This window comes from Pseudomonas sp. GD04158 (genome assembly GCF_029834875.1).
Classification (GTDB): Bacteria; Pseudomonadota; Gammaproteobacteria; order Pseudomonadales; family Pseudomonadaceae; genus Aquipseudomonas; species Aquipseudomonas hydrolytica.
On the sequence record NZ_JAODYT010000042.1, the window covers coordinates 1 to 41101 of the forward strand.

General features: G+C 67.0%; 35 protein-coding genes and 1 pseudogene. 15 read left to right on the forward strand and 21 right to left on the reverse strand.

From position 1 onward, the window contains the following. Positions 1–208 (forward strand): annotated as a pseudogene (locus tag N7333_RS15800) (hypothetical protein); the annotation flags it as partial. On the opposite strand, the gene N7333_RS15805 reads toward N7333_RS15800, so the two are convergent. The 6 genes from N7333_RS15805 to N7333_RS15830 form a co-directional block, all read right to left on the reverse strand. Beyond that, positions 202–972 carry a DUF4824 family protein gene (locus tag N7333_RS15805; protein ID WP_129481959.1) on the reverse strand — a complete coding sequence of 257 codons (771 nt, stop codon included), beginning with the start codon at positions 970–972 and terminating at the stop codon, positions 202–204. The pseudogene N7333_RS15800 and the gene N7333_RS15805 overlap by 7 nt on opposite strands. Then, entirely contained in the window at positions 969–2033 is a 1065-nt protein-coding gene (locus tag N7333_RS15810) for a DUF2157 domain-containing protein (protein ID WP_129481960.1), read from the reverse strand. Before N7333_RS15810 ends, N7333_RS15805 begins: the two co-directional genes overlap by 4 nt. A gap of 63 nt (positions 2034–2096) precedes the next feature. Further along, the gene (locus N7333_RS15815) at positions 2097–2528 is read right to left on the reverse strand and encodes a thioesterase family protein (RefSeq protein ID WP_129481961.1); all 432 of its coding nucleotides are present in this window, start codon (positions 2526–2528) and stop codon (positions 2097–2099) included. Between the two features lie 97 nt (positions 2529–2625). Beyond that, positions 2626–3789: an iron-containing alcohol dehydrogenase gene (locus N7333_RS15820; protein ID WP_129481962.1), complete on the reverse strand. Its 1164-nt coding sequence runs from the start codon at positions 3787–3789 to the stop codon at positions 2626–2628. 138 nt (positions 3790–3927) lie between these two features. Then, positions 3928–5718 (reverse strand): acyl-CoA dehydrogenase C-terminal domain-containing protein, encoded by a 1791-nt coding sequence (locus tag N7333_RS15825; protein ID WP_129481963.1) that lies wholly within the window; start codon positions 5716–5718, stop codon positions 3928–3930. Further along, complete coding sequence (locus N7333_RS15830; protein ID WP_129481964.1) at positions 5715–6956, reverse strand: 3-hydroxyacyl-CoA dehydrogenase; 1242 nt, start codon at positions 6954–6956, stop codon at positions 5715–5717. Before N7333_RS15830 ends, N7333_RS15825 begins: the two co-directional genes overlap by 4 nt. A 98-nt stretch (positions 6957–7054) precedes the next feature. On the opposite strand from N7333_RS15830, the gene N7333_RS15835 reads away from it, so the two are divergent. Further along, complete coding sequence (locus N7333_RS15835; protein ID WP_129481965.1) at positions 7055–7951, forward strand: LysR family transcriptional regulator; 897 nt, start codon at positions 7055–7057, stop codon at positions 7949–7951. A gap of 23 nt (positions 7952–7974) precedes the next feature. Here the strand turns inward: N7333_RS15835 and N7333_RS15840 are convergent, their stop codons facing one another. The 4 genes from N7333_RS15840 to N7333_RS15855 all read right to left on the reverse strand — a co-directional run bounded on the left by N7333_RS15840 (position 7975) and on the right by N7333_RS15855 (position 12228). After that, a complete protein-coding gene (locus N7333_RS15840) occupies positions 7975–9267 on the reverse strand; it encodes an MFS transporter (protein ID WP_129481966.1) in 1293 nt (430 codons plus the stop codon). A gap of 1 nt (position 9268) precedes the next feature. Then, complete coding sequence (locus tag N7333_RS15845; RefSeq protein ID WP_096827628.1) at positions 9269–10189, reverse strand: aldo/keto reductase; 921 nt, start codon at positions 10187–10189, stop codon at positions 9269–9271. Positions 10190–10428: 239 nt separating this feature from the next. Further along, positions 10429–10596 (reverse strand): hypothetical protein, encoded by a 168-nt coding sequence (locus tag N7333_RS15850; protein WP_004373193.1) that lies wholly within the window; start codon positions 10594–10596, stop codon positions 10429–10431. Positions 10597–10740: 144 nt separating this feature from the next. Further along, positions 10741–12228, reverse strand: coding sequence for an NAD(P)/FAD-dependent oxidoreductase (locus N7333_RS15855; protein WP_129481967.1), 1488 nt, complete (start codon positions 12226–12228; stop codon positions 10741–10743). A gap of 159 nt (positions 12229–12387) precedes the next feature. On the opposite strand from N7333_RS15855, the gene N7333_RS15860 reads away from it, so the two are divergent. Genes N7333_RS15860 through N7333_RS15875 form a run of 4 tightly spaced genes read left to right on the forward strand, consistent with a single transcriptional unit; the run spans position 12388 to position 15823 of the window. Further along, positions 12388–13527, forward strand: a complete 1140-nt coding sequence (locus N7333_RS15860) for an ABC transporter permease (protein ID WP_129481968.1) — start codon at positions 12388–12390, stop codon at positions 13525–13527. Then, the gene (locus N7333_RS15865) at positions 13524–14309 is read left to right on the forward strand and encodes an ATP-binding cassette domain-containing protein (protein ID WP_129481969.1); all 786 of its coding nucleotides are present in this window, start codon (positions 13524–13526) and stop codon (positions 14307–14309) included. The genes N7333_RS15860 and N7333_RS15865 overlap by 4 nt, the downstream gene beginning before the upstream one ends. Next, positions 14310–15227 (forward strand): MlaD family protein, encoded by a 918-nt coding sequence (locus N7333_RS15870; RefSeq protein WP_129481970.1) that lies wholly within the window; start codon positions 14310–14312, stop codon positions 15225–15227. Next, positions 15224–15823 (forward strand): ABC-type transport auxiliary lipoprotein family protein, encoded by a 600-nt coding sequence (locus N7333_RS15875; RefSeq protein WP_129481971.1) that lies wholly within the window; start codon positions 15224–15226, stop codon positions 15821–15823. Before N7333_RS15870 ends, N7333_RS15875 begins: the two co-directional genes overlap by 4 nt. 56 nt (positions 15824–15879) lie before the next feature. Here the strand turns inward: N7333_RS15875 and N7333_RS15880 are convergent, their stop codons facing one another. From N7333_RS15880 to hslO, 3 genes are all read right to left on the reverse strand, one after another. Beyond that, on the reverse strand, positions 15880–17808 hold the full coding sequence (locus N7333_RS15880; protein WP_129481972.1) for a RecQ family ATP-dependent DNA helicase: 1929 nt from the start codon (positions 17806–17808) through the stop codon (positions 15880–15882). 158 nt (positions 17809–17966) lie between these two features. After that, positions 17967–19508 carry a phosphoenolpyruvate carboxykinase gene (locus N7333_RS15885; protein WP_011920625.1) on the reverse strand — a complete coding sequence of 514 codons (1542 nt, stop codon included), beginning with the start codon at positions 19506–19508 and terminating at the stop codon, positions 17967–17969. A 157-nt stretch (positions 19509–19665) separates the two neighbouring features. Continuing rightward, entirely contained in the window at positions 19666–20553 is an 888-nt protein-coding gene (gene hslO, locus N7333_RS15890) for an Hsp33 family molecular chaperone HslO (RefSeq protein WP_004373211.1), read from the reverse strand. A gap of 210 nt (positions 20554–20763) precedes the next feature. Here hslO and N7333_RS15895 point away from each other — a divergent pair, with 210 nt between their 5' ends. After that, positions 20764–21558 (forward strand): phosphatase PAP2 family protein, encoded by a 795-nt coding sequence (locus N7333_RS15895; RefSeq protein ID WP_129481973.1) that lies wholly within the window; start codon positions 20764–20766, stop codon positions 21556–21558. Between the two features lie 78 nt (positions 21559–21636). On the opposite strand, the gene N7333_RS15900 is transcribed toward N7333_RS15895, so the two are convergent. Further along, positions 21637–22068, reverse strand: coding sequence for a S4 domain-containing protein (locus N7333_RS15900; RefSeq protein ID WP_096827634.1), 432 nt, complete (start codon positions 22066–22068; stop codon positions 21637–21639). Positions 22069–22214: 146 nt separating this feature from the next. Here N7333_RS15900 and N7333_RS15905 point away from each other — a divergent pair, with 146 nt between their 5' ends. Genes N7333_RS15905 through N7333_RS15915 form a run of 3 tightly spaced genes read left to right on the forward strand, consistent with a single transcriptional unit; the run spans position 22215 to position 24447 of the window. Continuing rightward, positions 22215–22652 carry an ATP-dependent zinc protease gene (locus tag N7333_RS15905; RefSeq protein WP_177491061.1) on the forward strand — a complete coding sequence of 146 codons (438 nt, stop codon included), beginning with the start codon at positions 22215–22217 and terminating at the stop codon, positions 22650–22652. Further along, positions 22649–23554, forward strand: coding sequence for a 30S ribosomal protein S6--L-glutamate ligase (rimK, locus tag N7333_RS15910; RefSeq protein WP_004373219.1), 906 nt, complete (start codon positions 22649–22651; stop codon positions 23552–23554). Before N7333_RS15905 ends, rimK begins: the two co-directional genes overlap by 4 nt. Continuing rightward, positions 23551–24447 carry an LD-carboxypeptidase gene (locus N7333_RS15915; RefSeq protein ID WP_129481974.1) on the forward strand — a complete coding sequence of 299 codons (897 nt, stop codon included), beginning with the start codon at positions 23551–23553 and terminating at the stop codon, positions 24445–24447. Before rimK ends, N7333_RS15915 begins: the two co-directional genes overlap by 4 nt. 6 nt (positions 24448–24453) lie before the next feature. Here the strand turns inward: N7333_RS15915 and N7333_RS15920 are convergent, their stop codons facing one another. The 3 genes from N7333_RS15920 to ompR form a co-directional block, all read right to left on the reverse strand. After that, positions 24454–28218 carry an EAL domain-containing protein gene (locus N7333_RS15920; RefSeq protein WP_129481975.1) on the reverse strand — a complete coding sequence of 1255 codons (3765 nt, stop codon included), beginning with the start codon at positions 28216–28218 and terminating at the stop codon, positions 24454–24456. Between the two features lie 102 nt (positions 28219–28320). After that, on the reverse strand, positions 28321–29637 hold the full coding sequence (locus N7333_RS15925; protein ID WP_004373225.1) for an ATP-binding protein: 1317 nt from the start codon (positions 29635–29637) through the stop codon (positions 28321–28323). 76 nt (positions 29638–29713) lie between these two features. Further along, positions 29714–30451: a two-component system response regulator OmpR gene (gene ompR / locus N7333_RS15930; RefSeq protein WP_011920620.1), complete on the reverse strand. Its 738-nt coding sequence runs from the start codon at positions 30449–30451 to the stop codon at positions 29714–29716. Between the two features lie 206 nt (positions 30452–30657). Here ompR and N7333_RS15935 point away from each other — a divergent pair, with 206 nt between their 5' ends. From N7333_RS15935 to N7333_RS15950, 4 genes are all read left to right on the forward strand, one after another. After that, entirely contained in the window at positions 30658–32982 is a 2325-nt protein-coding gene (locus N7333_RS15935) for a Tex family protein (RefSeq protein WP_129481976.1), read from the forward strand. Then, a complete protein-coding gene (locus N7333_RS15940; RefSeq protein WP_004373229.1) occupies positions 32979–33365 on the forward strand; it encodes a PaaI family thioesterase in 387 nt (128 codons plus the stop codon). The genes N7333_RS15935 and N7333_RS15940 overlap by 4 nt, the downstream gene beginning before the upstream one ends. A 103-nt stretch (positions 33366–33468) precedes the next feature. Continuing rightward, entirely contained in the window at positions 33469–35049 is a 1581-nt protein-coding gene (gene gshA, locus N7333_RS15945; protein WP_279859065.1) for a glutamate--cysteine ligase, read from the forward strand. A gap of 203 nt (positions 35050–35252) precedes the next feature. Then, a complete protein-coding gene (locus N7333_RS15950; RefSeq protein ID WP_004373233.1) occupies positions 35253–35444 on the forward strand; it encodes a ribosome modulation factor in 192 nt (63 codons plus the stop codon). Positions 35445–35589: 145 nt separating this feature from the next. On the opposite strand, the gene argA is transcribed toward N7333_RS15950, so the two are convergent. From argA to N7333_RS15970, 4 genes are all read right to left on the reverse strand, one after another. Further along, a complete protein-coding gene (gene argA / locus N7333_RS15955) occupies positions 35590–36888 on the reverse strand; it encodes an amino-acid N-acetyltransferase (RefSeq protein ID WP_004373235.1) in 1299 nt (432 codons plus the stop codon). Between the two features lie 63 nt (positions 36889–36951). Continuing rightward, entirely contained in the window at positions 36952–38118 is a 1167-nt protein-coding gene (gene argE, locus N7333_RS15960; RefSeq protein WP_195881257.1) for an acetylornithine deacetylase, read from the reverse strand. Positions 38119–38185: 67 nt separating this feature from the next. Next, positions 38186–39457, reverse strand: a complete 1272-nt coding sequence (locus tag N7333_RS15965; protein ID WP_004373238.1) for an inorganic phosphate transporter — start codon at positions 39455–39457, stop codon at positions 38186–38188. Positions 39458–39495: 38 nt separating this feature from the next. Then, positions 39496–40173 carry a TIGR00153 family protein gene (locus tag N7333_RS15970; protein ID WP_004373240.1) on the reverse strand — a complete coding sequence of 226 codons (678 nt, stop codon included), beginning with the start codon at positions 40171–40173 and terminating at the stop codon, positions 39496–39498. A 111-nt stretch (positions 40174–40284) separates the two neighbouring features. Between N7333_RS15970 and N7333_RS15975 the strand changes: the two genes are divergently transcribed. Then, a partial coding sequence (locus N7333_RS15975) for a CYTH domain-containing protein (RefSeq protein ID WP_279859066.1) occupies positions 40285–41101 on the forward strand: 817 nt, incomplete at its 3' end.

Genomic DNA, 41101 nt, shown 5'->3' on the forward strand with positions numbered 1-41101 from the left:
AGCAGGCGGCAACGTGATCGGTCAGCAGGTTGGCGGCAACACCGGCGGCGTGGTGGGTGCAGCAGTCGGTGGCGGCGCCGGCGGCGCGTTGGGCAACCACATGGGTAACGCCAGCTATCGGGATGATCGTCGCGGCTATCGCGAAGTGCATCACCACCACTATCACGGCAAGAAGAAGCACAAGAAGCACTGGCATCGTCATCACTGACGGATGCTGAGCACCCAGGGTTCATGACGACGACCGAAGGCGACTTCGACCTGCGCCTTGAACCCTGATTGCTCGTAGCTACGCTCCCAGCCACGCGCCAGCTCGCGGTAGGCATGGGGCACGCTGAGGCGATCGTTTTCCAGGCGAATGCTCGCGCCATAGCCGGCCTCCGCGCCGTGACGATAGGGCTCCATGCGCCCGACCAGCACGACCTGACGCTGCCGATCCGGCCAGCGCTGGCGCAGCACCTCGGCATCCACCCCCGCATCCACCAGAATCAGACGACTGGCCTGCTGTTGCTCATGCAACAGGCGACGCCGGTGTTCGTCGCGCTCCTGCTGCAACACCTCGCTTTCGGGCCGGGCCCGCAGTTCGGCCTCAGCTGCCTCCAGCGCCTGGCGCGCCTGTTCGACCTGACGCCGATGAACGGGGCCGTCGAGCTCCAGCACCAGCCAGACCTCGCGGGCCGGTTGCCGGCCCCAGGCCTGCTCGTCGGTGCCAGCGGCGAAACCCAGCTCGCGCAGCTTGGCCTCGTCCAGCCAGGGCAGTTGCCAGCCCTCCCCCGCATGCCGCCAGCTCAGCTGCAGGCGCAACACCCCATCGTCCTGCTCACGCAACCAGCCACCGTAGACGCGCTGCAGCTCGCGCTCGCTGAGCAGCAGCTGCGCCTCGGGCGCGCCGCTGCGGTTGTACCAGACGCCGCCCAGCGCCACTGCGTTGCTCAGCAGCACCACGCCGAGCCCCAGCCACAGGGCGCGCTTCATTGCACACCGCCCGGCACGCTACGCCGCCAGCGTTGCAGCATCACCAGCAACAGCACGGCGATCAGCCCGAGCAGGAGGAAGAACAGGTAGCGCGGCAGCAGTTGCCACCACCAGTCGAACAGCTTGGCGAAGAGCATGATCAATGCGAAGACCAGACCGGTATTGACCACCTCGCCCCAGCCGCGGCGAATGCCGAGCCACAGGGTCAGCCCGGCGAGCACGAAACCGAGGGTCTGGTAGAAGGCCTCGATCCAGCCGGTCGGCCAGGCGAGGTAGCTGCCGCTGCCCCAGTAAGACAGCACCAGCACCGGCCCGAGCAGGTAGAGCAGTCCCATCACCCGATAGCAGGCGGCGAAACCCGCATGGCGCCGCTGATCGAGCCATTGCGGCACCAGCATCAGCGCCGCCAGCGGCATGAACAGCTCCGGCCGCTCGCCCAGCGTCCACCAGTGCCAGCCGGCCCAGTCGCCAAGGCGCGCGGCGACGAACAGGCCGAAGCACAGCAGCGCCACCACCAGCAGCAGGCGCTGACGACACTGGTAGGCCAACAGCAGGGCCAGCGCCGCCCAGGGCAGCAGCGCCTTGTCCGAGGGGGTGATATTGAAGATCTGCCCGAGCATCGACAGGTTCAGCACGAAGCAGACGAACGCCAGCACGGCCGCCAGCTTGGCGTAGTAGCCCGAGCTGTCGCGGGCCTGCAGCCAGAAGCAGAGCAGCAGGCTGCCCAGGCTGCTACCAAGCAGGATGGCGACCTGAGCGGGCACGTCGAACAGCCCCCAGAACTGGTAGAACAGGAAGAACAGTCCGGCCGCCAGTGCCAGCGCGCCGAACAGCGAGGCCAGGCGCATGCCCAGCGACAGCTGGCGCGCGCGGGCATCGGCGTCGATGTCCAGGGTCTGCCGGTAGTGCGTCAGCAACTGGCGATGATGGGCGGCGACCGCCTGTTCCTGCGCTTCGCTCAGTTGCAGCACCTGCTCGCGGCGTAGCTCGTCCAGCTCCTCACGGAAGGCGGTGATGCGAGCGGCGCGCTGCTGCGCCTGCTCACGTTCGGGATCGGACATGGACACTACCTGGCAGATGACTGCGCACAGCCTAGCAGGCTGCTCGACCCAGGCGAACCCGCATTAGGCCAGCAGGCGTTCCAGCACTGCGCGCAGGGCCGGCGGAATCGACACCGGCCGATTGCTTTGTCTATCCACGAACACGTGGACGAAACGCCCGGCGGCGCAGGCCTGCTCCTCGCCGGCCCTGAAGATCGCCAGCTCGTACTGCACCGAGCTGTTGCCCAGCTTGCCGACGCGCAGGCCCACCTCGATGGCATCGGGGAAGGCGATGGAGGCGAAGTAGTCGCAAGCCGAGCTGACCACGAAGCCGACCACCTCGCCGGCATGGATATCCAGGCCGCCCGCGGCGATCAGGTAGGCATTCACCGCGCTGTCGAAGTAGCTGTAGTAGGTCACGTTGTTGACGTGGCCGTAGATATCGTTGTCGTGCCAACGTGTGGTGATCGGCTGGAAGTGGCGGTAGTCGCCACGCAGATGTTGGGGTTGGCTCATCAAGGGTCCTTGGGGTGGCTTCGGTGCGCGCGGCGCACCCTACGGCGAAATAACGCCGAGCGTAGGGTGCGCCGTGCGCACCAATGGCAATCTGGTTTCAATAAGCAGCCTGGTAAATGGCCAGCGCCTGCTGCTCGTTCATCTCGCGCGGATTGTTCACCAGCAGGCGCTGCTGCAGCATGGCGTCCGCCGCCAGCGTGGGCAACATGACCTCGCTCACTCCGGCATCGCGCAACCGGGTCGGCAGGCCGCTGCGCTGACTGAAGCCGGCCAGAGCCTCGATCAATTGCTCGGTCTGCGCCGCCGCACTGCCGGCCCGCAACTGTTCGCCCAATACCAATGGCGCCAGCTCGGCATACAGCGGCGCAGCCGCTGGTGCGTTGAACGCCAGCACCTGCGGCAGCACCAGGGCATTGGACAGCCCGTGGGGAATGTGGAAATGCCCGCCCAGCGGGTAGGCCAGCGCATGCACCGCCGCCACCGGGGCGTTGGCGAAAGCCTGCCCGGCCAGGCAGGCGCCGAGCAGCATGGCCTGGCGCGCCTCGCGGTTGCTGCCGTTGCGCACCACCTCATCGAGATTGGCCGCCAGCAGACGCAGGGCTTCGCGCGCCAGCAGATCGGAAAGCGGGTTCTTCTTCAGCGCGCTGGTGTAGGCCTCGATGGCATGCACCATGGCGTCGATGCCGGTGGCGGCGGTGACCGCAGGCGGCAGGCCGAGGGTCAGGTCGGCGTCGAGCAGGGCCAGATCCGGCAGCAGCAGCGGCGAAACCACGCCCATCTTGGTGGTCTCGCCGGTGGTGACGATGGCGATAGGCGTCACCTCGGAGCCGGTGCCGGCGGTGGTCGGCACCTGGATCAGCGGCAGGCGCCGGCCGCGGGCATTGCCCACGCCGTAAATCTCGCTCAGCGCCTGGCCACAGTCGGGATGCGCCAGCAAGGCCACCAGCTTGGCCACGTCCATCGAGCTGCCGCCGCCGAAGCCGACCACCAGCTCCGCCTGCAGCTCGCGGGCCTGGGCCACGGCGGCCAGCACCACGGCCTCGGGCGGATCGGCCAGCACCTGGTCGAACACCTGCACGCCCATGCCGGCGCGGGCGAAGCCCGGCAGCAGGGGTTCCAGCAGGCCCAGGCGGGTGATGCCGGGATCGGTGACGATCAGCACGCGCTGTGCGCCGCGCTCGCGGCACAGTTCGGCCAGACGCAGGCTGGCGCCGGATTCGCAGAGGATCTGCGCGGTGGTGGCGAAGCTGAAGGGATGCATGGGGTGCTCCTCTTGTTGTAGCCCGGATGCAATCCGGGGTTGATCGTGCAATCGGTGGCAGATGGTGCGCACAGCGCACCCTACGTACGAGGCGCACCCTGAAGACGCAGGGTGCGCCGCGCGCACCCATAACCCGCGCTAGAACGCGAAACTGTCCTCATCCATGGCCATCAGGCACTGCGCGCCGCCCAGCAGGGCTTCGCGGTGCGCACTGGCGCGCGGCAGCACGCGGCGCAGGTAGAACTCGGCACTGTGCAGCTTGGCCTGGTAGAACGCCGCCTCGCCGCTCTCTGCCTCGAGCGCATCCTGCGCCCGCGCCGCGGCCTGCAGCCAGAAACCGGCGAGCAGCACATAGGCCGAGTACTGGAGGAAATCCACCGAAGTGGCGCCAATCTCCTGCGGGTCGCGCTGGCAGGCGGCGAGCACTTCCGTGCTCAGCTCACGCCATTCGCCAAGACGCACCTGCACGACGGTCGCCATTTCCTTCAGCGCCGGGCGCGTGGCCTGGGCATCGCACAGCGCGCTAAATTCGGCCTGCAGTGCGGACAACTCCGCACCACCGTCGCCCAGCAGCTTGCGCCGGATATAGTCCAGCGCCTGGATGCCGTTGGTGCCTTCGTACAGCTGGGTGATGCGGCTGTCGCGCATCAGTTGCTCCATGCCCCACTCGCGGATGAAGCCATGCCCGCCATAGACCTGCACGCCATGGCTGGCCACTTCCTGGCCCATGTCGGTGAAGAACGCCTTGACGATGGGAATCAGCAGCGCCGCGCGCTTGCCGGCCGCCTTGCGTGCCTCGGCCGACTCGGCGCCGTGCTCCAGGTCGAGCTGGCGCGCGGTGTAGGCGGCGAGCATGCGGCTGCCCTCGACCAGGGTCTTCTGCGTCAGCAGCATGCGCCGCACATCGGGGTGAACGATGATCGGATCGGCCGCCTTGTCCGGCGCCTGCACACCCGCCAGGCCACGCGACTGCAGGCGCTCACGGGCATAACGCAGCGCGCCCTGAAAGGCCGCCTCGCCTATCCCCAAGCCCTGCAAGCCAACCTGAAAGCGCGCGTCATTCATCATGGTAAACATGCAGGCCAGGCCCTGGTTGGCTTCGCCCACCAACCAACCGGTGGCGCCGTCGAAGTTCATCACGCAGGTGGAGGCACCCTTGATGCCCATCTTGTGCTCGATAGCGCCACACGACAGCGTGTTGCGTTCACCCGGTGTGCCGTCGGCGGCAGCGATAAATTTCGGCACCAGCAGCAGCGAAATGCCCTTCACGCCAGCAGGCGCATCCGGCAGGCGCGCCAGCACCAGATGGATGATGTTTTCGGAGATGTCCTGTTCGCCGCCGCTGATAAAGATCTTGCTGCCACTGACCTTGTAGCTGCCATCGGCCTGCGGCTCGGCGCGGGTGCGCAGCAGGGCCAGGTCGGTGCCGGCCTGCGGTTCGGTGAGGCACATGGTGCCGGTCCACTGGCCGCTGACCAGCTTGCCCAGGTACTGCTGCTTGAGCGTTTCGCTGCCGTGCTTGTGCAGTGCCAGCACGGCGCCCTCGGTCAGCCCGGAGTAGACGCGGAAGGACAGCGACGCGCCCATCAGCATTTCGTGGAAGGCGAAGGCCACCAGCTGCGGGAAGCCCTGGCCGCCGTACTCCACCGGCCCGGTCATGCTCGCCCAGCCGTTGTCCACGTACTGCCGGTAGGCCTCGGCAAAGCCCCTGGGCGTGCTGACCTGGCCATTCTCCAGACGGCAGCCCTCTTCGTCGCTGTTGCGATTGAGCGGCGCGACCTCGCCCGCGGCGAAAGCCGCCGCCTCTTCCATCACGCCGTCGATCAGCTCGCGATCCAGGCCGTTGCCCAGGCGCTCGCAGTGGCCGGCGGCGTCGAACAGTTCGTGCAGCACGAAGCGCATATCGCGCAATGGCGCCTGATAGCTCATACCCGGCCCTCCTGTACGTCGGCAAATTGCTTGTTCTCCGCGGCCAGGCGCTCGATCAGCGCCGCCGGCTGCCAGTGCGCGCCGAAACGCTCGGTCAGTTGCAGCAGGCGCCGATGAATCGCCGCGACACCCTCGCCGTCGGCCCAGCTCATCGGCCCGCCACGCTCGGCGGGAAAGCCGTAGCCGTTCAGATACACCAGATCGATGTCGCGGCTGTTGGCGGCGATGTTCTCCTCGAGAATCTTCGCCCCCTCGTTGACCAGCGCCAGCAGGCAGCGCTCGAGAATCTCCTCGGTGCCGATATCGCGGCGGGTGAAGCCCAGGCGTTCGGACTCGGCCTGCACCAGCGCGTCCACCTCGGGATCGTGCTCGGCCTGGCGGCTGCCGGGTGCGTAGCGGTAATAACCCTGGCCGCTCTTCTGGCCGAAGCGACCCAGCTCGCACAGGCGGTTGTCCACCTGCACCGCCGCATCGTCCTGGCCCTGGCCGGCCAGCTCGCGGGCGCGCCATTCCAGGTCGATGCCGACCACGTCATACATGCGAAACGGCCCCATGGCGAAGCCGAAGCCCTGCAGCGCCGCATCCACCTGATGCGGCCAGGCGCCCTCGAGCAGCAGCATGCGCGCCTCGCGCACGTAGGTATGCAGCATGCGGTTGCCGATAAAGCCGTGGCAGTTGCCGGCCACCACCGCCACCTTGCCCATGCGCTCGCCCAGCTCCTGCGCGGCCTGCAGCACGGCCGGCACGGTCTTGCCGCCACGCACGATCTCCAGCAGCTTCATGATGTGCGCCGGGCTGAAGAAGTGCAGGCCCAGCACGGCTTCCGGCCGCGCGGTGACAGCGGCGATGGCGTCGATATCCAGCGCCGAGGTATTGCTGGCGAGGATGGCGCCGGGCTTCATCACCGCGTCCAGCTCGCGGAAAATGCGTTGCTTGAGCTCGAGATTCTCGTACACCGCCTCGATCACCAGATCGGCGTCGGCCAGCGCCGCGTAGCCGTCCACCGCCTCGACCCGCGCCCGCCGCGCTGCGGCCTCGGCCGCATCGATACGGCCCTTGGCGACGTTGTGCGCCCAGGTGTCCTCGGCCATCACCAGGCCCTGCTCGACCATCTGCGGGTTGTTGTCCAGCCACAGCACACGCAGGCCGGCATTGGCCAGGCTGATGACGATGCCGCGGCCCATGGTGCCGGCGCCGATCACGGCGGCACAGCGAAGCGGCGAGACGACTTGAGTCATTGTTGTTCCTCTCGAGCACCAATAGAAAAGCTTGGGTCACGATAAGCAAGCCGCTACTATTTTTGAAATTTAGTCTTGTGATACGACGTATTCAGTAGATGAATTTCACCAACTTCGACCTCAACCTGCTGCGCGTGCTCGATGCCCTGCTGCGCGAACAGAACGTCTCGCGCGCCGCCGAGCACCTGGCGCTGAGCCAGCCGGCGGTCAGCAATGCCCTGGGCCGTCTGCGCGAACTGCTCGGTGACCCACTGCTGGTGCGCGTGGGCCGGCGCATGCAACCCACCCCGCGGGCCCTGGCGCTGGAGGCGCCGATCCGCAGCGCGTTGCGTCAACTGGAGCAGAGCCTGAGCGCCGGCGAAGCCTTCGAGCCGGGCGAAAGCCGCCAGCGCTTTCGCATCGCCGTCACCGATTACGTCGAGCTGGTGTGCATGCCGCGCCTGCTCGACCGCCTCAGCCACAAGGCACCGGGCATCGGCATCGATATCCGCCACCTCAGCCCCAGCCTGCCGATGGAGGCGCTGGACAAGGGCGAGCTGGACCTGGTGCTGGGCCGTTTCGACGAGATGCCGGCGCGTTTCGCCCGCCGTCGCTGGATGAGCGAGACGCTCAAGCTGGCGGTACGCCGTGAGCATCCGCTGCTGCACCAGCGCAGCCTGGATCTGGAGACCTTCCTGCGCCTGCGCCACCTATGGGTGCACGGCGGGCAGACCCGCGGCATGGTCGATCAGTGGCTGGGCGAACAGGGCCTGTCGCGGCAGATCCTCTACACCACGCCGAACTACCTGCAGGCGGCGCACATAGTCGCCGGCAGCGAGCTGGCGGCAGTGCTGCCCACCGCCCTGGCCCGGCATTTCGCTACCCTGCTGCCGCTTGAGCTGTTCGACCTGCCATTCGCCTTGGGCCCCTTCCACCTCGAGATCGTCAGCCTGGCGCAACGTCAGCGCGACGCCGCGCTGCAGTGGCTGATCGAGGAAATCGTCGCAGTGGGGTAGGGCGGGGCCCTGCAATGGCGGTTTCACCCGCCCGACCTTTGCGCCTGGTGATCGGCGCGCCCGCCCAGGTACCAGCCGAGCACGCCCCACAGCGCGGCGCACAGCGCACCGACCATGGCCACCAGCCAGGCACCGTGGCCGAGCATGTCCAGCCCCGCCTTGGCCCAGCCGCTGAGGGCATCGCCGCCGCGGTAGACCACGGTGTCGATGAAGTTCTTCGCCTTGTACTTGCTCTCGGCATCCAGCGGCGCGAACAGCATCTCCCGCCCCGGCCGGACGAAGGCGTACTCGCCGATGCGCCGCACGATCATCAGCCCCGCCAGCATGGCGAAGGTCGGCGCCAGCGCCAGGCCGATAAAGCCCAGGCACACCAGCGCCGGCACGGCGGACAGCAGCACGCGCACGCCGAGCTTCTGCGCCACGCGGCCGGTGATGAACAGCTGCGAGGCCAGGGCGCCGGCCTGCACGATGAAATCGATCACGCCGAACACCCGTACCTGCGCGGCGCGATCCGGGAACAGTTCGGCCACCAGGCGCGCCTGCTCGAAGTAGAGGAAGGTGCTGACCGAGGTCAGCAGCAGGATGAATGCGCCGATGCCCAGCAGATAACGCGAGCCGAGCATGCGCGTCAGCCCGCTGAAGGGATTGCCCGGCACCGGCCTGCGCGGGCTCTCGCTGGGCGCCGCTCCCGGCCGCCCGGCGCCCTGGCGTTCACGCCAGGCCATCAGGTAGCGCTTGAGTGCCATGGCCGCAGCGAGCAGCACGGCGGCCATCAGCATCAGCCCGGATTCGCCGATGGTGCCGATCAACAGAGCGCTCAGCAGCGGCCCGCACAACCCGCCGACGCTGGCGCCCGCGGCGATGAAGGCGAACAGCCGGCGGGCCTGCGCACCGTCGAACACATCGGCCATCAGGCTCCAGGCCACCGAGACGACGAACAGGTTGTAGACCGAAATCCACACGTAGAACACGCGCGCCAGCCAGACGCTGTCGTGATCGAGGCGAAACAGCAGGACGAAGACCAGCAGATTGAGGCAGAAGAAGCCGTACACCCAGTCGATGAAATGGATGCGCGGCACCTTCGAGTTGAGCCAGGCCAGCAGCGGCACGGCCAGCAGCATGGCGACGAAGGTGGCGGTGAACAGCCATTGCAGGTTGTTCACCCCGCCGGTGATGCCCATCGCCTCGCGGATCGGTCGCAGCATGAAATAGCCGGAGAACAGGCAGAAGAACAGGGCGAAGCCGGCCAGCACCGCCGCCAGCTCCTGCTCCTCGGCATTGATCGCCCGCGCCAGGCGCCGGGTGAGCGCCTGCATCTCAGGCGAACAGCTCGATGATGCGCTGGCGCTGCGCCGCGTCGGGCAGGCGGCCCTGTCCGGCGAGAATGTTGTCGGCCATGTAACGCGGGTTGGAGGTGGCCGGAATCACCGCCGTCACGGCGGGGTTGGCGAGGATGAACTTGAGCATCAGCTGCGCCCAGGAATTAGCATCCAGCTCCACCGTGGCCCAATCCGGCAGCTCCTTGCCGCGCACCCGGTCGAACAGCGCCGAGCGCTGGAACGGTCGGTTGATCAGCACCGCGATGCCCTTGTCGGCGCAGTAGGGCAGCAGCTCGCGCTCGGCATTGCGCTCGCCGATGGAATAGTTGAACTGGACGAAATCCACCGGCTCCTGGCGCAACACCTCGAGCAGGCGCTCGTGGGCGGAATCCAGGTAATGCGTCACGCCGATGTAGCGCACCCTGCCCTGCTCCTTGAGCTCGCGCAGCAGGCCGAGCTGAGTGCGGGTGTCCTGCAGGTTGTGCACCTGCATCAGGTCAATGGTGTCGGTCTTGAGCGCAGCGAAGCTGGCCTGTACCTGACGCTCGCCCGCCGCGCGCCCGGAAGACGACACCTTGCTGGCCAGGAACAGCTTGCGACGCAGATCGTTTTCGGCGGCAAGGGCACCGCACACCGCCTCGGCACGGCCGTAGCTGGGCGCGGTATCGACCAGGCTGGCGCCACCGTTGACCAGCTCGCGCAGCACGTCGCGCAGGGGCTCCAACGCCTCGTCCGTCATGGCCACGTCGTGCGTGCGCGAGGTCCCCAGCCCGATGACCGGCAGGGGCTCGCCACTGCTGGGAATGGTGCGCGTCATCAGCGTGCTGGAGGCCAGGGCGGATGATGGCAACCAGGGGGCCAGGGCGGCTAACGCCGCCAGGCTGGCGCTGCCGTGAAGGAATCGACGACGGCTGGGCATGGCGTGGCTCCTCTTGTCTGCAACCGGTTCGTTATAGGCACAGACCGCACCCGGACCAAGGCGTTACATCGACTTCGATCAGTGATTCGCCCAGGCAGGCGCAGCGTGGAAAACGGCCACAGCCCCGAAAGGACGGGAGCGAGAGGAAAGATGACGATGGCTACCGAGGCAACATGCGGTAACCAAAAACACCGCTGCGCCAGGGCGGGATGGGCGGCGCAGCGGTCGGGAAAGCGAGATCAGGCGGCGCGCGATGGCGACTCGCTGATCAGCATGCCGTGGGACACCAGATAGCAACGGCTGCCGTTGCGCAGCGTCATGGGGCTGCGGCTGGCGATGACCCAACCTTTGCTCAGCAACTGCTCGATATGTGCACGCAGTGCGGGTAGATGGCGCTGTTCCTTCATGGCCGACTCCTCATGTGATGGGTGACGCGGCACCCGCTGGCTCATCCGTGACACAGATCGCAAAATGGTAGTGGCGCAATGCCAGGAAAGAAAGCGGCGCGATTGTGCATTTTTTTGTAGGACATTCGCTATAGGCGGGGCGAATCAGAGCTGAGCGACCGCCGCCTGCTGCGCGGCGTGCGGCGCGGAAAACATCAGATAACCGTCGTCCACCCGGCCATAACGCAGCAGCGCCAGGTCGAGCAGGTAGTTCTGATGCAGCTTCCAGGGCGCGCGGTCGCCCTGCGCCGGCAACAGGTGCGCGGCGCGCTCGATGTAGCCCGACTGCAGATCAAGAAAGGGCTCGGGGCGCACCGTGCCTTCGCCGGCCCGCGGCGTCACCTGGCGCCTGCCGATGGCGTCCATGTGCCTGATCAGGCGGCAGAAGTACTCGCTGGAAAGATCGGCCTTGAGCGTCCAGCTGGCATTGGTGTAGCCCATCACCACTGCCAGGTTGGGCAGATCGCGCAGCATGATGCCGCGGTAGCCCATGCTTTTGGGCGCCTCGAAGGGCACGCCGTCGACCTGCACCTCGATGCCGCCGAACAGCTGCAACTGCAGGCCGGTGGCGCTGACGATCACGTCGGCAGCCAGCTCTTCGCCGTTCTTCAGGCGAATCCCCTGCGCGGTGAAACGCTCGATCTCGGCGGTGACCACCTGCGCCTTGCCCTGGCGCAGCACGCGGAACAGGTCGCCATCGGGCACCGCACAGACGCGCTGGTCCCAGGGCTTGTAGGACGGGCTGAAATGGCGCAGATCGACCCGCTCGCCCAGCTGGCGTCGCACCAGCCCCAGCAGGACGCGTCGCACCAGGTTGGGAAAACGCTTGGCCAGCTTGTAGAAGACCAGCTGCAGGGTCACGTTGCGCCCACGTGCCAGGCGATACACCCACTTCTCCGGCAACACGCGCCGCAGCGCATTGGACAGCGCATCGCGCTGCGGCAGGTTGATCACGTAGCTGGGCGAACGCTGCAGCATGGTGACCTGCGCCGCGCGTTCGGCCAGCGCCGGCACCAGGGTCACCGCCGTGGCGCCGCTGCCGATCACCAGGATGCGCTTGCCGCTGTAGTCGAAACCCTCGGGCCACAGCTGCGGATGGATGAAGGTGCCCCGGTAGTCCTCTAGCCCGGCGAACTCGGGGGTGTAGCCGGCCTCGTAGCGGTAGTAGCCGGTGCACATCATCAGGAACTGGCAGCTCATGCGCAGCGGCTCGCTGTCCTCGCCGCGCTGCACCAGCAACTGCCAGGTGGCGCTGGCGCTGCACCAGTCCGCCTTGAGTACCCTGTGCCGATAACGAATCAGGCCATCGATGCCATACTCGCGGGCGGTTTCCTCGATGTAGCGACGGATCGACGGGCCGTCGGCGATGGCCTGCGGATCGGTCCATGGCTTGAAGTTGTAGCCAAGTGTGTACATGTCCGAGTCGGAGCGGATGCCCGGATAGCGAAACAGATCCCAGGTGCCACCCATGGCCTCGCGCCCTTCGAGAAGGGCGAAACGCTTGCCCGGGCAAAGGCGCTTGAGATGGCAGGCGGCGCCTACTCCGGAGAGGCCGGCGCCGATGATCAGGACATCCAGATGTTCGACGGACATGGCGCACGCTCGCTAGGCTCGGGACGATGAGCATCACCTTAGCCCATGCACCCGTCATCCGGTCTTTAGTGCGGTTCGCCGCTCGAACGCAGCGACGGCTCAGGTAGCCGGCGGCGGCGCGACTGGCCTGGCGCCCCCCGGCAGCGCTAAGCTGTCGCCATGACCACGCCATACCTGACCCCGCTCCAGACCAGCAGCACGGACGCCGCCAGCGGCCTGCGCATCGGTGGCGACTGGACGCTGGCCCATTACAGCCGACTCGAACCCCAGGTGCTGGCCCTGCGCGAACGCCTGCACGGCCAGGAAAGCGTCGACCTCGACGACCTGGCCGCGCTGGATACCGCCGGCGCCGCGCTGCTGGTGGAGCTGCTGGGCAGCGAGCGCCTGCGCCAGCTGGCGCAACAGGACAGTCTGAGCACCGAGCGCCGCGCCCTGCTGCTGGCGGTGGCCGATGCCATGGCCGGCAGTCAGCAGGTGCAGCAACACGCCACGCCTTCGGCGCTGCGCGAGGTGCTCGGGCATATCGGCGAAGCGGTGGAAACCACCTGGTGTCACGGCCGGGAACTGCTCGGTTTCATGGGCCTGACCCTGAGCGGCATGCTCACCATCCTGCTGCGCCCGGCGCGCTGGCGCCTGACTTCGCTGGCCGCGCACCTGGAGCAGTGCGGGCTCAATGCCGTGCCCATCGTCGCGTTGCTGACCTTCCTGGTCGGCGCCGTGGTGGCCTTTCTCGGCGCCACCATCCTCGCCGACTTCGGCGCCAGCATCTACACGGTGAACCTGGTGGCGTTTTCCTTCCTGCGCGAATTCGGCGTGCTGCTCACCGCCATCCTCATGGCCGGCCGCACCGCCAGCGCCTTCACCGCGCAGATCGGCTCGATGAAGGCCAACGAGGAAATCGACGCCATCCGCACCCTGGGCCTGAGCCCGATCGAACTGCTGGTGCTGCCGCGGGTGTTCGCCATGCTCATCGCCCTGCCGATCCTCACCTTTATCGCCATGCTCAGCGGCATAGTCGGCGGCGCAGTGGTGTGCGCCGTGTCCCTGGACATTCCGCTGACGATGTATCTGTCGATCCTGCAGGACAGCGACCTGCTGCGGCACTTTCTGGTCGGCCTGCTCAAGGCGCCGATCTTCGCCTTCCTGATCGCCCTGATCGGCTGCCTGGAGGGCTTCAAGGTCAGCGGCAGCGCGCAGTCGGTGGGCGAGCACACCACCTCGGCGGTGGTGCAGTCGATCTTCGTGGTGATCCTGCTCGACGCCCTGGCGGCGCTGTTTCTGATGGAGATGGGCTGGTGAGCCGCGACACCATCATCGAAGTGCGCGGCCTGTGCAACCGTTTCGGCAGCCAGGTGGTGCACGAGCACCTGGATTTCGACCTCTATCGCGGCGAGATACTCGGTGTGGTCGGCGGCTCGGGCACCGGCAAGTCGGTGCTGCTGCGCAGCATCGTCGGCCTGCGCCAGCCCAATGCCGGCACCGTGCGGGTGTTCGGCGAAGAGCTGCTGAGCCTGTCGGCCGAGCGCCGCTCGCAGCTGGAGCGGCGCTTCGGCGTGCTGTACCAGCGTGGCGCGCTGTTCTCCTCGCTGACCGTCAGCGAAAACATCGCCCTGCCGCTGATCGAGCACGCCGGCCTGTCGCGCGCCGCGGCCGAGCGCCTGGCACGGGTCAAGATCGCCCTGGCCGGGCTGCCGAGCAACGCCGCCGACAAATACCCCAGCTCGCTGTCCGGCGGCATGGTCAAGCGCGCCGCCCTGGCGCGCGCCCTGGCGCTGGACCCGGATATCCTGTTTCTCGACGAGCCCACCGCCGGCCTCGACCCCATCGGCGCGGCGGCCTTCGACCAGTTGATCCGCACCCTCAGCGACAGCCTGGGTCTGAGTGTATTTCTGGTCACGCACGATCTGGACACGCTCTACAGCATCTGCGACCGGGTCGCGGTGCTGGCGCAGAAGAAGGTGCTGGTGGCCGATCGCCTGGAGGCGGTGGCCGCCACCGACGACGCCTGGATTCAGGACTATTTTCACGGCCCGCGTGGACGCGCGGCCGCACAGGCCGCCACCGCGGCAGGGAGTCAATGAATGGAACCCAGAGCCCATCACGTGCTGATCGGCCTGTTCACCGTGCTCACGGTGGGCGCCGCGCTGCTGTTCGCCCTGTGGCTGAACAAGGCCGGTGCCGATCGCGCCTTCACCGATTACGAAGTGATCTTCAACGAAGCGGTCAGCGGCCTGTCGCAGGGCAGCGCGGTGCAGTACAGCGGGATCAAGGTCGGCGACGTGATCAGCCTCGGCCTCGACCCGGAAGATCCGCGCACGGTGCGCGCGCGCATCCGCATCGCCGGCCATACGCCGATCAAGCAGGACACCCGGGCGCGCCTGTCGATCACCGGCATTACCGGCCTGGCCGTGATCCAGCTGTACAGCGGCAGCCCGGAAAGCCCGCCACTGGAAGGCAAGGATGGTCAGCCAGGGATCATCATCGCCGACCGCTCGCCGCTTTCCCGGCTGATGGCCAATGGCGAGGACCTGGTGAGCAACATCACCCGCCTGCTCAACCGCGCCAACCGCATGCTCTCACGCGAGAATGCCGAGCGCGTCTCGCGCACCCTGGAGAACCTGGAGCAGGCCACGGCCGGTATCGCCAGCCAGCGCGACGAACTCAGCGCCGCTCTGCAGCAGGCCGGCGCCGCCACCCGCGAAGCGGCCGAACTGATGCGCACCGCCAACCGCCTGCTCAACGGCCAGGGTAGCCAGGCCCTGGACAACGCCGAACGCCTGATGGCCTCGCTGGAGCGCAGCAGCCGCAGCATCGAGCAACTGCTGGAAAGCAACCGCAGCGCCCTGGACAGCGGCATGCAGGGCCTCGGCGAACTGGGCCCGGCGATTGGCGAGCTGCGCGACACCCTCAGCGCCCTGCGCGGCTTCTCCCGTCGCCTGGAACAGGACCCCACCGGCTACCTGCTGCGCAGCGACAGCATCAAGGAGTTCCAACCATGAAGCGTCTCACCCTGTTGCTGGCCGCCACCCTGCTCGGCGCCTGCTCGATCCTGCCGCAGAGCGAGCCGCTGGACATCTACCTGCTGCCGGCGGCGCAACTGCCGGCGCAGAGCCAACAGGTCGACTGGGCGCTGCGGATCAACAGCCCCAGCAGCAGTCAGCTGCTCGACGGCACGCGCATCGTCGTGCTGCCCGAGCCCGACCGGGTCAACACCTACCAGGGCGTGCGCTGGAGCGAGCGCACGCCGCAGCTGCTGCGCAACCGCCTGCTCGATGCCTTCCAGGACGACGGCCGGATTCAGGCCCTGAGCAACGAGGAGCAGCGCCTGCAGGCCGATCTGGAACTGGTCAGCGACCTGCGCAGCTTCCATAGCGAATATCGCAACGGCATCCCGTACGCGCTGATCCGTCTCGAGGTCAACCTGGTGGATGCGCGCGATCAACGCATCCTCGCCAGCCGCCGCTTCAGCATCAGCCAGCCGGCGAGCGATACCTCGGTGCCGGCGGTGATCGCCGCCTTCGGCCAGGCGGGGGATCAACTGTCCCGCGAGCTGGTGGACTGGACGCTGAACCAGGGGCAGCGCGCTACCCCGTAGGGTGCGCCGTGCGCACCAATGCCTGCGCGTAATCCGGTGCACACGCCCAGGCGTCCCTACGCGAACGACGCCGTCAACCAACCGCGCACTTCGGCATAGGGGTACTCCTCCAATGCAGCGAAGCCGGCCAGCTGGCGCCCCTTGAGCTTGGTCAGCAGCGGCGTGGTCACGCCGCAGAGAAAGCGCGTCAGGCACTCTTGGCTCGGTGTGCAACCGGCATGCTGCAGGTGCTTCTCGACGAAGGCGGCGCACAACGCCTGGGCATTTCGTCCGCTCAAGGGCGGTAATTCCGGTGGTTGCGGCAGGGTCGCGACGCGCCCCTGACACACCGAACAATGCCCGCAGCGTTCGGGCGCCCGTTCGTCGCCGAAGTACAGCGCCAGACGGCGGCTCAGGCATTCGCGGCTCTCGAACAGGGCGAGCATGGCCTGGATACGGGCGATCTCGCTGGCTTCATGGGCGCGGAAGTGCGCATGCAGATCATTGGCCAGGGCTTCGACCTCGAAGCCGCCATCGAGCACGGCGTAAACCTCGGTCATCTGCTTGCTTTCCAGCTCCAGCCAGCCCCTTTCCTGGAAGTAATCCAGCGCCTTGACCACCCGCGCGCGCTCGGCGCCGTACTGTTGATACAACGCGTCGAAGTCCAGCGTCGACCAAGTACGCGCGCGCTTCGAGCAGGCGAGGATCGCCTCGACGAACTGGCGCCGCTCGCCCTCGAACTGTGCCAGCAAGGCTTCGTCCTCCAGCAGCAGCTTGAAGCGGTACTCGGCGAAGTAGGCGTAGCGCGGCGCGATGATGCCGCGCAGCTCCAGCTGTACCAGCAGGGTCTTGAGCGGCAGCGCGCGGATATTGCTGTGCTCCGAGAGCTGGCCGAGCATCAGCTCCCACTGCCCGCCCGTGCCGACCGCGCGCAGGTCGTCGAGCACGGCACGAATGCCGGCGAGCTCCGGGGTATCGCCGTAGACGAAGTTCTCCAGCACGCTGAGACCGTCGCGACTGGCCAGCACCAGGCAGTCCGAGGCCTGGCCATCGCGCCCGGCGCGGCCGATTTCCTGGCTGTAGTTTTCCACCGACTTAGGCAGGTCGAAGTGCACCACGTTGCGGATATCGCGCTTGTCGATGCCCATGCCGAAGGCGATGGTGGCGACGATGCATTGCAGCTCGCCGGCCATGAAGCGGCGCTGGATCGACTCGCGCACCTCGTGCGCCATGCCGGCGTGATAGGCGCTGACCGCCAGACCGTCACGCGCCAGGCGCTCGGCGACCTGCTCGGCAGTTTTCTGCTGGGTGACGTAGACGATGCTCGCCTGACCGCGCCGCGGCGCCAGCCATTGCTGCAGGCGCTGCGCCTTGGCACCGCCAGGCACCGGTTCGACCAGCAGGTTGAGGTTGGGCCGGTAGAAACCGGTGGTGACCACGTCCGCCTCGGCGATGGCGAATTTCTCGCGCATGTCGGCGATCACTTTCGGCGTGGCCGTGGCAGTGAGCAGCAGCACCTGGGCGATGCCGAACTGGCGCTGATAGTCCGGCAGCTTGAGGTAATCCGGGCGGAAGTTGTGGCCCCACTCGGAGATGCAGTGCGCCTCGTCGACCACCAGCAGGGAGATCGGCACCTGGGCGATGAAATTTCGGAAACGCTCGTTCTTCAGGCGCTCCACCGAGATCATCAGAATCTTCAGCTCGCCGCTGCGCGCGCGATTCATCACCTCCATGCTCTGCTCGCGGCTCTGCGCCGAATCGATGCTCGCCGCCGCGATGCCATGGGCATGCAGGAAGGCCAGCTGATCCTGCATCAGCGCCAGCAGCGGCGAGATCACCAGGGTCAGATGCGGCAGGTGCAGCGCCGGCAGCTGGTAGCACAGGGACTTGCCCGAACCGGTGGGGAAGATCGCCGCCGCCGAGCGACCGGCGAGCACGGCGCTGATCACCGCCTCCTGGCCGGGACGCAGCTGATCGAAACCGAAGACGCGTTTGAGGGTGGACATGCGCTGTCACTCCATTGACCGCCGAATGGCCCCTGACCATAACGCGGTTGGGTAGGGTGCGCCACGCGCACCGCAAATAAACAAGGTGCGCACGGCGCACCCTACCCGAAAACGACAAAGCCGCCCGAAGGCGGCTTTGTCAGAGACCACAGGCCAGCTTAGAGCTGCGGGCCGGCGTTCTTGATCGCCTCGCTGACATCGAACTTGGCGAAGTTGTCGATGAACAGCTTGGCCAGGCCCTTGGCGGCTTCGTCGTAGGCGTTCTTGTCTGCCCAGGTGTTGCGCGGGTTGAGCAGGTTGGTCTCGACGCCCGGAACCGACTTCGGCACATCCAGGTTGATGATCGGCAGGTGCTCGGTCTCGGCACCGATCAGCGCACCGCTCTGGATGGCAGCGATCACACCGCGGGTGGTGGGGATGTTGAAACGCTTGCCGACGCCGTAGCCGCCGCCGGTCCAGCCGGTGTTGACCAGGTAGACCTTGGAACCGAAGGCATTGATGCGCTTGATCAGCAGCTCGGCGTAGACGCCGGCCGGACGCGGGAAGAACGGCGCGCCGAAGCAGGTGGAGAAGGTCGACTTGATGCCGCCGCCCGAACCCATTTCGGTGGAACCGACCAGCGCGGTGTAGCCGGACAGGAAGTGGTAGGCCGCCTGCTCGTTGTTGAGGATCGACACCGGCGGCAGTACGCCGGTCAAGTCGCAGGTCAGGAAGATCACGGCATTCGGTTCGCCGCCCAGGTTCTTCTCGCTGCGCTTTTCGACGTACTCCAGCGGGTAGGCAGCGCGGCTGTTCTGAGTCAGGCTGTCGTCGCTGTAGTCGGGGGTGCGCTGCTCGTCGAGCACCACGTTCTCCAGCACGGTACCGAACTGGATGGCTTTCCAGATTACCGGCTCGTTCTTCTCGGACAGGTCGATGCACTTGGCGTAGCAGCCGCCTTCGATGTTGAACACCACGCCCTCGCCCCAGCCGTGCTCGTCGTCACCGATCAGGTAACGCGATTCGTCGGCGGACAGGGTGGTCTTGCCGGTGCCGGACAGACCGAAGAACAGGGTCACGTCGCCTTCTTCGCCGATGTTGGCGGCGCAGTGCATCGGCAGCACGTCCTTTTCCGGCAGCAGGAAGTTCTGCACGGAGAACATGGCCTTCTTCATCTCGCCGGCGTAACGCATACCGGCGATCAGGACTTTCTTGGCGGCGAAGTTGATGATCACGCAGCCGTCGGAGTTGGTGCCGTCACGCTCCGGCACGCACTCGAAGTTGGCGACGTTGAGGATCTCCCACTCGGCCTTGCCGGCCGGGTTGTAGGCGCTCGGGTTGATGAACAGCTGACGGCCGAACAGGTTCTGCCAGGCGGTGGCGGTGGTCATCTTCACCGGCAGGTAGTGCGCCTCGGCGGAGCCTACGTGAACGTGGGAGACGAAATGCTCCTGGGCGTTGTTGAACGACGCGACGCGATCCCACAGGGCATCGAACTTGTCGGCCGGGAATGGACGGTTGATGGCACCCCAGGCGATCTGCGCCTCGGTGCTCGGCTCCTGAACGATGAAGCGATCAGCCGGCGAGCGGCCAGTGCGATGACCAGTGCGTACGACCAGCGCGCCGTTGGCGGCCAGTTCCCCTTCACCACGGCGGATGGCTTCTTCGACCAGTTGCGCGGCGCTGATGTCGGTGTACACGGCGTTGTTGGCTTGCGTCATGAGGGTCCCCGTCGGCCGCTGGCCGAGTCTTCCGAACGTTGTGTAGTGCAGGGGCAACTGCACTACACGGTAAAAAAGTCGCGGGAGTATGCCAGAAAAGCGAACTGCTTGGCAGCCTCCGATCTGATAGAGAACGCCTATCGTTCAGAAAAGTTCATCAATGGCGTGTCTGCGACGGCGCTTCGCTGCCGGCACCGGCGAACAGCTGGGCGATATCGGCGGCATCGAAGGCATAGCGCTCGTTGCAGAACTGGCAATCGATCACCACGCTGCCGCCCTGCTCGGCCAGCAGCAGCTCGGCGTCGGCCTGGCCGAGGCTGGCCAGGGCACTGGCCGAGCGCTCGCGCGAGCAGCTGCAGCGAAACTGCAGCGGCTGCTCGTCGAACAGGCGCACGTTCTCCTGATGATAGAGGCGATGCAGCAGGGTCGGGTTGTCCAGCCCGAGCAGCTCTTCGGCGGTCAGGGTATCGGCCAGGGTCAGCACGTGGTTCCAGCTTTCCTGCCGCTCTTGCGGCTCGCTCTGGTGGTGCGGCGGCAGCTGCTGCAGCAGCAGGCCGCGGGCGCGCTGGCCGTCGGCCTTGAGCCAGAAGCGGGTCGGCAGCTGCTCGGAGCTGGCGAAGTAGTTGGACAGGCACTCGGCCAGGTCGACGCCGTCGAGGTCGACGATGCCCTGGTAACGCTGACCGCGGCTCGGATCGATGGTGATGGCCAGCACGCCGTTGGGCATCAGGCTCTGCAGGTCGGCGTCGGCGCCGATCTGCTCGGCGTCGTAGCGGGCGATGCCGCGCAGCTCACGAGCGCTGGAGCACTCGACCATCAGCAGCGACAGCGGGCCTTCGGCGCGCGCCTGCAGCACCAGCAGGCCGTCGAACTTGAGGGTGCCGACCAGCAGCGCGGCGGCGGCCATCATCTCGCCGAGCAGTTGCGCCACCGGCTGCGGGTAGGCGTGCTTGGCCAGCACATGGGCGTAGCTCTCGCGCAGCGCGACCATCTCGCCGCGCACGTCGGTGTCGTCGAAGAGAAAGCGTTGACTGAAGTCATTCATGGCGGCGGGCTCGAGGTCTGCAAAAAAGGCTGGCGATTTTATGCACAAACGCCCCGCTAACCAAGGCCCGAGTGTCACACCGGCCGCCACTCGTCGCGCCAGGCTGAATAACCGCTGAACCAAAATTGCGAGCCGCTTGCATGGGGGGCGCACACACCTATGATCCGCGCGCCCGAGTCGGGCCGTCGCCAATCAGCAAAGGGAATTCCCATGTCGAACACCTTCATCAACAGCCAGTGGCGCCCACGGGCCCTGCTGGCCTGCCATCTGCTGGCGGCGCTGCTGCTGCTCAGCTGGCTGTGGCAGCCCACTCGCGACCTGTGGGACGGGCTCGATCTGTGGCTGTTCCAACTGCTCAACGATCCGGTGCATGCCGCCGGCCTCTGGGCCAAGGTCTGGGCCATCGGCAGCATGCGCCCGGTGGACCTGGGCGTGGGCGTGGTGATGCTGGCGGTGATGCTCAAGGCCGACCTGGTGTTCCAGGGCCATCAGGTGCGCCGCGCCCTGTTCGCTTTTCTGACTGCCCTGCTGGCTCTGCTGCTGCTGCGTGTCGGCTTCGCCGAACTGGTCAAGGTCATGGGCTGGCAGCGCCCGAGCGCCTCGCTGGTGGTGGAGGGCAGCGCACGTCTGACCGAGCTGTTCCCCGACTGGGAGGAACGCTGGGACATGAAGGACAGCGCCAGCCGCAGCTTCCCCGGCGATCACGCCTCGGTCTTGCTGATCTGGGCCCTGTTCATGAGCTTCTTCGCGCGCAACTGGCGCCTGCTGCTGGTCTGGGCGATTGCCGTGATCGGCATGCTGCCGCGCCTGGTGGCCGGCGCCCACTGGGGCTCGGATGCCTTCGTCGGCGGCGTGTTCCTCAGCCTGCTGGCGCTGGCCTGGAGCTGCTACACGCCACTGGGCTATCGCGCCAGCGAGTGGCTGGAGAAGGTCACCCTGCCGCTCACCTCGCGCCTGGCCAAACTGCCGCTGCTGGGCCGCATGAGCATCGTCAGCGGGCGCTGAAACCTAGGGCTCGCCGTACGCACCGACATCGATCAATGAAGATCCGGTGCGCCTAGCACAGCCTACGGACAGGCGAGGCTATTCGTCCTCATCCGCCCAGGGGTGGCGCAGGCCACCCTCCTGCTGTTCGTTGAACTGATGGATCTGCCGGCGCTGCTTCTTGCTCGGCCGGCCGTCGGTCTGCATGCCAAGGGCGCCGGCCTTGCGCAGGGCAGCAGCCTGCTCGCGGCGGGCGATGCTCTCGTCGGTTTCGCGATACAGCAGCTGCGCCTCGGGGGCGCCGCGGCGCACCGCCGACAGCGCCAGCACGACCACCGTGCGCTCGTCGAAGCCGGTACGCAGCACGTATTCGTCGCCGATCCTCGGCTCCTTGCCCGGCTTGCAGCGCTCGCCGCGGTGATGCACCTTGCCCCCTTCTATGGCCGCCTTGGCCAGCGCACGGGTCTTGTAGAAGCGCGCGGCCCACAGCCATTTGTCCAGGCGCACCTTGTCGTCGTCTTTTTCGCTCATCTGACTCTCTGATGGATTTCGCATCCGGCACGGCCGCCTGATGCAGTTGTCATACGGCACAACTAGAATGCGCGGAATCATAGGCCGTGTAGGCCGCAGGGGACACTCTCACCTTGAAGACTTTCGACCAGCTCAGCGTGATCGGCCTGCGTGAGTGGATCAATCTGCCCGAGCTCGGCATCATCGGCTTGCGCGCCAAGATCGACACCGGTGCCAGCACCTCGAGCCTGCACGCCAGCGACATCCAGCCCTTCCAGCGCGATGGCGAGGACTGGGTGCGCTTCACCGCCTACCTCGGCACCCAGGTGCAGCGCCGCCATCGCTGCGAGGCGCCGCTGGTATCGGTCAAGCGCATCAAGAGCTCCAACGGCCAGGCGCAGAGCCGCTACGTGATCCGTACCGATCTGGCCCTGGGCGATCGCCTGTGGCCGGTGGAATTCACCCTGGCCTGCCGCAAGACCATGCGCTATCGCGTGCTGCTCGGTTCCAAGGCACTGATCACCGGCCAACTGGTGGTCAATCCGGCACTCAGCTACGTGCAGGAAAAACCCTCTCTCTCCTCGTCCCTTCCAGGTGCCCAATGAAGATCGCCGTGCTGTCGCGCAATCCGCGTCTGTATTCCACCCGACGCCTGGTGGAGGCCGGTCAGCAGCGGGGCCATGAGATGCAGGTGATCGATACCCTGCGCGCCTACATGAACATCGCCAGCCACAAGCCGCAGATCCACTATCGCGGCCGGGCGCTGGAAGGCTTCGATGCGGTGATCCCGCGCATCGGCGCCTCGGTGACCTTCTATGGCTGCGCGGTGTTGCGCCAGTTCGAGATGATGGGTGTCTACCCGCTCAACGAGTCGGTGGCCATCAGCCGCTCGCGCGACAAGCTGCGCGCCCTGCAACTGCTGTCGCGCAAGGGCATCGGCCTGCCGGTGACCGGTTTTGCCCACTCCCCCGACGACATTCCCGACCTGATCCAGATGGTCGGTGGCGCGCCGCTGGTGATCAAGGTGCTGGAAGGCACCCAGGGCATGGGCGTGGTGCTGGCCGAGACGACCAAGGCCGCCGAATCGGTGATCGAAGCCTTCTTCGGCCTCAAGCAGGACATCATGGTCCAGGAGTACATCCAGGAAGCCGGCGGCGCCGACATTCGCTGCTTCGTGGTCGGCGACAAGGTGATCGCTTCGATGAAGCGCCAGGCCAAGGCCGGCGAGTTCCGCTCCAACCTGCATCGCGGCGGCAGCGCCAGCCTGATCAAGATCACCCCCGAAGAGCGCATGACTGCGGTGCGTGCGGCCAAGGTCATGGGCCTGAACGTCGCGGGGGTGGACATCCTGCGCTCCAACCACGGCCCGCTGGTGATGGAGGTCAACTCCTCGCCCGGCCTGGAAGGCATCGAAACCACCACCGGCAAGGACGTCGCCGGGATGATCATCCAGTACCTGGAAAAGAACGCCGAACCCGGCCAGACCCGCACCAAGGGTCGCGGATGAGCCGAGCGTTCGACGGCCGCCTGGCGCTGATCGCCCCTGCGGCGGCCATTGCCGAAGACGTACTCGAGGCGACCCTGGCGCAGCTCGACGTGCTGGGCGTGCGCTATCACCTGGGCCGCCACGTGCGCGCCCGTCATCGCTACCTGGCCGGCACGCCGGAGCAGCGCCTGGATGATCTGCACCAGGCCTTCAGCCTGCCCGATATCGCCGCCGTCTGGTGCCTGCGCGGCGGCTACGGTTGCGCGCAGCTGCTGGCGGATATCGACTGGGCCTTGCTGCGTCAGGCCAGCCCGCGCCCGCTGATCGGCTTCTCCGACCTGTCGATTCTGCTCAGCGCCTTCGCGCAGCACGGGCTGCCGGCCATTCACGGTCCGGTGGCCACCGCGCTCGGCCATCAGGTGCTGTCGGCGCCCGGCGGTCAGCGCGAGCGCCTGGCCTCGATGCAGGCGCTGTGGAGTCTGCTCAAGGGCCAGCACCGGCAGCTGCCGCTGCGCCATATCAGCGGCCCGCAGCATGCCATCGAGGGCACCCTGCAGGGCGGCAACCTGACGGCGCTGGCCAGCGTCTGCGGCACGGGCGCCGCACTGCACCTGGCCGAGGATTCGATCCTGATCCTGGAAGACGTCGGCGAGCCCTACTACCGCCTGGAACGCAGCTTCTGGCAACTGCTGCACAGCTTCGCCGGGCAAAGGCCGCGGGCGGTGTGCCTGGGCAGCTTCACCGACTGCCCGCGGCGCGGCGTGCACCACAGCCTGGAGCAGATCATCGGCGAATACCTGGCCCCGCTCGGCGTGCCGCTGTACGGCGACCTGCCGAGCGGGCATGGCGACAGCAATTTCCCCTGGCCCTGCGGCAAGAAGGCGCGACTGAGCCCTGGCAGCCTGAGCTGGTAGGCCGCCTCAGCCCTGACGCGCCTGCAGCCAGGCGAGAAACTCGGCCTCGACCATCGGCTTGCCGAACAGATAGCCCTGGCCCAGCGCGCAGCCCTGCTCACGCAGCAGCGCCAACTGGCTGGGCTGCTCGATGCCCTCGGCCACGCATTCGAGATCCAGGTTGCGCGCGATCATCAGGATGGTCTGCACCAGCATGCGCCCGCTGGCATCGCCATCGAGATCGGCAACGAAGCTGCGGTCGATCTTCAGGCGGTCCAGCGGCAGGCGCTTGAGGTAGGTGAGCGACGAGTAGCCCGTGCCGAAGTCGTCGATGGCAAAACGCACGCCCTGCGCCTTGAGCTGCTGCATGTTGCCGATGCAGCGGTCGACATCCTCCAGCAGCACGCCCTCGGTGATTTCCAGCTCCAGCGCCTGCGCAGCTACGCCGTGGCGACGCAGGCAATCCTCGACGCGCGCCACGCAACCGGCCTGGCGCAACTCGCGCGGGCTGAGATTGACCGCCAGCACCAGTTGCGGCCATTGCGCCTGCCAGCGCGCCAACGTCGCGCAGGACTGCTCCAGCACCCACTGGCCGATGTCCTGGATCAGCCCGGTCTCCTCGGCCAGCGGAATGAACTGGTCGGGGGAAATCTCGCCGCGTTCGGGGTGCAGCCAGCGCAGCAGCACCTCGGCGCCAGCCACCGTGTCGTCGGCCAGAACCAGCTGCGGCTGGAACACCAGTTGCAATTGCTGACGGGCAATGGCCTGGCGCAGCTCGCCCTGCAGCTGCAGACGCTGATCGATGGCCGCCTGCATCTCCGGGGCGAAGAAGTGCAGCGCATTGCGTCCGGCATGCTTGGCCCGGTACATGGCGGTGTCGGCCTGCTTGAGGATATCGGCGGCGCGCTGCAGGCCCAGCGGATGCAGGGCGATGCCGATGCTGGCGCTGATGGCCAGCTCGTGCCCCTCGATCAGGCAACTGCCCTGCAGCCCGCGCAGCAGCTTTTCGCCCACCGCGGCGGCATGCTCGGCAACGGCCTGCGGCTCGCTACCCAGCGCCTCGAGCAGCACCACGAACTCATCGCCGCCGAGGCGGGCCAGGGTGTCTTCGGTACGCAGCTCCCGAGCCAGGCGGGTGGTGACTTCGCACAGCAGCGCATCGCCGATCAGGTGGCCGAGGCTGTCGTTGACCGTCTTGAAGTGGTCCAGGTCGATGAACAGCAGCGCGCCCAGGCTGCCTTCGCGGTTCTCGCGATCCATGGCGTGCTGCAGGCGATCGAGCAGCAGACGGCGATTGGGCAGACCGGTCAGCTCGTCGCTGTAGGCCAGCCGCTCGATCTCGCGCTGGTAGCGCTGGCGCTCGGAAATGTCGAGCACGCTGGCGCGGATCAGCAGCTCCTCGCCGGGCATGCGCACCAGGCGCACCTCGCATGGCAGCTGGCGTCCGGCACTGTCGCGATGGGTCCACTCGAACACCGGCGTGTCGCCGGCGATGGCCCGCTGCAGATGCTCCCTGCCGACGCGCGAGGACAGACTGCCGTCCGCCTGGCGCGGCGGGCTGATGCTCTGGATGGTCTTGCCCAGCAGGTCTTCGCGGCGGTAACGCAGCAGTTGCAGCGCGTTCTCGTTGCATTCGACGATGCCGCCCTCCGGGCTGAACAGCAGGATCGCCTCGGGCGCGTGCTCGACCAGGGTGTGGTAACGCGCCTCGGCCTCGCGCCGCGCGCTGGTGTCTTCCACCAGCAGCAGAAACAGCGTCTGCCGGCCTGCACCGCCGCGAACCGCACGCAGGCTGAGGCGGGTGAACACCACCTGGCCGTCGGCCCGCAGAAAACGCTTGTCCATCTCGAAACCGTCGCTGCTGCCCAGCAGCACCTCCTCGAGCCTGGCCTGTTCGCCTGCCAGGTCGTCGGGATGCGACAGCTGGTGCCAGCTGCTGGCCATCAGCTCGTCGCGGCTACGCCCGAGGATGCTGCACAGCTTCTGGTTGACCTCTTCCCAGCCGAAGCTCTGGGTAGTCAGCGCCATGCCGATCAGCGGCGCCTCGAAAAACAGACGCAGGCGCTCGTCGCGCTCGCGCAGTTGCGACTCGGTGCGCTTGCGCTCGCTGATGTCCTGCACCACGCCGTACACCCGCACCAGGCTGCCGTCATCGTCGCGCTCGGCCATGCCGCGCACCCGCACCAGGCGCCCGCCGAGGCGCGCCGCCAGACGCAGCTCCACATCGACCTCATCCAGCCCGCCCAGCGCCGCCTGCAGGGTCTCGATGATCAGCGTCTGGCTCGGCGCGTCGTAGTAGTGCAGCGCCTGCTCGAAACTCGGCGGCCCCAGATGGATGTCGCGCTCGACGATGCGGTAGCAGCCATCGCTCCAGAACATGCTGGAATCGCCGAGTTCGAACACCCAGCCGCCAAGGTTGGCGATGTCCTCGGTCTGGCTGAACAGGTGGTTCTGGCGCAACAGCTGCGCGCGCTGCTGCTCGACCTGCGCCGCCAGCTCCACGCGTTCGGTGACATCCTGCTGCAGGCCGACGAAATGGCTGATGCCCCGCTCGTCGCGCATCGGCGCCAGCACCACTTCGTTCCAGAACGGCCGGCCGTCCTTGCGGTAGTTGCGCACCACCGCATGCCCGCTGCGCCCTTCGCGCAAGGCGCTGCGCAGGGGCTGCAGCTCCAGCTGGGCATGGTCGTCGGCAACGAGAAAGCGGCAGTTGCGCCCCAGTGTCTCGTCTGCGCTGTAGCCGGTGATCTGGGTGAAGGCGGCGTTGCAGTAGACCAATGGCAGGTCCGGCTGGCGGGCGTCGGCGATGGTCACCCCCAGCGGGCTGGCCTCCATCGCCAGGTTGGCGCGGGCCAGTTGCTGCTGCATGCGCGCGCTGCGGCTCAGCGCCTGGCGCAGGTCACCCAGGGCCCGCCCTACCAGCAGGGCGGCGCCCATCAGCAGCAGCACGGCCAGCTGCAACTGGCTGCGCGGCAGATCCAGCATGGCGAAACCGGGATCGCCGCGCAGCAACGGCAGCGGCAGGGTCGCGGCGAACACCAGAACGGCGCCGTAAAGCGCACCGGCGAAGGCATAACGCAGGGCCAGGGCGAGCATGCCGATGCCGAGAAAGGGCAGAGCGACCAGCAGAGGCAGGCTGCCGACCAGTGCCATCAGCGCCAGGAAGATGCCGAACGCGAGCAGCCAGCCGCGCCAGGAACGGCTGATGCTCAGGGCTTGCGCGTCGGCCGCCGTGCTCTCGGGCAGCCAGCCGCGCGCACGCAGCAGCGGGCTGCCGAACACCAGCAGCGGGGTGGCCAGCGCCAGCAGGTTGATGGCGTCGTTCAGCCACACCGCCAGGCTGGCCTGCGCCCAGTGCTCGCCGAGCTGCAAGCCGGTCAGCCACAGGTTGGCCTGCAACCCCAACGCCACCAGCGCCGCCGGCGCCAGCACGCCGAATGCGAGAAAACGCAGCAGATCGGCCAGGCTGCCCAAGGCCGGGTCGAAGCTGTGGCGCCGCAACAACCACCAGCCCAGCGCCACGGCGGCCGTCTCGGGCAAGGCATACAGCGGCGCCCATTGCCAGGGCAGGCCCCACAACGGGACGCTGAGCAGGGCGTTGAGGTAGAGCGCCGGCAGCACGCGCGGGCCCCACCACAGGCACAGCACCAGGCCCAGCACCAGCGGCAGGTAACACAGCGCCACCCCGTCGTTCAGGCGGGTAGCCAGAGAAATCCAGGTTCCCAGGTGGAAAAGCGGTAGCGGCAGCCACCAGCTCCATCTGGGCAGGCGGTGGGAAAAAGCGGTGGGCATGCGGGCCTCGAGTGAGTGCGCCGGCACAGCATAGCCCAGCGCCAGGGCCCTTGGCAGCAGATGGCCAGCACTCGGGCCGCCGCGAGGACGGCCGGTCGTCAGCTAGACCGCATCGCGCGGCAGCAGCAGCCCCAGCGGCAGACGCACACGTGCCTCCAGCCCCCCGCCACTGCGGTTGCGCAGCTCGACGCTGCCGCCATGCAGCGCGGCGATGCGCTTGACGATGGCCAGCCCCAGGCCGGTACCACGCCCGCCGCGGGCCCGATCACCGCGGATGAAGGGGTTGAAGATGCTGTCCAGCTCCGCCGGATCGATGCCGTTGCCGCGATCCAGCACGCTCAGCACCACATAGGGCGCACTGTGATCGCCAGCCAGGCTGGCCACCACCTCCACGGCATCTCCACCACCGTGGTTGAGCGCGTTCTCCACCAGATTGGTGAGCAGGCGCTTGGTCGACACCCGGCGCAGCGGGAAAGGCGGGATCGGCTCGAGGCACAAGCGCACGCGCTCGCCGTTCTGGTTGTAGGGCGCCAGGGTTTCGCGTACCAGCTCGGCGAAGTCCAGCTCCTCCACCGGCTCGTCACGCCCGTCGCGGATGAAGGCGAGGAACTGATCGAGAATGGCGTCCATGTCCTCGATGTCGCGCACCATGTCCTCGGTCAGTTCGGAGTCGCTCTGCATGAATTCCAGGGCCAGACGCAGGCGGGTCAGCGGCGTGCGCAGGTCGTGGGACACGCCGGCCAGCATCAGCTCGCGCTCGCGGCCGGCCTGCTCGACATCCTCGGCCATCTGGTTGAAGGCGCGGTACACCTCGGTCATCTCGCTCGGCGTATCGCCCACCGGCAGCCGTACGCTGCGCCCCTGGCCGAGCTGGCGCGCGGCGAAGACCAGACGCTTGAGCGGTGCGTTGAGCTGGCGCACGAAGATCCAGGCCGCTGCGGTGGACAGCAGGCCGATGCCGAGGAACCAGCCGAGCACGCTCCAGATCCGCTGACCGCGCAGCGGGTGCGGGTACATGGGCACGCGCACCCAGCCATCGCCGAGGCTCGGTGCATGCACCCACAGCGCCGGCGGCGAGGTCGCGCGCACCCGCGTTTCCGTGTCCGGGCCGAGTTCGGTCTGCATCTGCCGCTGGAAGATTTCGCTGTAGGGCCAGTGCTGCTCGCTGGCCGGCACCTTGTCACGCGGGATGCGCTTGAGCCCGGCGGCCTGGGCGATGTGATCGCGATCCTCGGGGTTGGCCGCCCAGTAGGCCCGCAGGGTCAGGGCCGCGCCATGGCTGTACTGGCGGTCGACCAGCACGTCCTCGTTCATCATCAGGTACACCAGGGTCAGCGCCTTGGAGAACAGCACGACGATGAGCACCAGCCACAGGGTGCGGGCGAAGAAGCTTTGCGGGAACCAGTAGGGGGCTTTCATCAGCACAGAACCGTAGGAGCGAGCGCGGCTCGCGGAAACGTTACTTCAATTCGCGAGCCGGGCTCGCTCCTACGCGTCACTTGTTGCCGTCAGGAACGAACACGTAACCCACACCCCAGACGGTCTGGATATAGCGCGGCTTGGACGGGTCCGGCTCGATCAGGCGACGCAGGCGGCTGATCTGCACGTCGATGGAGCGCTCCAGGGCGTCCCACTCGCGGCCGCGGGCCAGGTTCATCAGCTTGTCGCGGGTCAGCGGCTCGCGCGCATGCTGCACCAGCGCCTTGAGCACGGCGAATTCGCCGGTGGTGAGCATGTGCACCTGATCGCCCTTCTTCAGCTCTCGGGTGGCCAGCGACAGCTCGTATTCACCGAAGCTCACGCTCTCGTCCTCGGTACCGGGTGCGCCCGGCACCACCGGCACCTGACGACGCAGCACGGCCTTGATCCGCGCCAGCAGCTCGCGCGGGTTGAAGGGCTTGGCCAGGTAATCGTCCGCGCCCAGTTCCAGGCCCTGGATACGGCTGGATTCGTCGCCCTTGGCGGTGAGCATGATGATCGGGATCTGGTTGTTCGACTCGCGCAGGCGGCGGCAGGCGGACAGGCCATCCTCGCCGGGCAGCATCAGGTCCAGCACCACCAGATTGAACAGTTCGCGAGCCAGCAGACGGTCCATCTGCTCGACGTTCTCCACTGCGCGTACCCGGTAGCCCTGCTCGTCGAAGAAGCGCTCGAGCAGGCGGCGCAGACGGGCGTCGTCATCGACGATGAGAATTTTCTCGCCTTCGGCGACAGTAGCAGCGGACTGGGTCATGGCGTCTCCTTGGACAGCCGTACTAAGGACGGCAAGTGGCGGCATTATCGCTCAGGCGCTTGAGTGGGCGCTTTAGCCATTGTTAGCAGATTTTTCCCCGAACGGTTCCCAGCACCCCTGAACGCGGTGTTTATAATGCGCCGCTTTCGTATCTGGCCTGCATCCCTGCGGCCACCCTAGTCGTTCCAGTGTGGGTAGCTTTATCTATGGACAGCATCAACAACCGCATCGCCGAAGAGCTGGGCGTGCGCCCGCAACAGGTCGCCGCCGCCGTGGCCCTGCTCGATGAAGGCTCCACCGTGCCCTTCATCGCCCGTTACCGCAAAGAAGTGACCGGCAGCCTCGACGACACCCAGCTGCGCCATCTGGAAGAGCGCCTGCGCTACCTGCGCGAGCTGGACGAGCGCCGCGTGGCGATCCTCGCCAGCATCGAGGAACAGGGCAAGCTGACCCCCGAACTCAAGCGCGAGATCGACCTGGCCGACACCAAGACGCGCCTCGAAGACCTGTATCTGCCGTACAAGCAGAAGCGCCGCACCAAGGGCCAGATCGCCCTGGAAGCCGGCCTCGGCGAGCTGGCCGATGCGCTGTTCAACGATCCGAGCCTGACCCCGGAGCAGGAAGCCGAGCGCTTCATCGATGCCGAGAAAGGCTTCGCCGATGTGAAGGCCGTGCTCGAAGGCGCCAAGTACATCCTCATGGAGCGCTTCGCCGAAGACGCGAGCCTGCTGGACAAGCTGCGCAGCTTCCTCAAGGACAACGCCACCCTCAGCGCCCGCCTGGTGCCGGGCAAGGAGAACGAGGGCGCCAAGTTCAGCGACTACTTCGAGCACGACGAGCCGCTCAAGGGCGTGCCGTCGCACCGCGCGCTGGCGATCTTCCGCGGCCGCAACGAAGGCATTCTCAGCGCCAGCCTCAAGGTCGGCGAAGAGCTGCCCGGCGCCCTGCACCCCTGCGAGCTGATGATCGGCGAGCGCTTCGGCCTGCAGAACCAGGGCCGCGCCGCCGACAAGTGGCTGGCCGAGGTGGTGCGCTGGACCTGGAAGGTCAAGCTGTACAACCACCTGGAAACCGACCTGCTCGGCGAGCTGCGCGAGAAGGCCGAGGACGAGGCGATTGCCGTGTTCGCCCGCAACCTGCACGACCTGCTGCTGGCCGCGCCGGCTGGCCCGCGCGCCACCCTGGCGCTGGACCCGGGCCTGCGCACCGGCTGCAAGGTGGCGGTGGTCGATGCCACCGGCAAGGTGCTGGACACCGCCACCGTCTACCCGCACGCCCCGCGCAACGACTGGGACGGCACCCTGGCGATCCTCGCCAAGCTGTGCGCCAAGCACGGCGTCGACCTGATTTCCATCGGCAACGGCACCGCCAGCCGCGAGACCGACAAGCTGGCCGCCGAGCTGATCAAGAAGGTGCCGGGCCTGAAGCTGACCAAGGTGATGGTCTCCGAAGCCGGCGCCTCGGTGTATTCGGCCTCGGAACTGGCCGCCCGCGAGTTCCCCGATCTCGACGTGTCGCTGCGCGGCGCAGTGAGCATCGCCCGCCGCCTGCAGGATCCCCTGGCCGAGCTGGTGAAGATCGACCCGAAATCCATCGGCGTCGGCCAGTACCAGCACGACGTCTCCCAGCTCAAGCTGGCGCGCAGCCTGGACGCCGTGGTCGAGGATTGCGTGAACGCCGTCGGCGTCGATGTGAACACCGCCTCCGCCGCCCTGCTGGCGCGCATTTCCGGCCTCAACGCCACCCTGGCGCAGAACATCGTGCAGTACCGCGACGCCAACGGCGCCTTCGCCTCGCGCGCCGAGCTGAAGAAGGTGCCGCGTCTGGGCGAGAAGACCTTCGAGCAGGCCGCCGGCTTCCTCCGTGTGATGAACGGCGACAACCCGCTAGACGCCTCGGCGGTGCATCCGGAAACCTACCCGCTGGTCGAGCGCATCGCCCAGGACACCGGCCGCGATATCCGCTCGCTGATCGGCGACTCGGCCTTCCTCAAGCGCCTCGACCCGGCCAAGTTCACCGACGAGCGCTTCGGCCTGCTCACCGTCGGCGACATCCTCAAGGAACTGGACAAGCCCGGCCGCGACCCGCGCCCGGAATTCAAGACCGCCGAGTTCCAGGAGGGCGTGGAAACCCTCAATGACCTCAAGCTGGGCATGGTGCTCGAAGGCGTGGTGACCAACGTCACCAACTTCGGCGCCTTCGTCGACATCGGCGTGCACCAGGACGGCCTGGTGCACATCAGCGCGCTGTCGGAGAAGTTCATCAAGGACCCGCACGAGGCGGTCAAGGCCGGCGACGTGGTCAAGGTCAAGGTGATGGAAGTGGACATCCCGCGTAACCGCATCGCCCTGTCCATGCGCATGGGCGACACCCCGGGGGAGAAGGTAGAGGGCGCACGCGGTGGTGCGCGCGGCGGCAACCGTGGCGGCAACACGCCGCGCAGCGAGCGCCATTCCAGCCAGGACAAGCCGGCACCGGCCACCGGGGGCATGGCCGCGCTGTTCGCCAACGCCAAGCAGCTCAAGCGATGAGCAGCGCACAGGAGGTGGGCGCGAGCAGCGCCTTCTCCCGCCTGCTCGGGCTGGAGATTCTCCAGGTCGGCGGCGGCGAGGCGCGCGTGCGCCTGGCGCTGACCGACGAGCTGCGCAACCTGCACGGCAAGCTGCATGGCGGCGCGCTGTTCTCGCTGATCGACACCGCCATGGGCCAGGCCAGCCACAGCCTGGGCGATGGCGGCCCGAGCAGCGTGACCCTGGAGTGCAAGATCAACTACATCCGCCCCGTTTCCGAGGGCAGCGTGCTGTGCCACGCCAAGGTGCTGCATGCCGGGCGCCGCACCCAGGTGGTGGAAGCGGAAGTGCTGCAGGGCGACAAGCTGGTCGCCAAGGCACAAGGCACCTTCGCCTGCGTGTAATCGACCGGGAGCGACGTCGTCTAATGTGGGGACATCGTCGCCCCCTTGCAGAGTGCGGGGGCGATCCCCATATTGTGGCGACTGCCCAGTTAGGAATTGCATCTTGAGCGATCTTCTCTCCCGCCGCCTGGCTCAGCTCGGCGAGCCGGCCAACCTGTCCCTGCTGGGCGAGTGTCTGCACGGCATCGAGCGCGAATGCCTGCGCGTCGACCACGATGGCCAGCTGGCCCTGACCCCGCACCCGCAAGCCCTGGGCTCGGCGCTGACCCATGCGCAGATCACCACCGACTATTCCGAGTCGCTGCTGGAGTTCATCACCGGCACCGCCACCGATCCAGCCGCCACTCTGGCCGAGCTCGAGAGCATCCATCGCTTCGCCTACGACAAGCTCGATGGCGAACTGCTGTGGAGCCCGTCGATGCCCTGCGCCCTGCCGGACGAGGAGACGATTCCCATCGCCCGCTACGGCAGCTCCAATATCGGCCGCCTCAAGTACGTGTACCGCAAGGGCCTGGCGCTGCGTTACGGCAAGACCATGCAGTGCATCGCCGGCATCCATTACAACTTTTCCCTGCCCGAGGCCCTGTGGCAGTTGCAGCAGCGCAGCGAGGGCAACGCACAGAGCACGCGTGACTACCAGTCGGCGCGCTATATCGCGCTGATCCGCAACTTCCGTCGCTACAGCTGGCTGCTGATGTACCTGTTCGGCGCCTCGCCGGCCCTGGACAAGGGCTTCATGCGCGGCCGTCCGCACCAGTTGCAGGAGCTGGACGCCAGTACCCTGTACCTGCCCTATGCCACCAGCCTGCGCATGAGCGACCTGGGCTACCAGAGCAGCGCGCAGTCCGGCCTGACCCCCTGCTACAACGACCTGGCCAGCTACACCGACAGCCTGCGCCTGGCGGTCGGCACGCCCTACCCGGCCTATGTCGAAGCCGGCACCAAGCGCGGCGACGAGTGGCTGCAGCTCAATACCAACATCCTGCAGATCGAGAACGAGTACTACTCGAGCATCCGCCCGAAACGCGTCACCTACAGCGGCGAACGCCCGATCCAGGCGCTGACCAGCCGTGGCGTGCAGTACGTGGAAGTGCGCTGCCTGGACATCAACCCCTTCCTGCCGCTGGGCATCGATCTGCCCCAGGCGCGCTTCATCGACGCCTTCCTGCTGTTCTGCGCACTGGAAGACAGCCCGCTGCTAGAAAGCGGTGAATGCGGCGCCTGCACCAGCAACTTCCTCAAGGTGGTCAAGGAGGGCCGACGCCCCGGCCTGCACCTGCAGCGTGACGGCCGCTCCATCGAGCTCAAGACCTGGGCCAGCGAACTGCTCGAGCGCATCCACCCGCTGTGCGAACTGCTCGACCGCAGCCAGGGCGGCAACGCCCATATCGAGGCGCTGGCGCAGCAGCAGGCCAAGGTGGCGGATGTCGAGATGACGCCTTCGGCCCAGGTACTGGCGATTCTGCGTCAGGGCCAGAGCTTTACCGAGTTCGCCCTGCAGCAGAGCCTGCGCCATGCCGAATACTTCCGCGCCGAGCCGCTCAGCGCCGAGCAGCAGCAAGCCTTCGAGCAGGCCGCTCACAACTCGCTGGCCGAGCAGGCGGAGCTGGAAGCACAGCCCAAGGGCGATTTCGACGCCTTCGTCGCGGCCTATCAGGCCAGCATCCTGGCGTTGGCGGTGTAGATCGCCCGTCTGCCGGGCGCGCCGGGCGGCGTTCCGTTTCAGCCCGGCGCACGGCGCTGCGTACTCGTAAGCCAAGGCGCCGAAAAGCGCCGACTGCGTCACAAAGCCAACCAGCGGAGCAAAAGCCGGGATGGGCGGCCATACTCGCCACCGACCGAGCGGCTAGCATGGCGAATGTAAAGAACGGAAGACGAGCAGCGCCCATGGCCGAAGACGCCACGCCGCAATGGAGCCTGGAGAGCCTGACCAAGGCCTACCAGCAAGGCTATATGGCCGGCCTCACGGGCCAGGCCAGAGATCGCCAACCCTACCCCGAGGAAATCCCCGCCGCCGCCTGGGAGGCCGGCTGGGACGACGGCTTCGAGCAGATGCGCCTGCAGCAGCACAGCGCCTGAGGTGGATTCAGCCGGCAGGGTGGATGTCGCCTTTCACGCCCAGCCACCGGCGGGTCGACGCAGCGCGCCCCCCTACCCCTGACGAGCCCGTAGCCCCGATGCAAGCCGGGGCTTTTCCGTCCTGATGCGGCGCGCGCAGCGCACCCTACAGAGCCTTTTCGAACACCTTGGAGTTGCGCTGGTAGTTGTACAGCGAGGCGCGCGCCGCCGGCATGCGCTCGACGCTGCTCGGCTCGAAGCCGCGTTCGCGGAACCAGTGGGCGGTACGGGTGGTGAGCACGAACAGGGTCTTGAGCCCTTGCGCCCGCGCCCGGGCCTCGATCCGCGCCAGCAGTTCGTCGCCGCGACCGCCGTGGCGGTAGTCGGGGTTGACCGCCAGGCAGGCGAGTTCGCCGCAGTCCGAGTCGGCGATGGGATAGAGCGCCGCGCAGGCGATGATCAGCCCCTCGCGCTCGACGATGCTGAACTGCTCGATCTCGCGCTCCAGCACCTCGCGCGAACGACGCACCAGAATGCCCTGTTCTTCCAGCGGGCTGATCAGCTCGATCAGGCCGCCGACATCCTCGATGGTCGCCTCGCGCAGCGACTCGAACTGCTCCTGGGCCACCAGGGTGCCGTTGCCGGTGCGGGTGAACAGCTCGCTGAGCAGCGCACCATCGGTGGCGTAGCTGACGATATGACTGCGTCCCACGCCGCCCCGGCAGGCCTGGGCAGCGGCGTCGAGCAGTTCGCCCTGGTAGTTGCTGCCCAGACGCGCCAGGTGCGCCGGCACCTGCTGCGGGCGCAGCTCACGCACCAGTTGGCCGTGCTCGTCGAGCAAGCCGTCCTCGGCGCCGAACAGCAGCAGCTTGTCGGCGCCCAGGTCGATGGCGGCGCGGGTGGCGACGTCCTCGCAGGCCAGGTTGAAGATTTCTCCGGTGGGCGAATAGCCCAATGGCGACAGCAGCACGATGCTGCGCTCGTCGAGCTGGCGATTGATGCCCTTGCGGTCGATGCGCCGCACCTCGCCGGTGTGGTGGTAGTCGACACCGTCGAGCACGCCGATCGGCCTGGCGGTGACGAAGTTGCCGCTGGTCAGGCGCAGGCGCGAGCCCTGCATCGGCGAGGCGGCCATGTCCATCGACAGGCGCGCCTCGATGGCGATGCGCAGTTGACCGACGGCATCGATCACGCACTCCAGGGTCGGCGCGTCGGTGATGCGCAGATCGCGGTGAAAATGCGGCGTCAGGCCACGCGCGGCCAGGCGCGCCTCGATCTGCGGGCGCGAGCCATGCACCAGTACCAGGCGCACGCCGAGGCTGTGCAGCAGCACCAGGTCGTGGACGATATTGGCGAAGTTCGGATGGGCGATGCCCTCGCCCGGCAGCATGACCACGAAGGTGCGGTCGCGGTGGGCATTGATATAGGGCGAAGCGTGGCGTAACCAGGTGACGTAGTCGTGCATGAGCAATCCATTAACTAGAGACGTAGGCCGGCAGGGCCGTCATGTTCGGTCAGAAGGTCGGTCTCATCGTCGCTGCACGTCTTCGCTCCGTGTCAGGCAGTAGTGTTGGATCAGTTGGCGCAGCAACGCCACCGTAGGTTCGATGCGGGCCAGCTCCAGGTGTTCCCCGGGCTGATGCGCACAGTCGATGTCACCCGGCCCGAGCACCAGGGTCTCGCAGCCAAGGCGCTGAAGATAAGGCGCTTCGGTGCCGAATGCCACCGCCTGCGCCGCATGCCCGGTCAGCCGCTCGGCCAGGCGTACCAGTTCGGCGTCGGCGCGCTGCTCGAACGGCGGCACTTCGGGGAACAGCGGGCCATAGTCGATGCGCACCTGATGCTTGAGCGCCAGCGGCTGCAGCTTGCCTCGAATCGCCGCGCGCAGCTGTTCCGGATCCATGCCCGGCAGCGGGCGCAGGTCGAACTCCAGCGCGCACTGCCCGCAGATGCGGTTGGGGTTGTCGCCGCCGTGGATGCAGCCGAGGTTCAGCGTCGGTTGCGGCACGCCGAATTGCGGGTTGTTGAATTCGCGCTGCCACTGCGCACGCAGGCCGCGCAGCTCGCCCATCACGTCCTGCATGGCCTCCAGCGCGCTATGCCCGAGACTCGGGTCGGAGCTGTGACCACTGCGGCCGAGGATATCGATCCGCTCCATCATCACGCCCTTGTGCAGGCGGATGGGCTTGAGGCCGGTCGGCTCGCCGATCACCGCCGCACGGCCCAGTGGCCGGCCGGCCTCGGCCAGGGCGCGGGCACCGGCCATGGAGCTTTCCTCGTCGCAGGTGGCGAGAATCAGCAAAGGTTGCTGGAAGGGCTGATCGAGCAAGGGCCGCACGGCCTCGATGGCCAGGGCGAAGAAGCCCTTCATGTCGCAGCTGCCCAGGCCCACCCAGCGGTCGCCCACTTCGGTCAGCTTGAGCGGGTCGCTCTGCCACAGGGCGGCGTCGAACGGCACGGTATCGCTGTGCCCGGCCAGCACCAGGCCGCCGGGGCCGGAGCCGTAGCTGGCGAGCAGATTGAATTTGCCGGGGGCGATCTGCTGGGTTTCGCAGGCGAAGCCCAGGTCGCCGAGCCAGGCGGCGAGCAGTTCGATGACAGGCGCGTTGCTCTGATCCCAGCTGGGCTGGGTGCAGCTCACCGAGGGCGCTGCGATCAGCGCGGCGAACTGCTCTCGGAAGGACGGCAAGGGCATCGGCGATCTCCTGGGTCGGAGCCCCATCATAGGAGCATCCAACCTCAGGGGAAACCGCCAGGCGGAATCAGACTCCGCCGAACAGTGCGCGCAGAATGAAGAAGAAGATGATCGACAGGATCGCACCGGCCGGCAGGGTAATGATCCAGGACAGGAAAATTTTGCCGATCATGCCCAGGTTCAGCGCACCAATGCCACGTGCCAGACCAACGCCGAGAATGGCGCCGACCAGCGTATGGGTGGTGGAAACCGGCAGCCCCAGGCCCGAGGCGCTGACCACGGTGGTGGCGGCGGCCAGCTCGGCGGCGAAACCACGGCTGGGGGTCAGCTCGGTGATTTCCTTGCCGATGGTGGCGATCACCTTGTAGCCGTAGGTGGCCAGACCGACCACGATGCCCAGCGCCCCCAGCAGCAGGATCCAGCCCGGCACCAGCGACTTCGCGCCAGCGGCCAGCTCACCACCGCTCTGGATCACGCCGACGATGGCCGCCAGCGGGCCAACGGCGTTGGCCACATCGTTGGAGCCGTGTGCGAAGGCCATGGAGCAGGCGGTGAAGATCATCAGGATGGCGAACACCTTCTCCACGCTGGAGAAATGGAAGGCCTTGTCAGCCTCGACATCGACATGGATGCGGCTGAGCATCGCAATGCCGATGAGCATGACCAGCACACCGATAGCGACCGAAAGCAGGAAACCTTCGGTGCTGGAAAGATTCAGACCAACATGCTTGAGGCCCTTGGTCAAGGTCATCAGCGAGATCACGAAACCGGTGATGAACATGTACAGCGGCACGTAGCGCTTGGCGTTCAGGAAGGGGTTGTCGGTGTCGATGATCAGTTTCTGCACGCTGACGAACAGGCAGAAGGAGATGATCCCGGCCAGCAGCGGCGTAACCACCCAACTGGCGACGATGGGGCCGACGCCGCCCCAGTGCACCGCATCCATCGACACGCCGACCGCAGCGAAGCCGATCACGGCACCGACGATGGTGTGCGTGGTCGATACCGGCCAGCCACGGGTCGAGGCGACCAGCAGCCAGGTGCCTGCAGCCAGCAATGCCGACATCATGCCCAGCACCATGAGGTTGGGGCTGATCAAGTTGGCATCGACGATGCCGTTCTTGATGGTTTCGGTTACCTCACCACCGGCCAGATAGGCACCGGCGAATTCGAAGACCATGGCGATGATGATCGCCTGCTTGATGGTCAGCGCACGCGAGCCAACGGATGTACCCATGGCGTTGGCGACATCGTTGGCTCCAACACCCCAGGCCATGAAAAAACCGAAAAGGCAGGCAAGCACGAGCAGAACCAGCCCGTAGTCCGCAATCAGAGACATAAATTAGTTTCCGTAGATCCCAGAAAGGACACTGGCGCTTAGCGCGCCAGCAGTTGTTCCAGTCGGTTGCCCACTCGTTGGGCACGGTCGGCGACATCGCCGACCCAGTCGATGATCTGATAGAGGAACATCACATCGACCGGGGGAAGGTCCTTCTCCAGCTTGAACAGGTTGCGGCGCACCTCGATTTGCAGGCGGTCGGTATCGTTTTCGATCGAACCGAGCTCCTCGATCAGGGTTTCCACCAGCACCGCTTCACGGCCGGCGAAACCGGTCTCGAGCAGCTCGTCCAATTCGTTCATCGCCTTCAGCGCCTGGGCGCTGGCGTCGACGCTGCGCTGCACGTAGGTGCGCATCAGCGGCTGCAGGGCCTGCGGAATGGCCATCTGACGGCCGAGCATCAGCCCGGCGATGTCCTTGGCACGGTTGGCGACTTTGTCCTGTACACTGAGCAGCTCCAGCAGATCCGAACGCGGCACCGGCAGGAACAGGCTCTTGGGCAGGTGCAGGCGCACGCTTTTCTTCAGCTTGTCGGCCTCATGCTCCAGCCGGGACATCTCCTGTTGCACCTGTTCCACCGTGGCCCAGTCCTCGGCCATCACGGCCTCGAAGAAGGGCACCAGGTTCGCCGCGCACTCGTGGGCCTTGGCGATATGCTGTTGCATCGGGCCGATGGGTGAACGGCCGAACAGGCTGACAAAGGGATTGATAGGCATAGGGTAAGCCCCCGTTTTGAGAAGGCCGCAAGTATAGGGACCGGCTTCGCCAATCGCCAGCGCGCGTCATCGGTCTGTCACATTTTCATAAAGGCGTCATAGCTCTCCACCATGGTCAAAGAAACCGAAATCAAACTGCGCGCCAGCCGTGCCACCCTGGCCGCCCTGCGCGAACACCCGCTGCTGAAGAAGCGCAACAAGAGCGGCTGGCAGCACACCCCGCTGTTCAATCAGTACTACGACACCCCCGACCGTGACCTGGCCAACGCCAAGGTCGCGCTGCGCCTGCGCCGCGACGGCGAACAGTTCATCCAGACCCTCAAGAGTCGCGGCCAGAGCGTGGCCGGCCTGTCCGAGCGCAACGAATGGGACTGGTACCTGAGCAAGGCCAAGCTCGACCTGAAAAAGCTCGATGACAGCTGCTGGCCAGCCAGCCTGGCCGAGCTGGACAAGAAAACCCTGCAACCGCTGTTTTCCACCGATTTCGTCCGCGAGAAAGCCGAGATCGCCTGGGGCCGTGGCAAGGCCAAGGTGGTGATCGAGGCCGCGCTGGACCTGGGCAAGGTGAGCGCAGGCGAAGGCGAGGAGGAAATCTGCGAGCTGGAGCTGGAACTGCGCCAGGGCGAGCCCGCCGCGCTGCTGGAGCTGGCCTGCGAGCTGGCCGCCGAACTGCCGCTGATGCCCTGCGACATCAGCAAGGCCGAGCGCGGCTACCGCCTGTTCGATTCCGGCAGCTACAGCCTGAGCCTGCCGGCACCGCAACTGACGGCCGAGATGCCGCTGGACGAAGCCTTCGCCGCCCTCGCCTGGCATCTGCTGGGCACCAGCCAGCGCCTGGCCGAGCAGTACCGCTTCAACGGCCACTGGAGCCTGTTGCAGGACTGGCTGGCGCAGCTGATCGAGCTGCGCGCCCTGCTCGCCAGCCTGG

Excerpts from the sequence above, each read along its gene's own strand:
- N7333_RS15805 (WP_129481959.1), bottom strand. The coding sequence starts at position 972 with ATGAAGCGCGCCCTGTGGCTGGGGCTCGGCGTGGTGCTGCTGAGCAAC.
- N7333_RS15810 (WP_129481960.1), bottom strand. The coding sequence starts at position 2,033 with ATGTCCGATCCCGAACGTGAGCAGGCGCAGCAGCGCGCCGCTCGCATC.
- N7333_RS15815 (WP_129481961.1), bottom strand. The coding sequence starts at position 2,528 with ATGAGCCAACCCCAACATCTGCGTGGCGACTACCGCCACTTCCAGCCG.
- N7333_RS15820 (WP_129481962.1), bottom strand. The coding sequence starts at position 3,789 with ATGCATCCCTTCAGCTTCGCCACCACCGCGCAGATCCTCTGCGAATCC.
- N7333_RS15825 (WP_129481963.1), bottom strand. The coding sequence starts at position 5,718 with ATGAGCTATCAGGCGCCATTGCGCGATATGCGCTTCGTGCTGCACGAA.
- N7333_RS15830 (WP_129481964.1), bottom strand. The coding sequence starts at position 6,956 with ATGACTCAAGTCGTCTCGCCGCTTCGCTGTGCCGCCGTGATCGGCGCC.
- N7333_RS15835 (WP_129481965.1), top strand. The coding sequence starts at position 7,055 with ATGAATTTCACCAACTTCGACCTCAACCTGCTGCGCGTGCTCGATGCC.
- N7333_RS15840 (WP_129481966.1), bottom strand. The coding sequence starts at position 9,267 with ATGCAGGCGCTCACCCGGCGCCTGGCGCGGGCGATCAATGCCGAGGAG.
- N7333_RS15845 (WP_096827628.1), bottom strand. The coding sequence starts at position 10,189 with ATGCCCAGCCGTCGTCGATTCCTTCACGGCAGCGCCAGCCTGGCGGCG.
- N7333_RS15850 (WP_004373193.1), bottom strand. The coding sequence starts at position 10,596 with ATGAAGGAACAGCGCCATCTACCCGCACTGCGTGCACATATCGAGCAG.
- N7333_RS15855 (WP_129481967.1), bottom strand. The coding sequence starts at position 12,228 with ATGTCCGTCGAACATCTGGATGTCCTGATCATCGGCGCCGGCCTCTCC.
- N7333_RS15860 (WP_129481968.1), top strand. The coding sequence starts at position 12,388 with ATGACCACGCCATACCTGACCCCGCTCCAGACCAGCAGCACGGACGCC.
- N7333_RS15870 (WP_129481970.1), top strand. The coding sequence starts at position 14,310 with ATGGAACCCAGAGCCCATCACGTGCTGATCGGCCTGTTCACCGTGCTC.
- N7333_RS15875 (WP_129481971.1), top strand. The coding sequence starts at position 15,224 with ATGAAGCGTCTCACCCTGTTGCTGGCCGCCACCCTGCTCGGCGCCTGC.
- N7333_RS15880 (WP_129481972.1), bottom strand. The coding sequence starts at position 17,808 with ATGTCCACCCTCAAACGCGTCTTCGGTTTCGATCAGCTGCGTCCCGGC.
- N7333_RS15885 (WP_011920625.1), bottom strand. The coding sequence starts at position 19,508 with ATGACGCAAGCCAACAACGCCGTGTACACCGACATCAGCGCCGCGCAA.
- hslO (WP_004373211.1), bottom strand. The coding sequence starts at position 20,553 with ATGAATGACTTCAGTCAACGCTTTCTCTTCGACGACACCGACGTGCGC.
- N7333_RS15895 (WP_129481973.1), top strand. The coding sequence starts at position 20,764 with ATGTCGAACACCTTCATCAACAGCCAGTGGCGCCCACGGGCCCTGCTG.
- N7333_RS15900 (WP_096827634.1), bottom strand. The coding sequence starts at position 22,068 with ATGAGCGAAAAAGACGACGACAAGGTGCGCCTGGACAAATGGCTGTGG.
- rimK (WP_004373219.1), top strand. The coding sequence starts at position 22,649 with ATGAAGATCGCCGTGCTGTCGCGCAATCCGCGTCTGTATTCCACCCGA.
- N7333_RS15915 (WP_129481974.1), top strand. The coding sequence starts at position 23,551 with ATGAGCCGAGCGTTCGACGGCCGCCTGGCGCTGATCGCCCCTGCGGCG.
- N7333_RS15920 (WP_129481975.1), bottom strand. The coding sequence starts at position 28,218 with ATGCCCACCGCTTTTTCCCACCGCCTGCCCAGATGGAGCTGGTGGCTG.
- N7333_RS15925 (WP_004373225.1), bottom strand. The coding sequence starts at position 29,637 with ATGAAAGCCCCCTACTGGTTCCCGCAAAGCTTCTTCGCCCGCACCCTG.
- ompR (WP_011920620.1), bottom strand. The coding sequence starts at position 30,451 with ATGACCCAGTCCGCTGCTACTGTCGCCGAAGGCGAGAAAATTCTCATC.
- N7333_RS15935 (WP_129481976.1), top strand. The coding sequence starts at position 30,658 with ATGGACAGCATCAACAACCGCATCGCCGAAGAGCTGGGCGTGCGCCCG.
- N7333_RS15940 (WP_004373229.1), top strand. The coding sequence starts at position 32,979 with ATGAGCAGCGCACAGGAGGTGGGCGCGAGCAGCGCCTTCTCCCGCCTG.
- N7333_RS15950 (WP_004373233.1), top strand. The coding sequence starts at position 35,253 with ATGGCCGAAGACGCCACGCCGCAATGGAGCCTGGAGAGCCTGACCAAG.
- argA (WP_004373235.1), bottom strand. The coding sequence starts at position 36,888 with ATGCACGACTACGTCACCTGGTTACGCCACGCTTCGCCCTATATCAAT.
- argE (WP_195881257.1), bottom strand. The coding sequence starts at position 38,118 with ATGCCCTTGCCGTCCTTCCGAGAGCAGTTCGCCGCGCTGATCGCAGCG.
- N7333_RS15965 (WP_004373238.1), bottom strand. The coding sequence starts at position 39,457 with ATGTCTCTGATTGCGGACTACGGGCTGGTTCTGCTCGTGCTTGCCTGC.
- N7333_RS15970 (WP_004373240.1), bottom strand. The coding sequence starts at position 40,173 with ATGCCTATCAATCCCTTTGTCAGCCTGTTCGGCCGTTCACCCATCGGC.